This window comes from Fundidesulfovibrio soli (assembly GCF_022808695.1).
Taxonomy (GTDB): domain Bacteria; phylum Desulfobacterota; class Desulfovibrionia; order Desulfovibrionales; family Desulfovibrionaceae; genus Fundidesulfovibrio; species Fundidesulfovibrio soli.
In genome coordinates, this window is sequence record NZ_JAKZKW010000013.1 from 57410 (window position 1) to 104917 (window position 47508).

42 protein-coding genes (1 of these 42 running past the window's edge) are annotated in these 47508 nt (G+C 68.2%); 16 read left to right on the top strand and 26 right to left on the bottom strand.

Translation table 11 applies throughout. The features are described from left to right. The 3 genes in view from MLE18_RS11995 to MLE18_RS12005 are tightly spaced (each overlapping or abutting the next) and all read left to right on the top strand, a layout consistent with a single transcriptional unit that may run on beyond the window. On the top strand, nt 1–711 hold the 3' portion of the coding sequence (locus MLE18_RS11995) for a CheR family methyltransferase (protein ID WP_243439038.1). It extends 150 nt beyond the left edge of the window; the window shows 711 of its 861 coding nt (coding positions 151–861); the start codon falls outside the window, past its left edge; its stop codon occupies nt 709–711. Further along, nucleotides 708–1346 carry a chemotaxis protein CheB gene (locus MLE18_RS12000; protein ID WP_243439039.1) on the top strand — a complete coding sequence of 213 codons (639 nt, stop codon included), beginning with the start codon at nt 708–710 and terminating at the stop codon, nt 1344–1346. Before MLE18_RS11995 ends, MLE18_RS12000 begins: the two co-directional genes overlap by 4 nt. After that, the gene (locus MLE18_RS12005) at nt 1343–3040 is read left to right on the top strand and encodes a response regulator (protein ID WP_243439040.1); all 1698 of its coding nucleotides are present in this window, start codon (nt 1343–1345) and stop codon (nt 3038–3040) included. Before MLE18_RS12000 ends, MLE18_RS12005 begins: the two co-directional genes overlap by 4 nt. Nucleotides 3041–3052: 12 nt before the next feature. Here the strand turns inward: MLE18_RS12005 and MLE18_RS12010 are convergent, their stop codons facing one another. Beyond that, nucleotides 3053–4105 (bottom strand): GGDEF domain-containing response regulator, encoded by a 1053-nt coding sequence (locus MLE18_RS12010; RefSeq protein ID WP_243439041.1) that lies wholly within the window; start codon nt 4103–4105, stop codon nt 3053–3055. A 161-nt stretch (nt 4106–4266) separates the two neighbouring features. Next, complete coding sequence (locus MLE18_RS12015) at nt 4267–6168, bottom strand: sigma 54-interacting transcriptional regulator (RefSeq protein WP_243439042.1); 1902 nt, start codon at nt 6166–6168, stop codon at nt 4267–4269. Between the two features lie 208 nt (nt 6169–6376). On the opposite strand from MLE18_RS12015, the gene MLE18_RS12020 reads away from it, so the two are divergent. The 8 genes from MLE18_RS12020 to MLE18_RS12055 all read left to right on the top strand — a co-directional run bounded on the left by MLE18_RS12020 (nt 6377) and on the right by MLE18_RS12055 (nt 13652). Next, on the top strand, nt 6377–7810 hold the full coding sequence (locus MLE18_RS12020; RefSeq protein WP_243439043.1) for an anion permease: 1434 nt from the start codon (nt 6377–6379) through the stop codon (nt 7808–7810). A 31-nt stretch (nt 7811–7841) separates the two neighbouring features. After that, complete coding sequence (mdh, locus tag MLE18_RS12025; protein WP_243439044.1) at nt 7842–8774, top strand: malate dehydrogenase; 933 nt, start codon at nt 7842–7844, stop codon at nt 8772–8774. 56 nt (nt 8775–8830) lie between these two features. Beyond that, on the top strand, nt 8831–9727 hold the full coding sequence (gene ttdA / locus MLE18_RS12030) for a L(+)-tartrate dehydratase subunit alpha (protein ID WP_243439045.1): 897 nt from the start codon (nt 8831–8833) through the stop codon (nt 9725–9727). Next, a complete protein-coding gene (ttdB, locus tag MLE18_RS12035; protein ID WP_243439046.1) occupies nt 9724–10329 on the top strand; it encodes a L(+)-tartrate dehydratase subunit beta in 606 nt (201 codons plus the stop codon). Before ttdA ends, ttdB begins: the two co-directional genes overlap by 4 nt. Before the next feature lie 175 nt (nt 10330–10504). Next, nucleotides 10505–11533, top strand: coding sequence for a transporter substrate-binding domain-containing protein (locus MLE18_RS12040; RefSeq protein ID WP_243439047.1), 1029 nt, complete (start codon nt 10505–10507; stop codon nt 11531–11533). Nucleotides 11534–11561: 28 nt separating this feature from the next. Next, complete coding sequence (locus MLE18_RS12045) at nt 11562–12899, top strand: ArsB/NhaD family transporter (protein ID WP_243439048.1); 1338 nt, start codon at nt 11562–11564, stop codon at nt 12897–12899. A 104-nt stretch (nt 12900–13003) separates the two neighbouring features. Beyond that, nucleotides 13004–13300 carry a hypothetical protein gene (locus MLE18_RS12050; protein WP_243439049.1) on the top strand — a complete coding sequence of 99 codons (297 nt, stop codon included), beginning with the start codon at nt 13004–13006 and terminating at the stop codon, nt 13298–13300. Between the two features lie 19 nt (nt 13301–13319). Next, nucleotides 13320–13652 (top strand): hypothetical protein, encoded by a 333-nt coding sequence (locus MLE18_RS12055; RefSeq protein ID WP_243439050.1) that lies wholly within the window; start codon nt 13320–13322, stop codon nt 13650–13652. Here the strand turns inward: MLE18_RS12055 and MLE18_RS12060 are convergent. Continuing rightward, complete coding sequence (locus tag MLE18_RS12060; RefSeq protein ID WP_243439051.1) at nt 13640–14074, bottom strand: winged helix-turn-helix transcriptional regulator; 435 nt, start codon at nt 14072–14074, stop codon at nt 13640–13642. The genes MLE18_RS12055 and MLE18_RS12060 overlap by 13 nt on opposite strands. A gap of 173 nt (nt 14075–14247) precedes the next feature. On the opposite strand from MLE18_RS12060, the gene MLE18_RS12065 reads away from it, so the two are divergent. The 5 genes from MLE18_RS12065 (at nt 14248) to MLE18_RS12085 (ending at nt 19610) form a co-directional block, all read left to right on the top strand. Continuing rightward, on the top strand, nt 14248–15030 hold the full coding sequence (locus MLE18_RS12065) for a nitroreductase family protein (protein WP_243439052.1): 783 nt from the start codon (nt 14248–14250) through the stop codon (nt 15028–15030). Nucleotides 15031–15354: 324 nt separating this feature from the next. Then, the gene (locus MLE18_RS12070; protein WP_243439053.1) at nt 15355–15864 is read left to right on the top strand and encodes a MarR family winged helix-turn-helix transcriptional regulator; all 510 of its coding nucleotides are present in this window, start codon (nt 15355–15357) and stop codon (nt 15862–15864) included. A gap of 5 nt (nt 15865–15869) precedes the next feature. Next, nucleotides 15870–16967 (top strand): HlyD family secretion protein, encoded by a 1098-nt coding sequence (locus tag MLE18_RS12075; RefSeq protein ID WP_243439054.1) that lies wholly within the window; start codon nt 15870–15872, stop codon nt 16965–16967. A gap of 4 nt (nt 16968–16971) precedes the next feature. Continuing rightward, complete coding sequence (locus tag MLE18_RS12080) at nt 16972–18543, top strand: DHA2 family efflux MFS transporter permease subunit (RefSeq protein WP_243439055.1); 1572 nt, start codon at nt 16972–16974, stop codon at nt 18541–18543. A gap of 47 nt (nt 18544–18590) precedes the next feature. Further along, entirely contained in the window at nt 18591–19610 is a 1020-nt protein-coding gene (locus MLE18_RS12085) for an alpha-hydroxy-acid oxidizing protein (RefSeq protein ID WP_243439056.1), read from the top strand. Nucleotides 19611–19724: 114 nt separating this feature from the next. Here MLE18_RS12085 and MLE18_RS12090 read toward each other — a convergent pair whose 3' ends face one another. The 23 genes from MLE18_RS12090 to MLE18_RS12200 form a co-directional block, all read right to left on the bottom strand. Next, the gene (locus MLE18_RS12090) at nt 19725–21044 is read right to left on the bottom strand and encodes an L-cysteine desulfidase family protein (RefSeq protein WP_243439057.1); all 1320 of its coding nucleotides are present in this window, start codon (nt 21042–21044) and stop codon (nt 19725–19727) included. 52 nt (nt 21045–21096) lie between these two features. Beyond that, on the bottom strand, nt 21097–21678 hold the full coding sequence (locus MLE18_RS12095; RefSeq protein WP_243439058.1) for an SIS domain-containing protein: 582 nt from the start codon (nt 21676–21678) through the stop codon (nt 21097–21099). A 10-nt stretch (nt 21679–21688) separates the two neighbouring features. Next, a complete protein-coding gene (locus tag MLE18_RS12100) occupies nt 21689–22933 on the bottom strand; it encodes an MATE family efflux transporter (RefSeq protein ID WP_243439059.1) in 1245 nt (414 codons plus the stop codon). Further along, the gene (locus MLE18_RS12105; protein ID WP_243439060.1) at nt 22930–25824 is read right to left on the bottom strand and encodes a hypothetical protein; all 2895 of its coding nucleotides are present in this window, start codon (nt 25822–25824) and stop codon (nt 22930–22932) included. The genes MLE18_RS12100 and MLE18_RS12105 overlap by 4 nt, the downstream gene beginning before the upstream one ends. Further along, entirely contained in the window at nt 25821–27380 is a 1560-nt protein-coding gene (locus MLE18_RS12110; protein ID WP_243439061.1) for a DUF2079 domain-containing protein, read from the bottom strand. Before MLE18_RS12110 ends, MLE18_RS12105 begins: the two co-directional genes overlap by 4 nt. Further along, on the bottom strand, nt 27373–30285 hold the full coding sequence (locus tag MLE18_RS12115) for a hypothetical protein (protein WP_243439062.1): 2913 nt from the start codon (nt 30283–30285) through the stop codon (nt 27373–27375). Before MLE18_RS12115 ends, MLE18_RS12110 begins: the two co-directional genes overlap by 8 nt. Nucleotides 30286–30288: 3 nt before the next feature. Then, entirely contained in the window at nt 30289–31446 is a 1158-nt protein-coding gene (locus MLE18_RS12120; RefSeq protein WP_243439063.1) for a glycosyltransferase, read from the bottom strand. Between the two features lie 23 nt (nt 31447–31469). Further along, complete coding sequence (fcl, locus tag MLE18_RS12125; protein ID WP_243439064.1) at nt 31470–32408, bottom strand: GDP-L-fucose synthase; 939 nt, start codon at nt 32406–32408, stop codon at nt 31470–31472. Between the two features lie 94 nt (nt 32409–32502). After that, the gene (locus tag MLE18_RS12130) at nt 32503–32844 is read right to left on the bottom strand and encodes an Hpt domain-containing protein (RefSeq protein WP_243439065.1); all 342 of its coding nucleotides are present in this window, start codon (nt 32842–32844) and stop codon (nt 32503–32505) included. Then, entirely contained in the window at nt 32844–33503 is a 660-nt protein-coding gene (gene rpe, locus MLE18_RS12135) for a ribulose-phosphate 3-epimerase (protein WP_243439066.1), read from the bottom strand. Before rpe ends, MLE18_RS12130 begins: the two co-directional genes overlap by 1 nt. Beyond that, on the bottom strand, nt 33500–33952 hold the full coding sequence (gene ahbA / locus MLE18_RS12140) for a siroheme decarboxylase subunit alpha (RefSeq protein WP_243439067.1): 453 nt from the start codon (nt 33950–33952) through the stop codon (nt 33500–33502). The genes rpe and ahbA overlap by 4 nt, the downstream gene beginning before the upstream one ends. 10 nt (nt 33953–33962) lie before the next feature. Continuing rightward, complete coding sequence (ahbD, locus tag MLE18_RS12145) at nt 33963–35201, bottom strand: heme b synthase (RefSeq protein ID WP_243439068.1); 1239 nt, start codon at nt 35199–35201, stop codon at nt 33963–33965. Nucleotides 35202–35211: 10 nt separating this feature from the next. Further along, nucleotides 35212–36186: a porphobilinogen synthase gene (hemB, locus tag MLE18_RS12150; protein WP_243439069.1), complete on the bottom strand. Its 975-nt coding sequence runs from the start codon at nt 36184–36186 to the stop codon at nt 35212–35214. Nucleotides 36187–36574: 388 nt separating this feature from the next. Next, nucleotides 36575–37756 (bottom strand): 12,18-didecarboxysiroheme deacetylase, encoded by a 1182-nt coding sequence (ahbC, locus tag MLE18_RS12155; RefSeq protein WP_243439070.1) that lies wholly within the window; start codon nt 37754–37756, stop codon nt 36575–36577. Nucleotides 37757–38250: 494 nt separating this feature from the next. Then, nucleotides 38251–38979 carry a hypothetical protein gene (locus MLE18_RS12160; protein ID WP_243439071.1) on the bottom strand — a complete coding sequence of 243 codons (729 nt, stop codon included), beginning with the start codon at nt 38977–38979 and terminating at the stop codon, nt 38251–38253. 57 nt (nt 38980–39036) lie between these two features. Continuing rightward, on the bottom strand, nt 39037–39372 hold the full coding sequence (locus MLE18_RS12165) for a hypothetical protein (RefSeq protein WP_243439072.1): 336 nt from the start codon (nt 39370–39372) through the stop codon (nt 39037–39039). Between the two features lie 17 nt (nt 39373–39389). Next, nucleotides 39390–40943 carry a YIP1 family protein gene (locus tag MLE18_RS12170; RefSeq protein ID WP_243439073.1) on the bottom strand — a complete coding sequence of 518 codons (1554 nt, stop codon included), beginning with the start codon at nt 40941–40943 and terminating at the stop codon, nt 39390–39392. Between the two features lie 63 nt (nt 40944–41006). Continuing rightward, nucleotides 41007–42161 carry a glycosyltransferase family protein gene (locus MLE18_RS12175; protein WP_243439074.1) on the bottom strand — a complete coding sequence of 385 codons (1155 nt, stop codon included), beginning with the start codon at nt 42159–42161 and terminating at the stop codon, nt 41007–41009. After that, nucleotides 42161–43222 carry a glycosyltransferase family 4 protein gene (locus MLE18_RS12180; protein WP_243439075.1) on the bottom strand — a complete coding sequence of 354 codons (1062 nt, stop codon included), beginning with the start codon at nt 43220–43222 and terminating at the stop codon, nt 42161–42163. The genes MLE18_RS12175 and MLE18_RS12180 overlap by 1 nt, the downstream gene beginning before the upstream one ends. 72 nt (nt 43223–43294) lie before the next feature. Next, the gene (gene fliS, locus MLE18_RS12185; protein ID WP_243439076.1) at nt 43295–43798 is read right to left on the bottom strand and encodes a flagellar export chaperone FliS; all 504 of its coding nucleotides are present in this window, start codon (nt 43796–43798) and stop codon (nt 43295–43297) included. Nucleotides 43799–43819: 21 nt separating this feature from the next. Then, on the bottom strand, nt 43820–45502 hold the full coding sequence (fliD, locus tag MLE18_RS12190; protein WP_243439077.1) for a flagellar filament capping protein FliD: 1683 nt from the start codon (nt 45500–45502) through the stop codon (nt 43820–43822). 132 nt (nt 45503–45634) lie between these two features. Next, nucleotides 45635–46525 carry a flagellin N-terminal helical domain-containing protein gene (locus MLE18_RS12195; protein WP_243439078.1) on the bottom strand — a complete coding sequence of 297 codons (891 nt, stop codon included), beginning with the start codon at nt 46523–46525 and terminating at the stop codon, nt 45635–45637. Between the two features lie 284 nt (nt 46526–46809). Beyond that, nucleotides 46810–47508: flagellin (locus MLE18_RS12200; protein ID WP_243439079.1), on the bottom strand; the 699-nt coding region annotated here is incomplete at its 5' end.

The window sequence follows — 47508 nt, forward strand, 5'->3', positions numbered from 1 at the left end:
ATCGAAATGCTGCCCAAGGTCTTCTCGGACAGGGACTTCCTGGTGCGCGTGGTGGACGCCCTCTCCATCAACGTCACCGAGATGTTCCGGGACCCGCCCTTTTTCCTGGCCCTGCGCGAGAAGGTGGTGCCCTACCTCAAGACCTACCCCTTCATCAAAGTCTGGCACGCCGGGTGCGCCAGCGGGGAGGAGGTGTACTCCCTGGCCATCCTCTTCAAGGAGGAAGGCATCTACGACCGCACGACCTTCTTCGCCACGGACTTCAACGCCGGCACCCTGGAGAAGGCCAAGGCGGGCATCTACCCCCTGGACACCATGAAAAAGTTCGCCGGCAACTACCTTGCCGGGGGCGGCAAGGCCGCCCTGTCCGACTATTTCCACGCCGAGTACGACAGCGCCATCATCGACGGCTCGCTGAAGAAGAACGTGACCTTCGCCATGCACAATCTCGCCACGGACGGCGTCTTCGGGGAGATGCACCTGATCCTGTGCCGCAACGTGCTCATCTACTTCGACGCCCAGCTGCAATGCAGGGTGACCGCCCTCTTCGACGACAGCCTCGTGCACGGCGGCATCCTGGCCCTGGGCAGCAAGGAGACCCTGCGCTTTACCGAGCTGGCGGACTACTACGACCTGCTGGACGAGAAATGGCGGCTCTACAAGAAAACCGGCACCGCCCACCAGGCCGCGCACTGGGGGACGCCCACGTGAGCCCGGGGCGCAGGATGCAGGCGGTGGTCATGGGGGCCTCGGCCGGGGGATGGTCCGCCTTCTCCCGCATCCTCATGGCCCTCCCGGGCGACTACCCGCTGCCCGTGGCCATGGTGCTGCACGTTCACCCCGTGCAAGGGGACGACTACCCCCTGCACATGGCCCCGGGGCGGAGCATCCCCGTGCGCCCCGCGCAGGATAAGGACCCCTTCCTGCCGGGCACGGTCTACTTCGCGCCGCCGGATTACCACCTGCTCATCGATTGGGACCGGACCCTCTCCCTCTCGGCGGACCCCAAGGTCTGCTACTCCCGGCCATCCATCGACGTGCTCTTCGAGAGCGCGGCATCGGTCTACGGCCCCGGGCTGCTGGGCGTCCTGCTCACCGGAGCCAGCAGCGACGGCACGCAGGGGGTCAAACGCATCAACGAGCTGGGCGGCCTGACAGTGGTTCAGGACCCGGACACGGCCGAACATCCCGCCATGCCGCGCTCCGCCGTCACCCACGCATCACCCTGGCGCGTGCTCGGCCTGGACGCCATCACGCAATTGCTGCTCGATCTGGCCCAGGGGCCACGTCCAGCTTTCCTTGATCTTGAGAGTGGGGCGTCAGCGCCCGAAAGGAGCCGCCCGTGACGTCAACGCCCAAAATCCTCATCGTGGACGACAAGCCCGAGAACCTGATCGCGCTGGAGAGCGTACTGGCCCCCCTGGGTGCGGCCATCCTGAAAGCCACCACCGGCGACGAGGCTCTGCGCCTCTCCCTGCGGAACTCCTTCGCCCTGGCCATTCTGGACGTGCAGATGCCGGTGATGGACGGTTTCGAGATCGCCCGCCTGCTTCGGCTGGACATGGCGTCCAGGAACACGCCCATCATTTTCCTCTCGGCGGTCTACTCCGACGACTACCACCAGTTCCTGGGGTACCGCTCCGGCGCGGTGGACTTCATCACCAAGCCCTTCAACCCCGAGTTCCTGCTCCAGAAGGTCAACGTCTTCCTGGAGATGTACAAGAGCAATGCGGCCCTCAAGCAGAGCAAGGAGCAGCTGGAAGGCCTCCTGGACGCGCAACAGCGCACCAACACGGCCCTCCAGAAGGAGATCGCCCGGCGCATCGCCATCGAGAACCAGCTCCAGGCCGCCAAACGCCAGGCCGAGACGCTCAGCCGCGCCAAGAGCGAGTTCCTGGCCACCATGAGCCACGAGATCCGCACGCCCCTGAACGGCATCATGGGCATGCTCCAGCTGGCCCAGTCCCTGCCCATGGACGCCGAGCTCAGGGACTACGTGGACAACGCCCTCTCATCCAGCAGGAGCCTGCTGCGCATCCTCTCGGACATCCTGGACATCTCCAAGGTGGAGGCGGGCATGCTCGAACTGGTCGACGAGGAGTTCGACCTGGAGGAGGTCATCCGGCCCATCGTGGCATCCTTCTGCGACACCGCGGCAGGCAAAGGCATCGGCTACGAAGTCCGGGTGGCCCCGGGGGTGCCCGCCCGCCTGATGGGCGACCCGAGCCGCATGCGCCAGATTCTGTTCAACCTCGTGGGCAACGCCATCAAGTTCACCACTTCAGGCCACGTCCTGCTGGATATGTACACCCTTCCGCATTGCCCCCGGCAGGACTACGTGAACCTGCACTTCAGCGTGACGGATACGGGCATCGGCATCCCCGAGGACAAGGTGGCCCACATCTTCGGCATGTTCACGCAGGTGGAGGGAAGCTACAGCAGGCGATTCGGCGGCACGGGCCTCGGCCTGGCCATCGTGCGGCAGTTGGTGAATCTCATGGGGGGCACCCTGAGCATAGCCACCGAGCTGGGCCACGGCACCGAGATGCACGTCACCCTGCCTCTGCGCGCCAAGCTGGAGCCGGCTCAGGCCGCAAAGACGGCAGCCCGGGCCTGCTGCCCGTCGGAAAAGCCCGGCAACCGGGTGCTCGTGGTGGAGGACGAAAGCATGAACCGCCTGACCGCCGTGCGCTTCCTGCAGCACCTCGGCTTCGAATCCGTGGGCGTGTCGGACGGCCAGCAGGCGCTTGACATCCTGACCCGAAGCCGCTTCGACGTGGTGCTCATGGACATTCAGATGCCGGAGATGGACGGATTGGAAGCCACCCGGCGCCTGCGCGCGGGCGGCACCATCAACCGCGACGTGCCGGTGGTGGCGCTCACCGCTCACGCCATGTCCGGCGACAGGGACAGGTTCCTGGCTGCGGGGATGGACGAATATCTGACCAAACCCATGGAGATGCAGGCCCTGCGGGAGGTGCTCACCAGGCTGTTGCCCGGAGCCCCGGGACAGTGCGCCCCGGCCGGGCAGCAAGGCTGAGCGGAGGGGCCGTCAGTCCCACTCGCAGCGGCAGGAGGGGCCGTCCATGACGCAGCGGACGCCGAAGGCCCTGTCGCGGCCGCCCCGCTTGGCCTCGTAGAGGGCCTTGTCCGCGGCGTCCAGCAGGTGTTGCGGGTTGGACTCCTCACTGGGGCGGGCCGTGGCCACGCCGAGGCTCAGGGTCACGTGCCGCACGCCGTCCACCACGGACCCGGCATGAGGGATCGCCAGCATGCGCACCCTGGCCAGCACCTCGTCGGCCAGCTCCATCGCCCCCTCGTGGTCCGTGCCGGGCAGCACCATGGCGAACTCCTCGCCTCCGAACCGGGCCACGAAGTCCGCCGGGCGCCTGGCCGTCCCCGAGAGCAACCTGGCCACCTCGCGCAGGCAGTTGTCTCCCTCCAGGTGGCCATAGAAGTCGTTGTAGGGCTTGAAGCCGTCGATGTCGGCCATGACCAGCGAAACGGGCCTGCCCTCCCGGGCGGCCCGGCGCCATTCGCGCTCCAGGGTCTCGTCGAGGCAGCGGCGGTTGTGCAACCCGGTCAGGCCGTCGGCCATGGACATGCGCAGCAGCGCGTAGTTGGCCCGCTCCAGCTCATCCTTGATCCGGGTGAGTTCCTCCACCTTTTCGGCAAGCTCCTTGCGCTGCCTGTGCAGCTCCAGAAACACGGCGACCTTGCCCAGCAGGATGTCGGCGTTGACCGGCTTGTACAGGAAGTCCACCGCGCCGGAGGTGTAGCCCTTGAACACGTGGTGCTCGTCATAGGCGGCGGCGGTCAGGAAGATGATGGGCATGGCCCGGTTCTCGCGCTGGGTCCGCAAGAGGGTCGCCAGCTCGTAGCCGTCCATGCCTGGCATGCGCACGTCCACGATGGCCAGGGCGAAACTCTCGTTGAGGGCGGCGCGCAGGGCCTCCTCCCCTCCCAGCGCGTTCACGCAGGTGACGTCCAGCGCGGAAAGCACGCAGGCCAGGGCCGTCAGGTTTTCGCTCCTGTCGTCCACAAGCAGGATCTTGTCCCGCGCGTCATTCCCGACGTGTTGGTTCTTGGTCGGTTGCGTCGTCATGCACAATCCGGGGCAGGCGGGCGAAAGGGCCGTCCGGCTTCCCCCCGGACAGCGGTCGACTCCTAACGCCCAATTATCCGCATCCGCAATTGCACACTTTTCCGGTCTGGTAAAGATAAGCGCAAATTCAGGGCAACCAGACGGGATCCCCTCCGTAAGCGTCATCGCCCTGGCGGGCTCTTCAGCCCGCGCATCCTGCGCCACAGCGTGGAGCGGCTGACGCCCAGCTCCCTGGCCGCCTCGCAGACCCTTCCGCCGCAACGCTCCAGCGCCTCGCGGATGCGCTCCTGCTCGGGGTGCCGCGGGGTTTGCGCCGCCGAAGCGGGCTCTGCCGGGCCGCTCCCGGCGGGGGGGGCGTCCAGGAGGCTGTGTATCAACGCGCCTGTTATGGCCTGATCGCGATGCACGGCCACCACCCGGGCCATGACGTTCTGGAGTTCGCGCACGTTGCCGGGCCAGGCATGGGCCTGCAGCGCCGCCAGCGCGCCATCCTCCAGTTTGTAGCCTTGCTGGTGGGCCCTGTGCCCCGAGGCCTGCTCCAGAAAGTGCGCCGCCAGGCCGGGGATGTCCTCCCGGCGGGAGCGCAGGGGCGGCAGGCGCAGGCGCAGCACGTTCAGGCGGTAGAAGAGGTCGTCGCGGAAGGCCCCGGCGGCCACGAGGCGGCCCAGGTCCTTGTTGGTGGCGGCCACCACGCGCACGTCCACGGGGATCACCTGGTCGCTGCCCAGGCGCATGACCTTTTTCTCCTGCAGCACGCGCAGGAGCCTGCCCTGGGTGGGCAGGTCCATCTCCGCGATCTCGTCCAGGAAGATGGTGCCCCCGTGGGCCAGCTCGAAGAGGCCGGGCTTGCCCTTCTGGCTGGCCCCGGTGAAAGCCCCGGGCACGTAGCCGAACAGCTCGCTCTCCAGCAGCTGGCCGGGCAGGGCAGCGCAGTTCACGGCCACGAAGGGGCCGCCCCGCCTGGCGCTGGCATTGTGGATGCCCTGGGCGAAAAGCTCCTTGCCGGTGCCGGTTTCGCCGTGGATGAGCACCGTGGCCGAAGTTCGGGCATAATCCGCGCCCATGGCCAGGGCCTGGCGCAAGGCCGGGCTCTCGCCCCGGATGTCCTGGAAGCGCGAGGCCGCCACGTGGCCCGAGGCCAGGATGCGCTTGCGCACCGTGGCCTCCATCTTCTGGATCTGGCGCACGTCGTGGAAGGTGGCCACCGCGCCCACGGTCTCCCCGCGCACGTTGATGGCGGTGCGCGCGCACATGATCTCCTGGTCGAACACCCGCTCCACCTGGCCGGCCTGGCCCTGGCCCGTCTCCAGCAGGCGCTCGAGCCCGGAGCGGGCCCAGACCTCGCCCACCGGGCGGCCCACGGCGTCGGCCTCGGTCATGCGCAGGAGCCTGCCCGCCACGGGGTTGAGCACCGTGACCACCCCGCGCCGGTCCACTGCCAGGATGCCGTTGTCCGTTGAGGTGAGCACCGCGCGCATGAGCTGGCTCTTGGCCTTCTCCACCCTGCGGCCGTGGGCGATGCGCTTGGCCTCCCGGGCGGCGGCCAATATGCTCTGCGCCCCGCTCTCCACGGGCTGGCAGGGCACGCCGAGACGCGAGGCGATGAGCGCCGTGATGTAGCCCCCCACCACGATCCCGGCTCCGTCCTCCCTGGCGCGCATCAGCGCCGGGGCGATGCCCTCCTGGGAATCCCATCCGTAGACGGACACCTCCACGCCGAGCATGGCCCCCATCTCCCGCGCGCCGTCGGACATGGGCGGGAAGGCCACAACCGCGATTCGCTCCGCGCGGGCCCTGGCCTTGTGCAGGGCGGTGAGCAGGTCCATGCTGGAGGTGGAGATGTCCACCACGGAGAGGTCCGGCAGGGCCTGCTGGATGCACCGGGCCGTGGCCCCACGGGAGATGACCACCTCCACCCCGGCTGCGGCCAGCTTCGCGGCGGTCTCGGCCGCGCCGTCCATGAGCCCCTCGGCCAGGCGGATGTCGTCGTGGACCCCGGCGAAGACCTGCCTGGCGGTTTCGAGCATGCCCCCGTGCAAGGCGATGAAGGCGATGGTGTCCATGAAGATTCCCCCTGCGACATGGCGCGACGGATTGAAACAGATTGAGACATAGCTGTTTCATTCCTGCGACGCAAGCGCGCAACATCCACGCATAATTGGTTTTATTATTTGGAACGGAACCTGCTTTCAAAACGGGTGTCTTGGTTCGTCGAACCGGTCCCCGCCTGCGCCGGAGTGCGCTACGGGGCCAAACGCAAAGGAGCAGCGCATGAAACTCGACTGGAAGGCCGTCCTGCCGCTGGCCATAGGAGTGATCCTGTGGTTCGTCCCCACTCCCCAGGGCCTGCAGCCCTACGCATGGCAGTATTTCGCCCTGTTCGTGGCCGTCATCGCGGCGCTGGTCATCGAGCCCATCCCGGCGGCCGCAGCCGGGCTCATGGGCGTGACCCTGGCCGCGGCGCTCAACCTGGTGCCCGCCACGGCCGACAAGGCCCCCACCACGGCCGACGCCGTGCGCTGGGCCCTCTCGGGCTTCTCCAACGGCACGGTCTGGCTCATCTTCGTGGCCTTCATGTTCGCCATGGGCTACGAAAAAACCGGCCTGGGCAAACGCATCGCACTGCTGCTCATCAAGACCCTGGGCAAGAGCACCCTGGGCCTGGGCTATGCGGTCGCCCTGGCCGACCTGGCCCTGGCCCCCTTCACGCCCTCCAACACCGCGCGCAGCGGCGGCGTGATCTTCCCCATCATCAAGAACATCCCGCCGCTCTACGGCTCCACGCCCGAGAGCGGAGCCCGGAAGATCGGCGGCTACCTGATGTGGACGGCCCTGGCCACCACCTGCATCACCAGCACCATGTTCCTCACGGCCCTGGCGCCCAACCTGCTGGCCCTTTCGCTGCTGGAGAAGACCACCAAGCTGACCATCGGCTGGACCGAGTGGTTCGTGCACCTGGCCCCCGCCTGCATCCTGCTCTTCCTGGCCACGCCCTTCCTGGTCTACGTGATCTATCCGCCCGAGATCAAACGCAGCGAGGACGCCCCCAAGTGGGCCGGCGAGGAGCTGGCCAAGATGGGCTCCATCACCGCCAAGGAGCTGACCATGGCCGGCCTGGCCGTGTTCGCCCTGCTGCTGTGGATATTCGGCGGCAAGCTCTTCGACGCCACCATCGTGGCCCTGATGGCCCTTTCGCTGATGATCCTGACCAAGGTGGTCACCTGGGACGACATCACCAGCCACAAGACCGCCTGGAACGTGCTCTGCTGGTTCGGCACCCTGGTGGCCCTGGCCGACGGCCTGGGCAAGGTGGGCTTCCTGAAGTGGTTCGCGGCCCTGGCCGCGGGGGCCATGTCCGGCTTCTCGGTCAACGCCCTGATGGTGGCCCTGGTGCTGCTGTTCTTCTTCATCCACTACATGTTCGCCAGCCTCACGGCGCACACCACGGCGCTCCTGCCCGTGATCCTGGCCACGGCCATGGGCATCCCCGGCATCCCCATGAAGACCTTCTCCATCCTGATCTGCGCCACGCTCGGCCTCATGGGCATTCTCACGCCCTACGCCACCGGCCCGAGCCCCGTGTATTACGGATGCGGCTACATAACCCGCAAGGAGTTCTGGACCCTCGGCTTCGTCTTCGGCGTCATCTTCATCGCGGCGCTGGTGGGCATCGACTTCCCCTACATGCTCATGCTCAAGCCCTAGGCCCGCGCAAAAACCAACAGAGGCCATACACATGAACGGAAAGATCACCGTGTTCGGAGCGGGCAACGTGGGCGGAGCCGTGACCCGCAGGCTCATCGAGCGCAAGCTCTGCAAGAAGGTCGTGCTGGTGGACCGCAGCCCCGGCAAGGCCCAGGGCATCGCCCTGGACATCCTGGAGGCCAGCCCCGTGGACCTCCTGGAGCCGGTCTGCGTCTCCGGGGAGGACCTGGAGCAGACCAGGAACTCCGACATCGTGGTCATCACGGCCGGGGCCACCCGCAAGGAGGGCATGACCCGCGACGACCTGCTCAAGATCAACGCGGAGATCGTGCGCGAGTGCGTGACCAAGGCGGCCATGTACAGCCCCTACGCCTTCTACATCATCGTGAGCAACCCGCTCAACGTGATGTGCCACGTGGCCATGCAGGCCGGGCAGATACCCCGCACGCGCATCACCGGCATGGCCGGAATCCTGGACGCCAGCCGCTTCCAGTACTTCATCTCCAAGGAGCTGAACGTCTCGGTGGAGAACGTGCAGGCCATGGTGCTGGGCGAGCACGGGGAGGACATGGTGCCCGTGCCCCGCTACTCCACCGTGGCCGGCATCCCCCTGCCGGAGCTGATGCCCGCGGAGAAGCTGGAGGAGCTGGTGGCCAGGACCCGCGACGGCGGGGCCGAGATCATCCGGCTGATGCACACCAGCGCCTTCTACGCCCCGGCCTCGGCCGTGACGCAGATGGTGGCCGCCGTGGTCATGGACAAGAAAAAGATCCTGCCCTGCACGGCCTACCTCACCGGGGAGTACGGCATCTCCGGAGCCTTCGTGGGCGTGCCCGTGAAGCTCGGGGCCAACGGCGTGGAGGAGATCAGGGAGATCGAGCTCACCGGCGACGAGCGCGCGGCCCTGGCCCGTAGCGCGGAGAAGATCAAGGCCCAGCTGGCCGCCATCGGCCTCACCTGCTGAGCCTTCGGCATTGAACGCGCCGGTGACGGCGTACAGACGACACAAGGAGCTTGCGAATGGACAAGCAAGAGGCCAGACGGTCCCTGACGGAGATCATGGCCAAGTTCACGGGATACGTGGGCAAGCGCCTGCCCCAGGACGTGCTGGACAAGCTGGCGCAACTGCGCGAAGGCGAGGACAGCCCCCTGGCGCGCGTGGTCTACGACTCCATGTTCGAGAACCAGGAGGCCGCCGACAAGCTCGACCGCCCCTGCTGCCAGGATACCGGCGTCATCGAATACTTCGTGACGGCCGGAGCGGACTTCCCCCTGCTGGGCGAGCTGCGCGGGATCCTGGGCGAGGCGGTGCGCCAGGCCACCAAGGACGCCCCCCTGCGCCACAACGCTGTTGAGACCTTCGTGGAGAAGAACACCGGCGACAACACCGGCACCCGCGTGCCCTGGATCGAGTGGGACATCGTCCCGGGCGATTCGGTCACCATCGAGGTGTACATGGCGGGCGGCGGCTGCAGCCTACCGGGCGCGGCCAAGGTGCTCATGCCCTCGGCCGGCTACGAGGGCGTCGTGCAGTTCGTGTTCGACGTGATCACCTCCTACGGGGTCAACGCCTGCCCGCCCCTGCTGGTGGGCGTGGGCGTCTCCACCTCGGTGGAGACTGCGGCCATGCTCTCCAAGAAGGCCATCCTGCGGCCCATCGGCACCCGCAACCCCAACCCCCAGGCGGCCGAGATGGAGCAGCTGCTGGAGAAGGGCCTCAACGACGTGGGCCTCGGCCCCCAGGGCCTCTCCGGCAAGTCCTCGGTGCTGGGGGTGCACATCGAGAACTCGGCCAGGCACCCCTCCACCATCGGCGTGGGCGTGTCCGTGGGCTGCTGGGCCCACCGGCGGGGCACCATCCGCATCGCCCCGGACCTGTCCTACGAAATCCTCTCGCACAAGGAGGCCGTGCTGTGAAAAAGATCCTCAACACGCCCATCTCCAGCGAGGACATCGCCTCGCTGCGTGTGGGCGACGTGGTCTTCCTGAACGGCCACATAGTCACCTGCCGCGACGTGGGCCACCGCCGCCTCATCGAGCTGGGCCGGGAGCTGCCCGTGGACCTCAAGGGCCTGGCCATCTTCCACGCCGGTCCCATCGTGGTGAAGGACGGCGACGGCTGGAAGATGATCTCCATCGGCCCCACCACCAGCATGCGCATGGAGCGCTTCGAGGATGAATTCATCGAGCGCACCGGGGTCAAGCTCATCGTGGGCAAGGGCGGCATGGGCCCCAAGACCGCCGAGGCCTGCAAAAAGCACAAGGCCCTGCACGCCGTGTTCCCCGGCGGCTGCGCCGTGCTGGCCGCCACCGAGGTGGAGGAGATCGAGCGCGTGGAATGGGAGGACCTGGGTATGCCCGAGGCGCTCTGGGTCTGCCGCGTGAAGGAGTTCGGCCCCCTGATCATCTCCATCGACACCGAAGGCAACAACCTCTTCGAGGAGAACAAGGCCCGCTATAACGAGAGCAAGGGCCCCATCATCGAGGAGATCAACCGCCAGGTCCGCTTCATCAAATAGCCTTGCCCGACGCCCCCTGCGCGGCCGCCATGTGCGGCCGCGCCGGGGATGCGCCATCCCCCGCCCTTCGCATATCCGCCCGAAAAAACTTCGGTCTTCGCGCTACGCCTGCTTGCCTATCGATTCCCCTTGGATCATAGATAAGGCAGATAACACGCACTACCGGAGGCCGCCCATGCCGCGCGTTCTCGCTCTGGCCCTGGCCGCACTGGCCCTGATCGCCTCCCCCGCCTCGGCGGGGGACACCTTCGAGATGGTCAAGAAACGGGGCGAACTGCGCTGCGGCGTGAGCAACGCCCTGCCGGGCCTGTCCCAGCCTGGCGCGGACGGGGCTTGGCGCGGCCTGGAGATAGACTTCAGCCGGGCCGTGGCCGCCGCAGTGCTGGGCGACCCAGCCAAGGCGTCTTTCCTCCCGCTGGAGACCGCCGGGCGCTTCCCGGCGCTGCTGGCCAAGCAGGTCGACCTGCTGGGCCGCAACACCAGCTGGACCCTCGGCCGCGAGGCCCAGCTGAAGGTGAGCTTCGCCGGGCCCCTGCTCTACACGGCCCAGAGGTTCTTGGTGCGCACCGCCGACGGCATCCGCGACGCCAAGGGCCTCGACGGGGCCAGCCTGTGCATCGTCAAGGGCACCACGCACGCCCAGGACCTGGAGGACTTCTCCGCGGCCAGCGGAATCCGCATGACGCCGCTGTACTGCAACAGCGCGGAGCAGGCCCGGGACGTCTTCCTGGCGGGGCAGTGCAAGGTCCTGACCGCGGACGGCGTCGTGCTGGCGGGGTTCCTCTCCGCGCTCGGCCCCGGGGCGGCGGAATACGCCGTGCTGCGCGATGCGAACAACTACGAGATCATCGCCCCGGTGGTGCGCTCTGACGACGCCGAGTGGCTGCTGGCCGTGCGCAGCGTGCTGGCGGCCCTGGTGCACGCCGAGGAATGCGGGCTGACCCGCGACGCAGCCGCGAAGGCCCTCGCGGATGGCGGGCAAAGCCTCGGCGACGGAGCCGCCCGGCGCACGCTGGGCGACGCGGACGCCATAGCCAAGGCCCTGGGCCTCGCGCCGGGCTGGATGCTCAGGGCCGTGGCCGCGTCGGGCAATTACGGCGAGATGTTCGAGCGCAACCTGGGCTCCGCGAGCCCCCTGCGGCTCGACAGGGGCCGCAACCGCCTCTGGTCTGACGGCGGCCTGATGTACGCCCCCCCCTTCTGAACACGCCCTCGCCCAAGGAACGCGCACCATGCCGGAATATCAAGCCTACATCATCTTCGCCGTGTTCGGGGCGGTCATCCTGGCCATCGCCTGCAACCTGATGGACATGGCCCTCGCGGGCATGCTGGGGCTGTGCGCCCTGACCCTGCTGGGCATCATCTCCAACAGCGACGTCATGCGCGCGGTCATGGTGTCACAGGGCGCGCTGGCCCTGCTCTTCGGCGGCATGGTCGTGGCCAGGGTGCTGACGCCCACGGGCGTCTTCGAGCACATCGGCACCCGCTTCCTTATCCTGACCAAAGGCAGCGGCAAGCGCTTCCTGCTCTACACCGCGGTGCTGACCTCGGTGGTCTGCGCCATCCTGCCCAACGCCACGGCCGTGATCCTCATCGCGCCCATCGTCGTGCGCGTCTGCCGCGAGCTGGAGGTGGACTTCGTCGGCCCGCTGATCATGGTGGCCATGCTCAGCAACGCGGCCGGGCTGCTGACCCTGGTGGGCGATCCTGCCACCTTCCTGGTGGGCCAGGCCGCCGGGCTGGGCTTCGTGGAGTATCTGCGCAAGGTGAGCCTGGGCGGCGTGCTGGCCATCCTGGTGGTGGTGCCGCTGATGCCCGTTCTTTTCAGGGACGTGTGGCGCGCCCGGCGCGTCCTGCCCGAAGGGCTGGCCCCAGGACCCATCGCCCGCCCCGGCTTCTGCCTGTTCGCCGTGTTCTCCATGGCCCTGATGGTGGCGCTCTTCCTGGTGGGCGAATACCTGCCCAGGCCCGTGGTTCCGCCCTCGGCGGCGATCATCGGGGCCAGCCTGGCCCTGCTGGCCATGTACACCTACAAGGTGGAGCCCCTGGAGAACGTCTTCAAGGACATCGACTGGAAGACGCTCATCTTCATCTTCAGCATGATGTGCTACGTGGAGGAGGTCACCAAAACCGGAGCCCTGGGCGGGCTCTCGCGCGGCATGCAGAGCGCGTTCGGGCAGGATTTCCTGCTGGTGGGCATCGTGCTCATGGGCGGGATCGGGCTTGTCTCGGGCTTCCTGGCCAACATCCCCGTGGTGGCGGCCGCGGTGCTCTTGACCAAAGGCTACTTCGTGCTCACGCAGGTGGTGCCCGAGGAGGCCATGGGCATCGCCTTCACGGACTGGCCGGACCAGACCCTGCCCGTGTTCGTGGCCATGATGTTCGGCGGCACCCTGGGCGGCAACGCCACGCTCATCGGCTCCTCCGCCAACCTGGTGGCCGGGGGCATCTGCGCGTCCCAGGGCAGCCCAGTCTCCTTCGTGCGCTTCCTGCGTTACGGCGTGCCGGTGACCGTCTGCCAGCTGCTGGCCTCGGCCTGCTACGTATGGGCCCTGTCGAAAGCCATCTAGTCGGGCTTGCGTAATAGTGCACGCCGCGTCTATGATGTGACCAGCCGCAGCGTGCGGCCGCCCCGGGTGTTTTGGGGGATTACTTCTAACCGCAGCGCGGCATCATGGACATCGAAACTGCGAAACGCACCCAACTCCCCCGCATCGACGCTGAAACTTTGCGCTGGATGGTCGACTTCGTCACCTGGAAGAAGCGCAAGTCCCCGTCCCCGGGCTTGGTCTGCATCAATTTTCTATTGGATTACATAGACTTGCGCGTGCACGACTACTACTTTCTGCACCGCAACTACACCCACCTGATGCCCATGCTGCGGGCCTACGGCGACGCATTGGGGCCGGTAAGCGGCCTGGACAGGCTCATCGAGGACATAAAGAAGCACCAGGAGACCCTGGCCGGCTAAGCCGCGAGGACAACGCACCATGACCCGCAGCGCACTCCTCTTCGTCTGCCTCGCCGGGGCTCTTGCCGCCCTGGCCCTGGGCTGCGCACAGCGCGGGCCAATGACTGATTCCGAATTCCTGGGCTTCTGCCACTCCGCCGGGGGCCGCAACGACGCCTGCGACAACGTGGGCATCTGCGAGACCTACCTGCGGGGCGTCAGCAGCCACGACCCCGACCTGGCCACCTGTCTGCAAGGCTGCGGCGAGGTGAAGCGCAAGCTCGAGTCCGGCCACAACCTGGCCTGCTCGCGCTCCATCGGCGGCGGCTATGCCTGGTGTCAGCGCTCCTGCCGCACGCTTTACACCGAATAGGCAGCCTCTTTCCGCTCGGCCCCGGGGGCATCTCCGGCCTTGCCCGCCCCCATCCGGCCCTTGGCCATATCCCGTTCGAAATCCTTGCCCCAGCCGCAGAGCATCTCCAGCACGGGCATCACGCTCCGCCCCCGCTCGGTGAGTGAATACTCCACCCTGGGCGGCACGCTGGCGTGGGCCTGCCGCAGGATCAGGCCGTCGGCCTCCATCTCCCGCAGCTGCTGGGTGAGCATCTTCTGCGAGGCCCCGGGCAGAAGGCGGCGCAACTCCCCGAAACGCCTGGTTCCGAGCGTCCCGAGCCGCCACAGCACCAGGGGCTTCCACTTGCCCCCGATCACGTGCAGGGCCAGCTCCACGGAGCAGGTGTAGCGTTTTCCGGCGTATTGACGCTCCGGGCAGGAAGGGGGTGGCGTCTGTGGCATGGTTGCGTCCTGTGCTTGCGGATTCGGGCAGGGGATTGGATACGGCGGGCGCCGTAAAGGGTCAATACCATCCATACTATACTGCGGGGCCGGTACGGAGGAAAAAGTGCCTACTTGCGCACGCCACCCGTACGGATGCAATGCGGACACATTCACCGCACACAGGAGGCCCCATGAGCCTGATTCAAGTTGACGAGGTATTGTGCCGCAAGGACGGCATCTGCATCCGGGTGTGCCCCAAGCAGTGCCTGGTTCCCGACGCCGAAGGGCGGCCCGTGGCCGACCCCGAGAGCGCCTGCATCGACTGCGGCCATTGCGAGGCAGTCTGCCCCCACGGCGCGCTGCGCCACACCCGCCTGGCCACCGACGGCTTCGTGCCCGCCCGCATCGACGCGGTGGCGCCCGAAGCCCTGGCCGCGCTGATGCGCTCCAGGCGCTCGGTGCGCGCCTACAAGCCCGACACCCTGGACCGCCCGGTGCTTGAGACCCTGCTGGAGACCGCGCGCTACGCCCCCACCGGGGTCAACGCCCAACAGGTCTGCTGGAACGTGCTCTCCGGCGCGCAGGCCTGCCGCGACCTGGCCGGGCTGGTGGTGGACTGGATGCGCGCAAACAACGTGATGCCGCTCTACATCGAGCTCTGGGACAAGGGGCAGGAGGTCGTGCTGCGCGGCGCGCCCCATGTGGCCGTGGCCCACACCCCCAAGGACGCCCTGATCGGCAGCGTGGACTGCGTGATCGCCGCCACCTACATGGAGCTGGCCGCCGCCTCCATGGGCCTGGGCGCCTGCTGGGCGGGCATCCTCATGTTCGCCGCCAAAAACCATCCGCCCGTGGCCAAGGCCCTGGGCATCCCCGAGGGCAACGAGGTCCACGCCGGTCTGATGCTCGGGCGGCCGCAGTTCCGCTACACCCTGGCCCCGCCCCGCAAGCCCCTGCGGGTGGCCTGGCTGTAGCGAGGCGCACGCGGAGCTTCCCGTACGGCTAATGTGCGCTGCGCGTTGAAACCATCGTGCTTAACTCAGCAAACCAGGTCATGCTTTTCATAGTCGCGACACTGGCTCGGCCCTGCGCCCCCGGCCGGAAGAACGGTCTTCCGGGCCGGGGGCGCGTCGCCCCTTCGCACATCCCGCACTCTCGGCTGTAACGGCTTCAGTTTCTGGAGCGTCCTAACTTTCATCAAGCATCTTCGCCTCCCGCAACAGTGGCGTGCTCATTTTCCCCTTTACAAACATTAGCCAGCTAATTATTAGGCGGCAAACGATGCCCGGAGGGACGTTATGATTTTAAAGGAAATGCCCAGCTACCAGGTGCTCACCGAGAAGGCCAAACGTTACCCCAACCTGGATGTCCTTATCACAGAGGCCTACCTGCACGTGCTGCGCACGGGCACCATCCTGCACCACAACGTGGAGCGCAAGCTGGCGAAGCTCGGCCTGTCCTACGGCCGCTTCCTGGTGCTCTCCCTGCTCTCCAAGGAGGACGGCCCCGTGCCCGTGTGCAAGCTGGCCGAGCTGGCGGGCGTGACCACGCCCACGGTCTCGGCCGTTCTTTCGGGACTGGTGCGCGACGGCCTGGTGCGCCGCGTCGAGGACCAGGCCGACCGCCGCGTGGTGCGCATCGAGCTGCTCCCTTCGGCCCAGAAGATACTGGACGACGTGCTGCCCCTGCTCATCGAGAACCACAACAACGTCATGGGCGACTTCAGCAAGGATGAGCTCAAGACGCTGGTCAGCCTGCTCTCCAGGGTCCGCCTGGACACGAATTACCTCGAGGCTTGCGAGCAGTAGGTTCTATGAAAGAGACGTCACCGCCCCAAGGAACATCCCCCGAAAGGGAGGCCGCGCCAAACGACTCGATCCAGCCCTCCAGGCCGCGCCGCAGACTGCCAAAGGCTCTGCTCCTGCTGCTGGCCGCCGCCGGGCTGGCCTACGGCGGGCACTGGTGGTGGGCCGCCCGGGCCTTCGAGACAACCGACGACGCCTTCGTCACCGGCCGCGTGACCAACCTGGCGCCCCAGGTGGCCGGGCGCGTGCTGGAAGTGCTTGTGGAGGACAACCAGAAGGTCGAGAAAGGACAGCTCCTGGCCCGCATCGACCCCGCCTCCTTCAGCGTCAGGCTCCACCAGGCCGAGGCCGACCTGGCCGAGGCACAGCAAAAGCTTGCCGAAGCCCAGGCCCAGCACCAGTCCGCCCTGGCCTCCGTGGAGCAGGCCAAGGCCGACTCCGCCTCGGCCGAGGCCCAGGCGGCCAACGCCGCCACGGACCTGACCCGCTACAACCAGCTGGTGCAGTCCGGGGCGGTGTCGCAGCAGGCCCGCGACAACGCGGACACGCTCTCGCGCACCAACGCGGCCGGGCTGCAGTCCGCGCGCAAGCGCCAGCTCTCCGCCCAGGCCCAGGCCGACCTGGCCGCCGCCAGGATACAGACTGCCCAGGCCGGTGTGGACAAGGCCAAGGCCGCCCTGGAGCAGGCCCGACTGGACCTCTCCTACACCGAGATCGCCTCCCCGGTTGCCGCCCGCGTGACCAAGAAGGCCCTGGAGCCCGGAGACTACGTGCAGGTGGGCCAGGCCGTCATGAGCCTCGTGCAGGACGGCCTCTGGGTCGTCGCCAACTTCAAGGAGACCCAGCTCAAGGGCATGAAGCCAGGGCAGCCCGTCAGCCTCGTCATCGACGCCTACCCCGACCGGACCTTCAACGGCCGCGTGGAGAGCCTGCAAGCGGGCACAGGCGCGGTGTTCAGCCTGCTGCCCCCCCAGAACGCCTCGGGCAACTACGTGAAGGTGGTGCAGCGCGTGCCCGTGAAGATCGTGTTCGACGCCCTGCCCGGCGAAGCCGAGATGCACCTGGCCCCGGGCATGTCCGTGGTGCCCACCGTCAAGGTGCGCTAGGCCCATGGCGCACGAAGCAGAGGCCTGGCGGCCCACGCACAGCCCCTGGCTCATCGCCCTGGCCGTGATGCTGGCCACGTTCCTGGAGGTGCTGGACACCTCCGTGGCCAACGTGGCCCTGCCCTACATGGCGGGCAACCTCTCCTCCACCCTGGACGAGGCCACCTGGGTGCTCACCAGCTACCTGGTGGCCAACGCCGTGGTGCTGCCCATGACGGGCTGGCTCTCGGTGCGCTTCGGGCGCAAGCGCTTCCTGCTGGCCTGCGTGGCCGTGTTCACGCTGGCCTCCGCCATCTGCGGCGCGGCCACCAGCATGGGCGCGCTTGTCTTCTGGCGCGTGGTGCAGGGCGCGGCGGGCGGGGCCCTGCAGCCGCTCTCCCAGGCCATCCTCATGGAGAGCTTCCCGCCTGAGAAGCGCGGCGTGGGCATGGCCATCTTCGGCCTGGGCGTGGTGGTGGCCCCCATCATCGGGCCGACCCTCGGCGGCTGGATCACGGACAACTACTCCTGGCGCTGGATCTTCTACGTCAACCTGCCATTCGGGGCCCTGGCCATGCTGCTGTGCCACGCCCTCATCGAGGACCCGCCCTACCTGGCCAAGGCCCGGGCCAAGGCGCAAGGCATGGACTACATGGGCTTCGCCCTCATGGCCCTGTGGCTGGCCACCCTGCAGATCGTGCTGGACAAGGGCCAGCAGGAAGACTGGTTCGAGACCCCCTGGATCCTCTGGTTCTCCATCGTCTCGGGCCTGTCCATGCTGGCCTTCGTGCTCTGGGAGCTTCGGGCCAAGGCGCCCATCGTGGACCTGCGGGTGCTCAAGGACCGCAACTTCGCCTCCGGCACCTTCATGATGACCATCCTCGGCGTGGTGCTCTACGGCTCCGTGGCGCTCTTGCCGCTGTTCCTGCAGAGCCTGATGAGCTACTCCGCGCTGGACAGCGGCCTGGCCATCAGCCCTCGCGGCGTGGGCGCGGTCATGGCCATGATGCTGGTGGGCAAGATGATCGGCAGGATAGACAGCCGCGTGTTCATCGGCTGCGGCTTCACGGGCCTGGCCCTGGTCTGCTTCCACTTCGCCGGGATCAACCTCGACATCTCCATGACGGACATCATCGCCCCCAACGTGGCCATGGGCCTGGCCATGGGCATCATCTTCGTGCCCCTGACCACCACGGCCATGGGCGGGTTGCGCAACGAGCAGATGGGCAACGCCTCGGGCATCTTCAACCTGATGCGCAACCTGGGGGGCAGCATCGGCATCTCCGTGGTGATGACGCTCATCTCCCGCGGGACGCAGAGCCACCAGTCGGAGCTGGCCCGCAACCTGAACGCCACCAGCCCCATGTTCCAGCGCTACCTGCACGACATCTCGGCCTACATGAGCCAGCTGGGCGACCCGGTAGCCGCCAAGCAGAAGGCCCTGGCCGTGCTCCAGGCCATGCTCGCCCAACAGGCCAGCATGATGGCCTATATTGACAACTTCAGGCTTCTTGGAGTGCTATGCCTGTGCTGCCTGCCCGGGCTGGCGCTCATGCGCGCAGGGCGCAAGGCGGCGGGCGACGTGCCCATGCACTGAGGCTTGCGAGGATGCACCCAAACCACGACCCATCGGAGGTTTCGCATATGGATATGGCAGCCATGCGCAAGAAGGCGCGCGAGGACATGAAGGGATACTGCCGGGTCTGCCCGGCGTGCGACGGCAGGGCCTGCGCCGGGGAAGTGCCCGGCATGGGCGGGGCGGGCACCGGTTCGGCCTTCATGGCCAACCTGGAGGCCCTGAAGAACTGGCGGCTGAACATGCGCACCATCCACGGCGCGCGCGAGGCCGACACCAGCCTGACCCTGTTCGGCCGGAATCTCTCCATGCCCATCCTGGCCGCGCCCATGACCGGCGTGAGCTACAACATGGGCGGCAAGCTGGCCGAGGACGTCTATTCCGAGATGATCATCGCGGGCGCCGAGGCCGCCGGGACCATGGGCATGACCGGCGACGGGGCCGACGCGGCCATGTATGACGGCGGCGTGGCCGCCATCGCCAAGCACGGCGGCCTGGGCGTTCCCTTCATCAAGCCCAGGGCCCAGAGCGAGATCATCGCCCGCATCCGCCAGGCTGAGCAGGCCGGAGCCGTGGCCGTGGGCATGGACATCGACGGCGCGGGGCTCATCACCATGGCCCTCAAGGGCCAGCCCGTAGGCCCCAAGACCTTCGTGGAGCTCAAGGAGATCGTGGCCGCCACCAGCCTGCCCTTCATCGTCAAGGGCGTGATGACCCCGGACGAAGCCCAGCTGGCCGTCAGCGCGGGCGCCGCGGCCGTGGTGGTCTCAAACCACGGCGGGCGCGTGCTGGATTCGACCCCCGGCGCGGCCGAGGTGCTCCCCGAGATCGCTGAGAAGATCAAGGGCCGCGCCGTGATCCTGGCGGACGGCGGCGTGCGTTCCGGCTCGGATGTGTTGAAGCTCTTGGCCCTGGGCGCCGACGCGGTGCTGGTGGGCAGGCCCATGGCCGTGGGCGCGTTCGGCGCAGGTGCCGAGGGCGTGGCCGCGCTGCTGAACAAGATGCGCTCGGAGCTGGTCTCGGCCATGCTGCTCACGGGCACGGCCAACGTGCGCGAGGTCAGCAGGGACATCCTGACCGCCCGCTGAACCTCGATTGCCTGAATGAATAAAATGCCCCCTGGCGCTTGCGCGCCAGGGGGCTTCTCTGTTTTTCCGCCCGGTGCCCCCCCGATGCGAGGCGTGTTTATCCAGGACGCGCCGCTAGTAGGCCAGGGTGGCGATACGCTTTGCCAGCATGATGTTGAGGATGGTCCTGTCGGTCTCGATCATGCCTTCGGTGCTGAGCGCCCCCACGTTGCGCATGGTCTGCTCGGGGGAGGCGTCGATGATGCCGTCCGTGGGTTTGACCTTGACCCCGTGAAGCGAAAATAGCGCCGCCTGCACGGCGGTTCCGGCCGCCGTGGCCAGCTTGAGGGCGCACCCGGCCTTGGCCCCGTCGCAGACGACCCCGGCCAGGTCCTCCATGAGGTTCTTGATGGCCCCTGCCACATGGTGCACGTCCCCCCCAAGCAGGTAGGACACGCCGGCCGTGGCTCCCGCCCCGGCCGCGACGGAGCACCCGCAGACCGCCGAGAGCCTGCCCGTGTGGGACTTCACATACGCGGTGATGATATGGCTCAGGCCAATGGCTCTCAACACGGTGCGGTGGTCGCACTCCACGTAGTCCTTCACGGCCCAAATGGGCAGGATCGCCGTGAGCCCGTGGTTGCCGCTCCCGGCGGAGCTCATGGCGGGGAGCTTCACGCCATCCATGCGGGCGTCGGCAGCGGCGGAGGTGAGCATACGCGCGGCCAGGAACATGTCCTTTTGCATGAGCTTCTGGCGCACCAGGCGCTCGAAGGTCTTGCCCACGCCCAATCCAGGCCCGTGCTTGAGCCCGTAATCAGCCAGGGCCATGTTGTGGCGAACGCCTTCTTCCAGGAAGGCCATGTCATCATCGTCCAGCTCGTCCGCCAAGTCGATGAGCCGGTCCAGGGGCAATTCCTTGAGCCAGGCCTCAAGCTCGGCCACGCCTGCCGCCCCGCCGCGCCCTGCGCTGAGCAGGGGGGTGTTCTCGACAGGGATGCCGTCCAGGGAGAGCGAGACGATATGGTCATGGTGCTGTTCGATGACCGCTTCCGCCACGGAGTTCCCGTTGCGGGCCTCCACGCGCACGTGAAGACCGCGCCTGTCGGAAAGCAGGTGCAGGCTCACGTTGCCCCTGCCCAGCAGGTCTTTGGCCTGCTTCAGGGCCTGGGGCGTCAGCGTGTCGAGGACCTCGAGCCGTCGGGCCGGGTCGCCCCCCGCGGCGCCCAGCGCGGCGGCCGTATCCAGTCCGGAGAGTCCGCCTGTGCCGGGGATGGAGACCGCCAGGCCGTTCTTGTAGACATTGGGGTCCACCCAGACATCCAGGCGGTCGAAGGCCTTCCCGGGAAGGAGCGAGACAGCCGCAGCCGCGGCGAGCGCCACGGCCACCGGTTCGGTGCAGCCCAGCGCGGGAGCCACCTCCAGGCGCAAGATATCCTTCACGCAATAGCTCATGCCAGCCTCCCTGAAGTTCTCGGATCACCCGGCGAGGCCGGAGCGCCCGCGCCTACTTCCGCCCCTTGGACGCCACAATCGTATCCAGCAGGCAGTGGCACACCGAGTGGTGCAGCACCTCCACCGGGCCGTACGCCTCCACGGGCACGTAGAAGTTGGCGTCGCCCAGGGCGCGCAGGGGGTTGTCCGCCTTGAACCCGGTGAGCGTCAGCACCCCGGCGCCCTTGGCCCTGGCCGCGCCCGCCGCCAGCAGCACGTTCTCAGAGCGCCCGCTGGAGCTGATGCAGACCAGAATGTCGCCGGGGTCCGCGAACATCTCCACGGGTTTCTCGAACAGGTGGGGGTAGCCGAAGTCGTTGCCGATGCAGGTCAGCCCGGCGATGTCGTTGAAGGCCATGGCGCGCATGCCCCCGGCCTTCCAGAAATCCGTGCCCATGTGGGAGGAGATGGCGGCCGAGGCCCCGTTGCCCACGAACATGAGCTTGCCCCCGGCCGCGGTGCGCTCAACGATCCAGGCGGCGGCGGCCTCGATGCCCTCCTCCAGGGGGAGGGTGCGGCCCGAGGCGTCGGTGTAGACGATCTCGCGGGTCAGGGCGCGCAGGGTGTCGTAGAATGCGGCTGCGGAAGATTTCATGTCATGCTCCTTAAGACGCCGGGCGCGGCTTGCGGGACTTCATCCCGAACCAGACCAGGGTGGAGGCGAGGATGAAGGCCATGGAGATCAGCAGCATCCTGGCCACCTGCATGGCGCTCTCGTGATAGAGCAGGGCCAGGGCCGCGAAGAGCGCCACGCCCGCGCCCTGCAGCCACATGAAGCCGAACTCGCCCCGGGCCTGGGAATAAACGAAGAACACGTTGGCCGTGGCCAGCATGGCCATGGCCACGGCGATCACGGCCAGCAGCGGCCCGGCGGCCTCGTACTGCGCGCCGAAGAGCAGCGTGACCACCAGCTTGGAGGCCAGGAAGCAGACCAGGGCGTACCCGCCGCCCAGCAGCAGGGTCATGCCCGTGGAGGTCCAGAGGCTCTTGTTGTCCTCCTGGCCGCGCGCCTTGGCCGAGGCGGCTTCGGTGAAAAGCACGCTCACCAGCACGGAGGGGCCGAAGAAGGCGATGCGCCCCAGGATGGCGGCCGTGGCGTAGAGCCCGGCCTCGGAGCCGGGGCAGAAGTGGCGCACCAGGATGAGGTCCAGGTTGTTCAGGCACATGCCCACCACCGAGCTGACCACCATGCCCAGGGCGTAGCGGCCCACCTCGCGGTGGAAGCCCGGGGGCAGCGGCGTGGCTGGCACGCGCAGCAGGTCCTTGAGAAAGAACATGGCCAGGGCGGTCTGGGCGGCAGCGCCGATCAGGCCGCAGAGCACCGCGCCGGAGACGCCCCAGCCCAGCGCCGTGAGCAGCCCCAGGCTGGCCACGAAGCGCAGGCAAGCGTTGCTGGCCCCGGATACGCCGTAGCCCGTGAAGCGCTGCATCCCCTGGAGCATGCCCCAGGGCACGGGCATGAGCAGCAGCACCACCAGCATGCCCACGGAGACATAGATCGGCCCCATCTCGGTGATATGCAGGAAATCCCGCATGAGGGGGCCGGCCAGCAGCCCGAGCACGCCCACCACCACGGCGGCGGCCAGGGCGAACTTGGCGGCCTGGTTGAACAGCCCCCGGACCCGGCCCATGCCCTCCAGCGCGAAGCCGGCCGTGAAGCGGGCCATGATCAGCGGCACGATGGCCATGGGCGCGGAGATGATGGAGAGCATGGAGTTGAGCGCGTTGAAGCTGCCGAACTCGTCGGGCGTCATGGCCCGTCCGGCGGTGAGCTGGAACAGGTAGTTGAACACGTTGCCCGAGTTCATGAGCACGAGGATGATGAAGTTCTGCTGCAGGAAACGTTTCACGAAGCTCCCCCGGAGCGTGACGGACTGGAAGTGGACGGCCCGAGCAGGGCCGCGATGAAGAGCCACAGGCCGCACAGGCCCAAGAGCTCGGACACGGGAGCCAGCCCGGTCAGGCGGATCAGGGCGGCAAGGGCCGCCGAGGCCAGGAAGCCGGAGCAATAATGAATCCCGGAGGTGCTGGCAAGGCGCGGCCAGCGCCGGGCCAAGGCCGGGCGGCAGGCTCGCCAGAGGGGCACCGCCAGGGTGGAGCCCAGCATGCCCACGCCCTGCGCCACTTTGGGGCCGCCCGCCAGTGCGGCGGCCAGGCACAATCCGGCGAGCAGCAGCCACGGGCGCAACGGGGCGCGGCCTTGCGCCGGTCCGTCGAGCCAGCGCCGAACTCCCGCGAGCACTGCGGCAAGCAGCCTCTTGCGGCCCGCCAGACAGACGAGCCCTGCCGCGGGCAGTAAGGCCAGGGCGTAGAGCAGCTTACCGCTCCGCCCGAATGATGACCCGCCGCCTGACTCCGGGGCCCGGGCCAGGGTGGAGAGCTCGGGGCCGGACGCGTCGGCCAGCATCAGGGCCTCAACCTCCAGCCAGGGGTTGCGCAGGAAGCGCAGCGGCCCGGATGCCGGGGAGAGCCCGGCCTTGCCCATGGGCAGCCACACGGCCGAGGCGGCCATGTCCGCCGCGCCGGAGGCGTCCAAGCCGTCCAGCCCGCGCGGGGCCCCGGCAAGGTCAAGCAGGGGCTCGCCGCCCAGCACCTGCGGCCAGGTGGCCAGGCGCTGCCCGGAGAGGGTGGCGCGTCCGCACTTCCAAACGCCACCCAGAGCGCCGCCCTGAGCTCCGCGTGGAGCGCCGCCGCTCAGGGAGACGCTCACTTCGGGCCATGCGTCAAACGGCTGCGCCCCCAGCAGCGCGGGCAGATAGAGCGCCAGGCGCGAGTCGGGCGCGCCCAGGGGCACCGAGGCCTTCTTCGCGCCGAAGGCCAGCTCCAGCCTGGGGGCGGGATCGTTCACGGTCCAGGGCGGGGCGGCCACGTCCAGCACCAGCCACTGCGGGGCGAACACCGGGCCGGAGAGGCCCAGGCGCACGGAGCCGTCCGGCTGCGCGCTGACGGCGGGCTCCAGGGCCTCGTCGAAGAGGTAGCGGGCCTCGAACAGGCCCTGGCGCGGCGCGGCCGCGTCCTGGGCGTGCAGGGCGGCCCGGCGCAGGGTGAAGCCGAACTCCCGCCCCCCCGACGAGCCAGCACCAGTGAAGATCAGGCGAACGCCCTCCACCTTGGGCGGCAGCTCGGGGAACACCGCCGGGAAGCCGGGCTTCACGGCCACGCGCACGCTGCGCCCCGCGCCCCAGGCCTCGGCCTCCACCCCGGCGAGCCCGGAGCGGCGCCTGCCCAGCTCCAGCCAGAGGCTGTAGGCGGTTCCCGGCGAGGGGGTGAAGGCCGCCCCGGTCTCCAGCGTAACGGTATCGCCGGCGCACTCCACGCCCAGGCCGTCGGCCGCGGCGCTGAAGCCCAGCCTGCCCGCGGCCTTGAAGAGGTTCTCGGACAGGGCCGGGCGCAGTGCCGCGTCGGCCTCCTGGCCCGGGCCGCCCGAGAGGGCCTGGAAATCCAGGCTCCACAGGGGATGCTGCGACATATAGCCCCGGGCCGAATCCGGGTCGCAGGCAGCCCCGAAGCTGCGGCAGCGCTCCTCGGTGGCGGCCAGGATGGCGGGCACGTCCCGCCGGGGGGCCACCTTGGCCAGCCGCGCGGCCTCCAGGGTCAGGGAAAAGGGCTGGGAGGGGTCCTGGGCGGACTGGATCACGCCGAAGCCCTTGAGCGCGGCGTCCGCAGCGGCCCCCGTCCCGGAGAGCGCCTCCAGGTTGGCGGCCAGCTCCCCCCGGCCCTGGAACAGCTCCCGGGCGCGCGAGGGCAGCAGGCGCGGCAGGCCGTGGGCCGCTGTCCAGGCCGGGTCCAGCCCGGAGGGCACGAAGAGGATCTTCTCCACGTTGCGGGCCTGGGCCACCTCCTCGATGTTCTGCTTGTAGAACATCAGGGCCAGCTCCTTGAGCGTGACCTTGGCGGTTCCCGGGGCCAGCTCCCGCAGATGGCGGCCCAGGTACAGGCGCAGCACTGTGCGGCCGTCGCCCAGGTCGAAGAGGCGCTTGGGGATGGCGTACCAGTCCAGCACGGTCTTGCCTGAGCCGTCCGGCTTCAGGGAGACCACCAGGTTCACCTGCACGTCCTGGCCGCGCAGCAGCACCACGTCCAGCGCGCCCACGTCCGTGACGTCCTTGCGGAAGCGGCGCTGCACAAAGGCGGAGAGGCCGTCCTGGGAAGTGCGCCAGTCCTCGTCGGGGTCGCGGTCCAGCAGTCGCGAAATCTGGTAGCGCAGGCCCTTGGAGAGCCAGCGCGCCCCGGCCACGTCCACGGCGTCGCGCCCTGCCCCGTCGGCCCACTGCGGGGTCAGGCGGTCCACGGTCTCAAGGGGGTCGCCCGCGTAGAAGCGCGCCCCGCCGGGCGTGGCCAGCTCGGCCCAGAAGGCCAGGCGGCCGGGGCGGTCGGGGTCGCCGGTGAGGTAGTCCAGGCGGGCCTCGTTGCTCTCCCCCAGGCGCAGGCCGGAATCAGGCCCGGCCAGGGTCAACACTTCGAGAGCGCCTGCGGGGGGGGCGTCGCGCCTGGGCAGGGCCAGCTCCCGCTGGCTGAGCACCCGGGAATACTTGACCTTGCGCATGGCCACGCGCCCCAGCAGGCCACCCTGCACGGCCGCGCCCTCCCCCGGGTTCCGCGTGCCGAAGAGCGCGGGCGGCAGGGCGAGGGGCTTGCCGTCAGCGGGCGCGGCAGCCTGGGACGGCTGGGCCAAAGCCAGTGCCATAGCCAGGGCCGGGGCCGCCAGCAGGAGCGCGAGCAGCGCGAGGGCGCGGCTCATGGCTCCCTCCGCTTGAGGATGAGGAAGCCGTCATCCTCATGCACGGTGTCGAATTCCTTCCTGGCGCGCTCCACGCTCTCACGGAAGGCGTCGGCCACGGCCTGGTCGCGGCAGGCCCCGCCCTTCCACTCGCAGCCCTGGTCCACCACGAACCAGGCGCGCTTGAGGTCGAGCGTCACGTAGTCGGCCAGGCTGCGGGTCACGTGAAAATCGGGCTTGATGCCCGTAAAGATGAACCGGCGGAAATCCCTCAGGGTGGCCTGGCCCGAATCCTGCGCCAGATGCGGTTCGAACACGGCCAGGGGGAAGCTGTTGGCGAAGTAGCGCGAGACGGCCTTGCCCCAGTTCAGGCTGTTCTGGGTGATGACCACTTTGGTGGGGTCGTCGGGCAGGATCTTCTCCATGGCCCGGATGATGCGCGTGTCGCGATCGTCGGGCCAGAAGCCGCCGAAGCCGCCCCCGCGCCAGAACGGCACCGAGAGGGGCGAGGCCGCCAGCAGCACGTGCCCGGCCAGCAGCACGATGAAGAGGGTCCCGGCCCAGCGGTCCAGCCTGCCGCTGCGGGCGTTCACGGCGTCCGTGACCAGGGGCAGGGCCCCGGCGAAGGCCACGATGAGCGGGGCAACCAGCCCGGCCGTGTAGTGGTTGGTCACGGAGTAGTAGTCCGGCCGCGTGGAGAGCAGCGAAAGCGCCAGGGTGGGCAGGATGGTGAACAGCGGCCCCGGGCTCAGGAGCGGCAGGAAGGCCAGGGAGCCGAACAGCGCGGCCAGGTATTTGAGCTTGCGCGGGTCGCCCAGCACGTGCCCCAGGATGTCGATGGGGTGGGTGAGCACCCACCAGGCCTTGCCCAGCACGGAGGAGCCGCCGATCCAGGCGAAGGCCCCGGCCGTGACGCCCACGCCCGTATCCATGGTGAAGAAGGGGATCAGCTTGGCCGTGGCCAGCCAGAACCAGGCCAGCCCGGTCGCGAACACGAAGATTCCGGCGGGGCCGCCGCCCCGCGTGAAGGCCAGGTACACGCCGAACACCGCGGCCTGCAGGGCGAAGGTCTCCTTGATCAGGCACAGGCACAGGGCGGCCAGGGCCGCGCCCCAGGGGTCCTCGTCCTGGACTCGGAAGAAAAACCAGAACCCCAGCGGGATGGCCAGGTGGTCCGGGTGGAAGTCGAAGAGCCCGTTGTGCCACACCGCGAAGAAGCCGAAATAGGCCAGGGCCGGGAACACCCCGTAGCGTTTGCCCAGGAACGGCAGGGGCAGCGCCAGCATGAAGGCCTGGGCCACCATGAGCCCCAGGGGGGTGAGCCAGTCCGGCAGGGGGCGGATGAGCCAGGCGTAGAGCCAGAGCACGGGCTGGATGTGGCCGTTCATGGCCCGCCACCACTCCCCGCCTTCGCTCATGGCCGTGAGGTTGCAGACGAACACCCCCAGGTCGAACACGGTGGAGCGCAGCGCCAGGTAGCGCATGCAGGCCAGGGCCGTGAGCGCGCCCAGGAGCACGAGGCCCATGGTCCAGGGCCAGCGGGGCTTGTCCTGGGGCAGGATGCCGTACCTAGACATTGAGCCTCCGCACGCGCAGCCGCTGGGCCACGGTGATCGCGCCAAGGGCGGCCAGGGCCAGGGCCACGCTCAGGGCAGAGACCGCCAGGCCCAAAAGGTAATAGCGCTGGGGCTTGAACTCGATGACCAGCTCCAGGTCCACCCCGCCCGCCGGGTTGGGCCGGGCGTAGCGCGAGGCCTCGGGGCCGAACGCGGGCAGCAGCGCCGGGTCGATCCACCAGGCGTTGCCGTAGCCGCTGGCCTGCCAGTGCAGCATCTCCGGCCAGGGCATGGCCTTGCCTTCGGAGGCTCCAGCGGCCTTCCAGGAGGCCGGGGACAGGGCGTCGAAGCCGGAACCCACGGGCGACGCCGGTTCGATCACGCCTTCGCGCCAGGTGGCGTCCTGGGGCGTGGCGGGCAGGTTGTCGTTCTGCACCGTGCTCAAAAAACGCCTGGAGACGAAATCCACGCTCCAGCTCATCGGCCGCTCGGACTCCACCCGGCCGCCCGGACCGTACTCCAGCAGCGCGCGCGTCCGCTTGCGGCCGTCGCCCAGGGTGCTTACCCATCCGCGCTCCAGATACTCGCGGAGCTCATCCGGCGTGGCCTGCCAGTCCTGGTTGTCCGGGAACACGGCGTAGTCCTTGAGCAGGGCGGCATCTGGCGCGCGGCGCGCGTCCGCCGGCAGCAGGTAGGCCTTCCAGCCGTCGTGGAAGGTCTCCTGGAAGAGCAGCGGGAAGCCCGACTTCACGCCGGTGAGGCGCACGCGGCAGGTGGTCGGCCCCTGGCGGGTGAACTCCACCGAGGGCAGCTCGTAGGCCGCGCCCCTGTAGAGCAGGGCCTGGCGCTTGCCCGCCCGGTCCGTGACGAAGGCCCGCTCCAGCCCCTTCTGTCCGCTCTCACCGGCCTCCATGATGCGCCCCAGCAAGGCCAGGAACTCGGGGGACTCCCCGGCCGGGATCACGGCCTGCCCGGGCTGGTAGAACGGCATCCCCACCACGTCCGGCAGCACGGCGGCGGTCAGGTTGCCCCCCCGGCCCGAGGCGTCGGCCACGGCCAGCAGGCGCGAGGCCGCGAACACGCCGGGCGCGGCGTCGGGGTTTCGGTAGATGTCCACGCTGCCGAAGCGCTTCTCCAGCACGAGGCCGTGTTGCAGGGCCAGGGCCTTGTCCAGCACGGGCTTGTAGTTCTTGAAGCCGTCCACCACGGGCTCGCCCCGGTAGCCGGGCTGGAAATCCTGGTAGGAGATGAAGAACGTGTCGTGCGGGTAGACCAGGTAGCGCACCGAGGCCAGCCCGAAGAGGCGGTCCAGGTTGGGGCTGGGCTGCTCGGCGTACATGCTGGAGATGATCTCGCTGCCCAGGGGGTTGTTGTAGAAGGCCAGGAAGAAGGGCTTGGGCGAGTAGGCCGAGCTCCACTCGTAACTGTAGGGCGAATCACCGGGCCAGCTGATGCCCACCGGCGGCAGGTAGGCCACGCGGCCCCAGGCGCGCTGGTCGCGCAGGAAGGCGTAGACCTTGGCGTCCTCGGGGTGGATGGGCGTGTGCTTGAGGGCCAGGGGCTGGGGCACGGCGTCCTTGGGCGCGCTGGAGAGCAGGCTCTGCCCCAGGTAGGGCGAGACGAACACCAGCAGCACGGCGGCCAGCACCGCTCGGTTCAGCCAGGGCCGCCTGGCCGTTCCCCGCTCCTCCCAGGCCTGGGGCAACTGGAAGGCCAGCAGGGCGTAGGCCGTGACGATCAGCGGCAGCCAGCGCGTGGTGTTGGAGAAAGCCGCGAAGAGGATGGGCACGAAACCCTTGAGCACCCCCTGGTAGAAGGCCACGCCGAACGGCGTGCGCGAGCCGCAGACCAGCAGCACGCCCGTGAGGGCCACCACGAACATGCCCGCGTTCTGGGCGCGCAGGGTGTCCTCCTGGTCGGGGTCACGGCGGATGCGCCGTGCCGTGAAGGAGCACAGGGCCAGCCCGGCCAGTACCAAGGAGGCCAGCACCCAGGGTGCGCGAAGGCCCGGAGGGGCTGGGAAGGCGTATTCGGTGTCCATGCCGGGGCGCAGGTCCAGCCGGATCACGGAGTCCACGGGCTGGCTGGTGGACTGGTGGAAGCCCTCGCGCATGGGCAGCTCCGTGTCCACGGTGACCTCGCCCTTGGCCGAGGCCGAGAGCCCCCAGCCGTGGCGGATGGCGCCCTTGCCCAGGTAGTCGCCCAGGAAGGGGGCCATGAAGTGGATGTTCATGGCCAGCGCCAAGGCGAAAACCAGCACGGTGGAGGCCAGCACCCGCCAGCGCCCCGGCCCCTTGACCAGGGCGTGCAGGCCCAAGAGCCCGAGCATGGCCGCGCTGCTCACGCCCACGCTGGGGTGCATGGAGGTCAGCCCCAGCAGGAGCCCGCAGGCGATGGCCGCGCGCGGGGCGATGCGCCCGCGCTCCCGGATGGAGCCCAGCAGGGTGAAGTAGGCCAGAAGCAGCAGCGGGATGATGGCGAACCCGGCCAGCATGGGCATGTGCCCGGCCACCACGCGGCTGTAGGTGTAGGGCGAGAGGGCGTAGAACAGCGCCGCCAGCGTGGCGTAGAACCAGTTCAGCCCGAAGCGCCGGGCCAGGGGCAGCATGGCCAGGCCCGAGGCGGTGACGAAGCACAGGGGCAGGAGCTTGCTCATCCACTCCCCGCCCATGCGGGCCAGGGGGGTGATCAGCTGCCAGTAGAGCAGCTCCAGCTTGAAGTAGTGGTAGCGGCCGGTCTCGAAGTAGGCGTCCCAGGTGGAGAAGTGATGCTCGCTCATGGAGCGGTACTGCTCCAGGAAGTTGGGCACGCCCCAGTCCCAGGTGTGGCCCACGATGCCCGGCCTGGCCAGCACCCCGGCGAAGGAGATCAGGGCCAACCCGGCCACTGCGGCCACGGCCAGGAGCTTCTTCACCGGTTCGCGCATCCGCTAAGCCTTGAAGGACTTCTCGAACACCCCGTCCAGGATGGAGGACCAGGAGTAGGACTGCATGTAGGCCAGGGCGTTCCCGCGCATCCGGCGCCACTTCTGCGGGTCGGCCAGCAGGGAGCCGATGGCCTCCGCCAGGGGCTCCACGGCGTAGTCCACCACGACGCCCGCCTCCAACTCCGCGATGTCCTTGTGGATCTCGGGCACGGGGGTGATGATCACGGGCAGGCCGCAGGCCAGGTAATCCTTCACGCGGGAGGGGTCGGCCCACTGGGAGAGGTTGTTGGGCGAAGGCTTGTAGAGCGCCAGCGAAATGTCGTAGCCGGGCAGCATGGCCAGCACCTCGTCGTGGGGCTTGGCCCCGTGCAGCACCACGCCCTCGCCCAGGGCCTTGAGCCTGGGTTCGTAGGGCTGGTAGACCACCCCGTCCTCCACGGCGTCGTGGGGCGTCTTGCCGATGACGTGCAGGGTCAGCTGCGGGAAGCGCTCCTTCAGGCTCGGGAAGGCGTCGATCACCAGGTCCACGCCCTTGGAGGGGGCCAAAGCGCCCAAGAGCACCAGGGCGGCGGGCTCCGTGGCGGACTTGTCAGGCAGCTCGATCTTCTCCAGGTCCACGCCCACGGGCACCAGGATGTTGCGGCTGTCCGGCAGCCCCTGGGAGCGGCGCACGTCCACGATGCGCGGGGAGATGTTCCAGGCCGCGTCGCAGTTGCGCACGCAGAAGCGGTCCAGCCAGTGGTACACGGCGTTCAGCCACTTGCTGGAGAAGCGCTCGGGCATCCAGTCGATGGTGTAGAAGATCACGAAGCGCGTGAGCCCGAGCTTCTTGAGGATCACGCCCACCACGGTGTTGAGCGGGTCCGCGCCCAGGTACACGTCGAAGCGCCCGCCCAGGCGCAGGAAGTAGAACAGGGTGAAGAGCGCGTCCTTGACGTAGGTCAGCAGCGGGGGCAGCGCCCAGCCGCCCTGCTTGACCTCGCGGTGCAGGAACTTCCCGTCGTACTCCTTCATGCGGGAGCGGCGGTCCGCGCAGTAGTGGAATGGGTGAAAAATCACCCCCAGGCGCTTGGAGCGGCTCTTGAGGTAGTTCTCCACGGCCTCGGAGGGGCCGGAGAGGTCCGTGACGTGGCTGACGAGCACGATGGATTCGAAACGCATAGACGCTCTTTTCCCGCGAGACGCTAGCCGCGCAGGGTGTGGATGTTGTCGAGGAACCAGCGGTAGGTGCCCGCGATGCCCTCCTCAAGCCCGATGGAGGGGCTGAAGCCCAGGGCCTTCAGGCGCGACACGTCCAGCAGCTTGCGCGGGGTGCCTTCGGGCTTGGTGGGGTCGAACTCGATGCGGCCCGCGAAGCCCGTGACGCGCGCCACGGTCTCGGCCAGCTGGCGGATGGTCACGTCCTGGCCGGTGCCCACGTTGACGATGCGCTCGTCGGAGTAGTTGTCCATGCAGTAAACGATGGCCCGGGCGCAGTCGTCCACGTGCAGGAACTCGCGGCAGACGTTGCCCGTGCCCCACACCGTCACGCTCCCGGCCCCGGCCCGCGCGGCCTCGTGGAAGCGGCGCAGCAGCGCCGGGAGCACGTGGGAGTTCTCAAGATCGAAGTTGTCGCCCGGCCCGTAGAGGTTGGTGGGCATCAGGCTCACGGCGTCGAAGCCGTACTGGCGGCGGTAGGCCTGGCACATCTTGATGCCGGCGATCTTGGCCACGGCGTACCACTCGTTGGTGGGCTCCAGGGCGCTGGTGAGCAGGCAGTCCTCGGTCATGGGCTGGGGCGCGAACTTGGGGTAGATGCAGGAGGAGCCCAGGAACACGAGCTTCTCCACGCCCTCCCTGTAGGCCGCGTCGATGACGTTGCACTGGATGATGGAGTTCTGCCAGATGAACTCGGCCGGATAGGTGTTGTTGGCGTGGATGCCGCCCACCTTGGCCGCGGCCAGCACGATCTTGTGCGGCCTGACCTCGGCCATGAAGCGGCGCACTGCGGCCTGGTCGGTGAGGTCGAGCTGCGCCCGGGTGCGGGTGACGGTCTCGCAGCCGGGGCGGCCCTCCAGGGCCCGCACCACGGCCGAGCCCACCAGCCCCCGGTGGCCCGCCACAAAAATTCGCTCGTTGCTCACATGGTTTCCGTATGCAGAGGGGATTGAAAGACCGACGCCCCTTAGCACGGCGCGGCCTGGAAGGCTAGTGGCCCGCAAGGCCGTGGGAGCCGGCTCAGGCCAGAAAGCGGGAGAGTTCGCGCGCGAGCCTGTCCAGTGTGTCCATGGGCAGCCTGGCGGAGGCATCCTCGGCCGCCCGCTCGATGGCCAGGGCCAGCCCGGCCAGCTCCATCAGGCCCGTGTTGAGCAGGTTGCCCTTCACGTTGTGGGCCCAGAAGGCCGTGCTCGCGCGGTCGCCCTGGTTCATGGCCTCCCCAAGGGCGGTCATGGAGCGCCTGAGCGCCACCCGGCTGGTCCCCACCAGGGAGCGGGCCGCGCTCTCGCCCAGGCCCAGGGCGCTGATGAAGTGCTCCCTGATGGCCTCGGCCAGATCCTCACGGGCGTCAGTCATGCCCATCAGCGCCCCGCCTCCACGGCCCGGTTGAAGGCCGCGAAGCGCTCCGCATAGGGCGGGAAGCCGAAGAAGGCCGAGCCGCTCACCAGCACGTCCGCCCCGGCCCGCACGATCTCCGCGCAGTTCTCCAGGGTGACGCCGCCGTCCACCTGGATGAGGGTCTCCGCGCCCTGCGCGTCGATCATGGCCCGCAGGGAGCGGATCTTCTCCATGCAGAACCCGATGAAGGACTGGCCGCCGAACCCGGGGTTCACGCTCATCACCAGCACCATGGAGAGCTGCGGCAGCAGGTACTCCACGGCGGAGAGGGGCGTGGCCGGGTTGAGGGCCACGGCGGGCTTGGCCCCGAGGCGGGCGATCTCGGCCACGGCGCGCTCCAGGTGGTGCGTGCTCTCGGCGTGCACGCAGACCAGGTCCGCCCCGGCGGAGACGAAGTCCGCCAGGTAGCGCTCCGGGCGCTCGATCATCAGGTGCACGTCGAAGAACAGCTTGGACACCGGGCGCAGGCTCTTGATCACCAGCGGACCGATGGTGATGTTGGGCACGAACAGCCCGTCCATCACGTCCCAGTGCACCCAGGAAAGGCCCGCGGCCTCCAGGGCTGCCAACTCCTCGGCCAGGCGGCCGAAGTCGGACGAGAGCAGCGAAGGGGAGAGGATCATGCGCCCTCCATGGCGAAATCCACCTTGATCTTGAAGAGTTCCTCGGCGGGCAGGTTCAGCACGGCGATGCCGGTCTTGCTGGTGATCTCGGCCAGGGTGGCGCGCACGGCGGCCATGTCCGGCGCGATCATGGTGAACCAGACGTTGAAGGAGTGGTCGCGCAGGTAGTTGTGGGTCACGCCCTGGTGGGAGTTGACCTCGGCCACGAAGGCCTCGATCTGCGCTTCAGGCACGCGCGCGGCGCACAGGGTGCTCTGCCAGCCCAGGGAGCCGGAGCTGAAGTTGGCCCCGATGCGCCGGATGACGCCCTTGGCCCGGAGCGCCCGCACGCGGGCCAGCACCTCGGATTCGGTGAGGCCGAGCTGTTCGCCCACCGCGGCGTAGGGCCGCTCCTCGATCGGGAAGCCGGACTGGATGATGTCCAGGATTTTGCGGTCATGTGCGTCCATGCGAACCACCCTACTCCACTTGCCCGCCGGAGGCAAAACCCCCGTGGCCTTCGGGTTTCTCCCCGCCCCGCTTGGGCTGGTAGGTGCACAGCGGCTCGGGGGCCATGGGATCGCCCTTCATGGTGAATGCCCTGGCCCGGCACCCGCCGCAGACCTTGTGGTACTCGCAGGGGCCGCACTTGCCCCCGTACTGTTTCTGGTCCCGGAACTTCTTGAACCACTGGGTCTCGGCCCAGATTTCGGGGAAGGGCGTCTCCAGCACGTTGCCGCAGTCCAGCTCCAGGTAGCCGCAGGGCTGCACCGTGCCCGAGTGCGAGATGAAGCAGAAGCCGATGCCGCCCAGGCAGCCGCGCGTGAGCGCGTCCAGCCCGAAGTTGTCGGGCGTCACGGGCACGCCGTCCTCCTTGGCGCGCTGGCGCATGATCCGGTAGTAGTGCGGCGCGCAGGTGGCTTTGAGCTGCATGGTGGTGGTCTTGCGGAAGTCGTGGAACCAGTTGAGCACGGTCTCGTATTCCTCGGCCGTGATCACCTGGGCGGCGATCTCCGTGGCGCGGCCCGTGGGCACCAGCAGGAAGATGTGCCAGGCGCTTGCGCCCAGCGACTCGCACAGCTCGAAGATCTTCTTGAAGTTGTGCAGGTTGGACTTGGTGACCGTGGTGTTGATCTGGAACTCGATCCCGGCGTCCTTCAAGTGCTGGATGCCGCGCAGCGCGCCCTCGAAGGCCCCCTTCTCGCCCCGGAACTCGTCGTGGGTCTCGGGGTCCGGGCCGTCGATGGAGATGGAGCAGCGCTGGATGCCCACCTCCTTCATGCGCCGGGCGTTCTCCGCCGTGATGAGCGTGCCGTTGGGGGCCATGACGCAGCGCAGGCCCTTGGCGTTGGCGTAGGAGACCAGGTCGTCCCAGTCGGGGCGCATGAGGGGCTCGCCGCCGGTGAAGATGATTATGGGGTTGCCGACCTCGGGGAAGGTGTCGATGAGCGCCTTGGCCTGGGCGTTGCTCAGCTCGCCCGGATAGGGCTCGAAGTGGGCCTCGGCGCGACAGTGCTTGCAGGCCAGGTTGCAGCGCCGGGTGATCTCCCAGGCCACCAGGCGCACCGGGGGCGCGCCGTTGGGCAGGGTTTTGGGCATTGCGCCGTGGCCGGGGTGGCCGCCCGGATGGCCGAGCGGCGGGTGTCCGCCCCCGGCATGTCCCGCGCCGGGAGAACCGGCAAGCTGCGGGCCGGGATGTCCTTTGGAATGAGGATGCACGTCCGCCCTCCTACAGCCTGTCCAGCATGGCTTCGGTGAAATACGTCAGAATCAAATCCGCCCCGGCGCGCTTGATGGCCACAAGCGACTCCGTCATGACGGCCTGCTCGTCGATCCAGCCCAGTTGGGCCGCCGCCTTGATCATGGAGTACTCGCCGCTGACCTGGTAGGCCGCCAGGGGCAGGTCGAAGTTGTCGCGCACCAGCCTGATGATGTCCAGGTACGGCCCCGCCGGCTTGACCATCAGGAAGTCCGCGCCCTCGGCCACGTCCGCCGCCGCCTCGCGCAGGGCCTCGCGCCAGTTGGCTGGGTCCATCTGGTAGGACTTGCGGTCCCCGCTCTTGGGCGCTGACTCCGCCGCCTCGCGGAACGGCCCGTAGAACGCGGAGGCGTACTTCACAGCGTATGACATAACCGGAATCTCTTCGTAACCGTTGCCGTCCAGCACGGCCCGGATGGCGGCCACGCGCCCGTCCATCATGTCCGAGGGGGCCACGATGTCCGCCCCTGCCTGCGCGTGGGAGAGCGCGGTGCGGGCCAGGAGTTCGAGCGTCGGGTCGTTGAGCACCCTGCCCTCCTCGTCCAGCACGCCGCAGTGGCCGTGGGAGGTGTACTCGCAGAGGCACACGTCCGTGACCACCACCAGCTTGGGGAACTTCGTCTTCAGCTCGCGCACGGCGCGCTGCACCACGCCGTCCTCGGCGTAGCCCTGGCTGCCCACCGGGTCCTTGACGCCGGGGATGCCGAACAGGATGACGGACTGCAGGCCCTTGTCCACGGCCTTGGCCACGCGCTCCACCAGGGCCTTCATGCCCAGCTGGTTCTGGCCCGGCATGGCACCGATGGGTTTGACCATGTCCGCCGGGCCGGTTTCGGCCACGAAGTAGGGCATGATGAGGTCGTTGCGGGTGAGCGCGGTCTCGCGCACCAGGTCGCGCATGGCCGGGGTGCGGCGCAGGCGGCGGCCGCGATGGAAGTCGTACATCGGCGTCCTCCTGAAGGTTGCCGGGGGAAGGGGAATTGCCTCCGGCGGCCAGAGAGGGCGCTGCCCTCTCTGGACTCTCCCGCCAGGGGGATGATCCCCCTGGACCCCGCGACCGCTTCGCGGGATTCGTGGGCGGGTATGGCCCGAGATAGACCGCCGGGACCGCGCCCAAAGCGGCGCTCGTCCCGGCGGTTCATAATTATATTCTCAATTCGGCGCGTTTCGCGCCGAGGGCACCGCCGCGGGGATCGCGGCTTTGCGCGGTTCTCGCGGCATGAAGGCCCCCCCACTCCCCCCTCATTGCCTCACGAATCCCGCGAAGCCGGAAGGGAGTCCAGAGGGACTCCGTCCCTCTGGCGGGGTCAAGGGGCGGCGCCCCTTGTCTTCCCTACTTCTTGATCTCTTCGTCCGTCAGGTAGCAGGCGGGGTCCTGCGCCCAGACGTCGCCGTAGTAGGCTTCGGCGCGGGCGCGGAAGTTGCCGCCGCAAATGTTCAGGAAGCGGCAATCAGCACAGCGGCCGCCCACGTACTGCTTCTTGTTCTTGAGCTTGGCCAGCAGCTCGATGTTGGGGTCGTCCCAGATCTCGGAGAAGGGCCGCTCCAGCACGTTGCCGAAGGTGTGGTTGCGCCAGAACTGGTCGGCGTGGACCTGGCCGTCCCAGGAGATGCAGCCGATGCCGCGCCCGGAGTTGTTGCCCTCGTTGAACTGGAGCAGCTCCATGACCTCCTCGGCGCGCTTGGGGTCTTCCTTGAGCAGGCGGTAGTACACGTGCGGGCCGTCGGCGTGGTTGTCCACAGTGAGGACTTCCTTCTCATGCCCGGCGTCGAAAAGCTGACGGGTGCGGTCCATGATCAGGTCCACCACCTGACGGGTCTCGGCGTGGTCCAGGTCTTCCTTGATCAGCTCGGAGCCGCGCCCGGAGTAGACCAGGTGGTAGAAGCAGATGCGGGGCACTTCAAGCTCGCGGATGAGGTCGAACAGGTGGGGGACCTCGGTCCAGTTGCGCTTGTTGATGGTGAAGCGCAGGCCCACCTTGAGGCCCTCGGCCTGGCAGTTCTCGATGCCCTGCAGGGCCTTCTTGAAGCTGCCGGGCACGGCGCGGAACTTGTCGTGGATCTCCTCCATGCCGTCGAGCGAGATGCCCACGTAGGAGAGGCCCACTTCCTTGAGTTCCTTGGCCTTCTGCTTGGTGATGAGCGTGCCGTTGGTGGAGATGACCGCGCGCATCCCGCGCCCCACGGCGTGGTGGGCCAGCTCCACCAGATCCTGCCGGACCAGGGGCTCGCCGCCGGAGAACAGCATGACCGGAGCGCCGTAGGAGGCCAGATCGTCGATCAGGGCCTTGCCCTGCTCGGTGGAGATGGGGTCCTTGCCGGTCTCGTCGATGGCCTTGGCGTAGCAGTGGACGCACTTCAGGTTGCAGCGCTTGGTCATGTTCCAGACCACCACGGGCTTCTTGTCCTTGGAGAACTGAAGCAGGTGGGAGGGCAGCTTGCCGGAGTGGCGTCCGTAGCGCAGGGCGTCGGAAGATTCCACGGTACCGCAGTAAAGCTTGGAGATGCCGATCATGCTATGACCTCGATTGAAACTTGTGTGGAAGGGGGGACTAGCATTTTTCCCCCCGGTCCGAAAGGACTTGGATCACATTTTCGGCGGCCGGGACGGCAAGCGCCGGAAAGCATGGAGGATAGTAGTCATTCTTGGCCGGATGGGAAGACTCCGGACCGCCGAATGGCCGCTCACGGCGCGAACTTCGACGGGGTGCCCCCCTGCGCCGCCCCGCGCCACTCGGACGATCAAGCTGCCGGGCCTGCGGCCCTCTGGCGCAAGCGCCAGCGCGATGATCGCCCCGGCTGGCGCGAGGCGGCACCCAGGGGGCAGGCGAGCGCGGTCGTGTGGCGGCAGGACAACTGACGACCCCGTGTTGGGGAGCCCGCTAGACCGTCAAAAAAAAGGGCAGCGCGGATGGCGCTGCCCGAGATCGACGCGAAGCTGAATAGGATTCCAAAGGAACGAAGTTCCTTTGGCCGCCGGAGGCATCTCACCTCCTGCTGTTGCCTCTCCTAATACTCCAGCTTGGAGCTCTGGAGCGGGGCCTTGGGCGGCGGGGGCGGGGCGTGGTCCTTGGGGATGGAGACGGGCGCGCTGGTGGCCCCGGGGCTCTGGAACTGCATCCCGGTGTTCCACTTCTTGATGGCGCCGCCGGTGTCGTGGCCAAGGGCGGTCATGATGGACCACAGGGGGTCCTGGGGCATGCGGCTCTCGCGCTTGAAGAGCACGAAGTCCGCGCTGCGGTCCGGGTCCATGCGCCCGGCCTGGGACATGGACCAGATGCGTTGGCCGGAGTTGACGTCGATGATCTCGAAGGAGAGCGACACGGCCGAGTCCGAGCGGGTGCCGCCCGCCAGGATGTAGGCCAGGCGGCCCACCACCACGCAGTCCGCGCCGCGGTCGCGCCCCACGAGGATGGCCTGCTCGTTGGAGAGGCCCTCCTGCGAGGGTTCGTAGAAGATGGCCGGGAACACCTGATCCTGCATCCAGGTGTTGGCGAACACCTCGGTGAGCTGCTTGGAGAGGTGGCGGGCGTTGGTGATGTCCTGCTGCACGGCGAAGGGCAGCACCACGGCCTTGAAGGGCCGGGTGGGCGCGTTCATGGGCTGCACGTACACGGAGGGGTTGTTGCGCTTGACGTGCACGTCCACGTAGAGCGTGGACTGCTCGGTGAGCTTGGGGTCAAGGGCGCATGAGGCCGTCAAGGCGGCCAGGGCCGCGGCAAGGAGCAAGCGTTTCATAATCCGTCCTCGCGGGAGGTGATTTATTAGCAGCGCAGCAAGAATCGCGCCTGGGGCTTATTGCGGCCGGGTGGTCGGGGGCGGCGCGGTGGACACGGTATCCATGAGCTGCGTTTTGGAGTGCAGCAGGCTTTCGCGCAGCTCCACCCGCTTCTGCAGGGGCAACAGGCGGAACTCCGGCTTGGCCGTGAGCTCGTCGAGCTGGTCCATCTCTTCCTGGATGCTCTTGATCCGGGACTGGAAGGAGGGCTCATCCGGCCAGACGCGGCTGGCGATCTCGGCCAGCTCACGCATCTCCTTGGAGAGGGTCTGGAACGCCACGGGCCCAGTGTCGCGGGCTACGCGCCGCCGCGACACCAGGCTTGAGATCATGCGCTTGATCCAGGCGACCATGGGCACTCCTCCCAGGGCTACCTGCGCGTCAGCAGCAGGTGCAGTATGGCGAACGAGGCCATGAAATACATGGACCACTTCACCAGCACGGCCGCCAGCACCTGGGGGTAGCCCGAGCCGTGCAGCTTCTTCAGGCCGATGGCCTGGAGGGTCATGTGCCAGATGAGCACCACAGGTATAAGATACGAATACGGCACAGGCAAGACCGCCAGGAGCCAGGGCCCCCCCGCATAGCAGGCGACGCGGAAGGTGTCCTCGTAGGGTTTGGTGGCCGCGCGCAGCAAGCCCAGCAGCAGGTGGGCCAGGGCCGAATCCAGGAACACGAAGGCCGTGACCAGGATGGGGGCCAGGCCGACCCAGGCCAGCCGCCCCAGCGCGCCCGCGCCGAGACCCTGGAACCACTCGGTGCGGCCCAGCTCGGAGAGGTTGGGGCCAAGACCGAAGAAGTTCCAGACCAGCCCGAAGAGCACCGTGACCATGCACACGGCCACCGCGAAGATCAGGGGCCGCACCTTGCCCGTGCCGGAGGGCAGCTGGTCGAAGAAGTCGCCGGGGTTGGCCAGGATGTTCTTGGCCGTGAGCGTGAAGGCCGGGATCACCCCGAAATGCTCCAGCTGCTCCCAGGGGGCCAGGGTCTCCGGCCCGGAGGGCGCGGAGGGCCTTGCCTCGTCGGCCTGGCGCGGCGCGCCGGGGGCCGGGGCCGCGGCGGGCTTGGCGCCCATGGCCTGCAGGCGGGCCCAGATGTCTCGCACGGAGTCGTCACCGGCCTGGGCCTGCGGCTGGCCCGCAGCGGCCTCCGCGCCCTGCCCGCTATTCTCGGCGGCGGGCTCGGGCCTGGGGGACGTGGGCGGCAGGCTCCACTCGCGGTGCTCCGTGGATACCGGCTCCGGCTCCGGTTCGGGAGCGGGAGGCGGCACGGGTGCGGGCTCATGGGCCGCAGGCTCGGGGAAATGGATCTGCGGGCGGGTCTCCGGGGAGTGCGCTTCCGGGACGGCGTCGGGCTCGGGCTCCGCGGGGGAGTGCAAGGGCGGATAGGACACCACCGCCTGGGGCTCGAAAGCCTGCGCGCCGGCGGCCTGCGCCCTGAAGGGACGGCGCGGCGCGGCCATGTCCTGCTCGCCGGCCCCGGAACGGGACGCTCCGTAGGGGTCCGCTGGGTCGGCACGATAGGGGCCGCCCTGGGGCTCGAAGGCTCCTGGAGCAGTTTCGCGGGGGGCCAAATCCCGAGGGGCTGGTGCCGCCGGTTCGGGCTCGGGGTCGGGCAGCCAGCGGGCCTGGGGCCTGGGCGGGGCCTGGGTGTAGGGAGGCTGCTCCTCCTCGCCGGTGTAGAGCCGCTGGGAGCGCGCCTCGAACGGGGGCCGGGACACGGGTTCGGGCTCCCGCGCCGGGCGCGAGGGCCTGGGCGGGTAGACGGGCTCCGCCAAGTCGTCCTGCCGCTCCGGCTGGGCCTGGAAGCCCCGGAAGCGGAAGCGGAAGGAGCACTTGGGACAGCTTGCGATGCTCGAGCGGGCGGGGATCTTATCCTCGGGGATGTCCCTGCTGTACCCGCATTGTGGGCAGACGATGCGCATCAGTAACCTTTCATGGCGATGGGCCTCATTTGGCATTAGCCCGCCTCGGCGCGCAAATCAACGTCAAAGGGGAAGGAAGCTGACCGATTCGGGCCACTGGCCCAGGAGCGCGGCCCCGGGCAGGCCCGCCAGGTATTCCTCGGGCACGGTGGGGTATTCCCCGCTGCGCCGGTGCAGGCCCTCCCGCCCGGCAGCCTGGTCGAACAGGGCCAGCTTGCCGTCTATGGCGCCCGACTGCTTGAGGCTGTCGCACAAGTGGCGGATTCCAGCCCCGATGCACAGGCCGGTGGGCCCGGAGAGCCCCTCCAGCCGTTCGTGCACGGGGCGCACGAAGCGCAGCCCGGGCAGCCGCCTGAACAGACGCAGCTGCAGGTCCGGCCAGAGGCCGAAGCCCACCTTCACGCCCCCTGGCCCCACGGCCCGCCTGGGGAAGGCGAAGGAGGCGCACTGCCCCTGCGCGACCAACCCGGGCAGCAGGGCCGCCAGGGCCTGGTCCAGGCGCTCGTCGGCGTCGAGCATGAGCACCCAGTCCGTGCGGCAGGCGGCCAGCAGCCGGTTGCGCTGGGCCGCGAAGTCCGCGCCCAGGGGGTGGGCCAGGTGGCGCACCGGGATGGGCGCGCCCGAGAGATGCGCCGGGGGCTCCGGGGCGTCCCAGAGGGCCACTGCCTCGCACGCGGCGCCGGGCAGGGCCGCGAAGAAGCCTTCCAGGTCCGGCTCGCCGGGATGGAGGATGGCCGCCACGCCGAGCGAGGGTCGTCCGGCCGGGGCGGCTGGAATTTCCAGGGGGGAATAGGCGGCGTGCAGGCGCTGCACCGCCTTGAAGCGGGCCTTGGCGGTGGGGTCGGCCACCTCGGGGTTGAGCAGGCACGCGGCCCGCCCCGGGACCAACCCGGCGGAGAAGAGCATCCAGGCTAGGGCCGTCTCCGAGGCGTCGGCCAGCAGCCAGACCTCACGGTCCGTGACGGGTTCCAGGGCCGCCGCATGGGCCGGGTAGAGCTCGCACACGCTCAGGCCCACGCCCCCGGGCAGGCGGGAGCGGATGTCCGCCAGCGCCGCCCCAGCGCCCGCGCCCAGCAGCACGCAGTGCCCGGCCCGAGCGGCCTGGCGCAGGCCCGCGTCCAGCGATCCAGGGCGGTACGGCCCCACGGCGTAATCTTGGGGCTGCCCGGCCAGGCGGAAGGAGAGCGCCTGGGCGGTGTAGGGGGCGAAGGGGTCCATCAGCGCCGCCCCAGCAGCTCGAGGTAGAGGAGGCCCAGGCTCTCGGCCACAAGCTGCGCCCGGTAGTTGGCCGCCACCTTGGCGCGCCCGGCTTGGCCCATGCGCCGGGCCTGGTCCGGGTTGTCCCAGAGCCAGCGCAGCGCGGCGGCGTATTCCTCGGCCGTGGAGGCCACCAGCCCGGTGACGCCGTGCTCCACCAGGTCCAGGTGGGCGTTGTCGCGGTCGCCCTGGGCCGGATGGGTGACCACCGGCAGCCCGCAGGCCATGGCCTCGGCGATGGCCATGCCGAAGGATTCGCCCGTGTCGCAACCGTGGGCGAACGCCGCGCAGCGGCCAAAAAGCTCTGCAAGATCCTCGTCGCTCTCCACCTGGGGCAGCAGCTCCACGTTGGCCCCAAGGCCCTGGGTGCGGATGAAGTCCTCGAACTCGGGGGTGGCCCCAAGCACCCGGAAGACGAAATCCGGGGCCATTCGTCTCAGGTGGGGCAGCATCTCGAAACTCAGGCGCGACCATTTGCCCGGGTCCGGGCGGGAGACGCGCACGGCCGCCCTTTGGGAAAGATCCGGCCCGGGGCAGCGGGCGGCGAAAAGGTCCGTGTCGATGGGGTTGGGCAGCACGCCGTATTTCGCCGGGTCCACCTGCGGGCCGTGGTGCGCCAGCAGGCGATGCAGGCAGAACGGCGAGACCAGCAGGTGCATGTCCACCACGGCCCCGCCGGGGCTGGCGTCCAGGCGGCCGAAGACGTTGGTCTCCACCACGAGGCGGGGGCGGAAACGCTTGAGCGGGGTCGTGAGTTCGGGTTCGGGCCAGCCCGCGCGGTGCAGATGCACCACGTCCGGCTTGAGATGCAGGAGGGCCTGGTAGAGGTCGCCGCCCAGGATCACCGGAATCCCGGCGGCCTTGAGCATGCCGCGGCGGGGGCCGTCCTCCGCGCTGAGCGCGAAGGGGGCGAAAACGGAACGGTCGAGGTTGGCGGCCAGAAGCTGCATGGCCTTTTCGGTGCCGCCGAGGCCAAGGGATTTGACCACGTGCAGCACGCGGACAGGCGGTTCATGGCGCATCCGGCATTATTGCCCAAAGCGCGCCCAGCGTCCAGAGCGCGCGGACCCTGCCCGCCCCGGTTGTCGGCCCCCCTACTTCTTGGCCTGGGAATAGGCCGCGAAGGCCTTGTGCACCGGCGCGCCGGCCGACGGGGCTGCCATGCCGGCCGTGGCCAGGCCGGGGCCGCTGCTGCGGGCCTGCTGCATGGAGGCGGGAGCCTGCGGCACGAACTCGGGGGTGTTGATCTGGGCGAAGGCGTCGCGCACGCCGGAGAGCATGTTCACAACCTGGTCCACGATGCCCTGGTCCATGTTCATGTTGGCCATGAGCAGCTTGGTGGAGCACAGCAGGTAGAGCTTGGAGAGGTTCTCGGCCACCTCGCCGCCCTTCTGCAGGTTCAGGCTGCTCTGCAGCTCCGCGATGACGTCCAGGGCCTTGGAGATGAGGACGCCCTTGCGCGCGTAATCCTTGGCGGTCATGGCCTCTTTGGCCTGACGCAGGAATTTTATGCAGCCGTCGAAGAGCATGACCACCAGGTCGCCCTGGGTGACGGTGTTCACCTGGGTCTGGATATATGCTTGCGCCGCCTTTTGCATGGTCGATTACTCCTTGAAGCCCTAGGACTTGCTCATCTGCGTGATCTGGGAGGCCAGGCTGGTCTGCTGCTGGTTGTAGGTGCCAAGCAGCGCGTCCAGTTTTGAGAACTTGTTCTTCAGGCTCTGCGCATAGGAAGAAATGCGCCTGTTTTCGTAGTCGATCTTCTTCTGGATGTTGTCGGAAATGGTCACGTAGTTCTTCTGCAGGATGTTCAGGGGGCCCGTGTCCGCGTTGGTCAGGTCCGCCAGTTCGCCCACCAGCTCGGGGGCCTTGCCCAGGCGCAGGTTCACCGTGTGGGTGTAGCTCCCGTCGGTGTTGTTGTTCACCTGCACGACCATACCGGCCGCGTCCGTGCCCGCCTTGCCCGTGATGGTGTTCTTGACCGGGTCGAAGGTGGCGGGCTGGCCGCCGATGGTGGCCGCGCTGACCTTGCCGGCGGTCACGGTGTAGCTGACCTTGTAGTTGCCCGCCTTGGTCAGCCCGCTGATGTAGGAGGAGTAGCTGATGTCGGAGCTGTCCGTGTCGCCCACGTAGTTGCCCGCGAAGATCAGGCCCACGGCGTTGGCGTTGGAGGCCAGCTGGCTGCGCAGCACGGCCTCGTCCAGCATGATCAGGCCTTCCGTGGTGGAGCCCTCCACCGCGTCGGTGGAGAGGCCCAGGGGCGACAGGGACGTGTACTTGTCCGTGAGGTAGCTGAAGCCCACGCCGTCGGCCGCCGTGATGTTCTTCATGATGGAGTCGCAGATCTGCAGGCCGTAGTTGCCCGTGAGGATCGAGGCCTGCTTGGTGGTTGAGTCCACCTTGGTCAGGTCCTTGATCATGGAGCGCACCTTGTTGACCTGGCTGATGAACGTCTTGACGTTCTCCACCACGGAGTCGATGTCTGTATCCACGGTGATGAGCCCGGAACCCGAGGACTTCAGCGACAGGGTGAGCCCCGCCACCACGTCCGAAATGGTGTTGGTGGGCCGGGTGATATAGGCGTTGGAGAGCGGCCAGCCGTTGATCTTGAGCTTGGCGTCCTGGTTGTTCTGGGTGACGCTGAAATTCGCCGACTTGAAATTCGGCAGGGTCGAGGCCCCGGAGACCACCAGCGACGCTGCCGCGCCCGTGTCGAGCCCCTTGAGCTGCAGGTAGTAGTTGGTGCCGTCGTAGATCGTGGTGGCGCGCACGCCCTTGTTGGCCGAGTTGACGTTGATGATGGAGGCCAGGTCGGTCAGGGTGCAGTTGGCCGGGATGGCGTTGCTGACCGTGACCCCCTTGTAGGTGTAGGTGAACTTCGCGGCTGTTCCCAGGGTGTTGATGTTCTGGGTCAGCGAGGCGTAGCCCGTGCCCGTGACCATGGTCTTGTTCTTGGCCAGCTGGGCCACCGTGTAGGTGGTGGTGCCGGTCTCGGCGTCGCCGCCGGCCGTGGCTGTGAGGGCGCTGGTGTTGGTGGAGGAGGCGGTCTTCTTCAGGAACTCGCCGATGGTGTCCATGCTCTGCAGGCTGGAGCGCAGCGTGAGCATTTCCGTGTTCAGGGCCTTGAAGGCGACGTTCTTGTCCAGCCAGGATTCTTTCCAGGTCTGGTAGGTTCTCAGACGGGACTGCTCGACCTGCACCAGCTTCTCGATGAGGCTGTTGAAGTCGGTGCCGTTGCCGAGCCCCGTGAATGTCACCTGGCCGGAAGTGGTGGTTCCGCCTGTTACGTCTCCGATCGCCATGACCGTCCCCCTGGGAAATAATTGCCGGGGCAGTTCGCCTTGACCGGAAGTAAGCAAACCCCGCGCCGAACCGTTCAGCCGGCCGGTCCGCCTGGGCGGGCCGGCCGGCTGGAATCGGTTCTATCTCCAGGATTAGCCGAGCAGCTGCTGAGCCATCTTGGGCAGGTTGTTGGCCTGGCCGAGCATGGCCACGGCGGACTGGGTCAGGATCTGCTGACGGGTGAATTCCGTCATCTCGGTGGCCACGTCCACGTCGGAGATCTGCGATTCGGCGGACTGCAGGTTCTCGGCCTGGATCTGCAGGTTCTGCACCGTGTTGGACAGGCGGTTCTGCAGGGCGCCCAGGTTGGCGCGGATCTTGTCCTTGGAGACGATGGCCTTGTTCAGGGCGTCCAGGGACTTCTGGGCCAGGTCCTGCGTGGAGATGGAACGGCCGGCCTTGCCGCTGCCGGCGGCCCCGCCGACGCCCAGGGACGAAGCCGTGGAGCTGTTGATCTGCACGTAGTAGTAGTCGGAGGCCGAGTAGTTGTTGGTGCCGAAGTGGACCTTCATCTTGCCGGTGGCCACCAGGCCGGTGCCGGAGTGGGTGGCGCCGGAGAGGTTGCCGTTGAGCAGGTAGATGCCGTTGAAGTCCGTGGCGTTGGCGATACGGGTGATTTCCGAGGCCATGGCCTGGTACTCGGAGTCGATGATCAGGCGCTGGTCAGAGGTGTAGGTGCCCGTGGAGGCCTGGGTCGCCAGTTCCTTCATGCGGATCAGCTTTTCGTCGATGACGCCGAGCGCGCCGTCCGCGGTCTGGATCATGGAGATGGCGTCGTTGGCGTTGCGCACGCCCTGGTTGAGCGACGAGATGTTGGAACGCATCAGTTCGCGAACGGCCAGGCCGGCGGCGTCGTCAGAAGCGGTGCCCACGCGAAGGCCGGAAGAGAGGCGGCGAGTGGAGACGCTCAGCTTGCCGTACGAGTTCGACAAGTTGCGGGACGCGTTCATCGCCATCATGTTGTGGTTGATTACGAGAGCCATGGTGATTCCTCCGTGAATTTTGTTGGCTTCCTTGCCTGCGGCCCGCCGCGAGACCTTCTCCCGCTCCCCGCCGTGTGGTTTCTGGGTGGCGGCGCCGCTATGACACTCCTATCGTCCGGTTCCGAAATTCCTTTAGACCTTCAGTGACCCGTGACGACACCACCCAACATCCCTTCCTCCCTGGATTTCCTGCTCCCGAATCCCTTGCGCCCCCTTTTCGACGAAAAAAAAGCCGGGCCGCGATGCGGCCCGGCTTTGCCGGATGCTTGATTGCCTCGCCAGGATTAGCCGAGCAGCTGCTGAGCCATCTTGGGCAGGTTGTTGGCCTGGCCGAGCATGGCCACGGCGGACTGGGTCAGGATCTGCTGGCGGGTGAACTCCGTCATCTCGGTGGCCACGTCCACGTCGGAGATCTGCGACTCGGCGGCCTGCAGGTTCTCGCCCTGGATCTGCAGGTTCTGCACCGTGTTGGACAGGCGGTTCTGCAGGGCGCCCAGGTTGGCGCGGATCTTGTCCTTGGAGACGATGGCCTTGTTCAGGGCGTCCAGGGACTTCTGGGCCAGGTCCTGCGTGGAGATGGAACGGCCGGCCTTGCCGCTGCCGGCGGCCCCGCCGACGCCCAGGGACGAAGCCGTGGAGCTGTTGATCTGCACGTAGTAGTAGTCGGAGGCCGAGTAGTTGTTGGTGCCGAAGTGGACCTTCATCTTGCCGGTGGCCACCAGGCCGGTGCCGGAGTGGGTGGCGCCGGAGAGGTTGCCGTTGAGCAGGTAGATGCCGTTGAAGTCCGTGGCGTTGGCGATACGGGTGATTTCCGAGGCCATGGCCTGGTACTCGGAGTCGATGATCAGGCGCTGGTCAGAGGTGTAGGTGCCCGTGGAGGCCTGGGTCGCCAGTTCCTTCATGCGGATCAGCTTTTCGTCGATGACGCCGAGCGCGCCGTCCGCGGTCTGGATCATGGAGATGGCGTCGTTGGCGTTGCGCAC

What these genes read in the sequence shown, in the direction of transcription:
- MLE18_RS12010 (WP_243439041.1), bottom strand. Translation starts at nt 4,105, where the DNA reads ATGACGACGCAACCGACCAAGAACCAACACGTCGGGAATGACGCGCGG.
- MLE18_RS12015 (WP_243439042.1), bottom strand. Translation starts at nt 6,168, where the DNA reads ATGGACACCATCGCCTTCATCGCCTTGCACGGGGGCATGCTCGAAACC.
- MLE18_RS12020 (WP_243439043.1), top strand. Translation starts at nt 6,377, where the DNA reads ATGAAACTCGACTGGAAGGCCGTCCTGCCGCTGGCCATAGGAGTGATC.
- mdh (WP_243439044.1), top strand. Translation starts at nt 7,842, where the DNA reads ATGAACGGAAAGATCACCGTGTTCGGAGCGGGCAACGTGGGCGGAGCC.
- ttdA (WP_243439045.1), top strand. Translation starts at nt 8,831, where the DNA reads ATGGACAAGCAAGAGGCCAGACGGTCCCTGACGGAGATCATGGCCAAG.
- MLE18_RS12040 (WP_243439047.1), top strand. Translation starts at nt 10,505, where the DNA reads ATGCCGCGCGTTCTCGCTCTGGCCCTGGCCGCACTGGCCCTGATCGCC.
- MLE18_RS12045 (WP_243439048.1), top strand. Translation starts at nt 11,562, where the DNA reads ATGCCGGAATATCAAGCCTACATCATCTTCGCCGTGTTCGGGGCGGTC.
- MLE18_RS12050 (WP_243439049.1), top strand. Translation starts at nt 13,004, where the DNA reads ATGGACATCGAAACTGCGAAACGCACCCAACTCCCCCGCATCGACGCT.
- MLE18_RS12055 (WP_243439050.1), top strand. Translation starts at nt 13,320, where the DNA reads ATGACCCGCAGCGCACTCCTCTTCGTCTGCCTCGCCGGGGCTCTTGCC.
- MLE18_RS12060 (WP_243439051.1), bottom strand. Translation starts at nt 14,074, where the DNA reads ATGCCACAGACGCCACCCCCTTCCTGCCCGGAGCGTCAATACGCCGGA.
- MLE18_RS12065 (WP_243439052.1), top strand. Translation starts at nt 14,248, where the DNA reads ATGAGCCTGATTCAAGTTGACGAGGTATTGTGCCGCAAGGACGGCATC.
- MLE18_RS12070 (WP_243439053.1), top strand. Translation starts at nt 15,355, where the DNA reads ATGATTTTAAAGGAAATGCCCAGCTACCAGGTGCTCACCGAGAAGGCC.
- MLE18_RS12075 (WP_243439054.1), top strand. Translation starts at nt 15,870, where the DNA reads ATGAAAGAGACGTCACCGCCCCAAGGAACATCCCCCGAAAGGGAGGCC.
- MLE18_RS12080 (WP_243439055.1), top strand. Translation starts at nt 16,972, where the DNA reads ATGGCGCACGAAGCAGAGGCCTGGCGGCCCACGCACAGCCCCTGGCTC.
- MLE18_RS12085 (WP_243439056.1), top strand. Translation starts at nt 18,591, where the DNA reads ATGGATATGGCAGCCATGCGCAAGAAGGCGCGCGAGGACATGAAGGGA.
- MLE18_RS12090 (WP_243439057.1), bottom strand. Translation starts at nt 21,044, where the DNA reads ATGAGCTATTGCGTGAAGGATATCTTGCGCCTGGAGGTGGCTCCCGCG.
- MLE18_RS12095 (WP_243439058.1), bottom strand. Translation starts at nt 21,678, where the DNA reads ATGAAATCTTCCGCAGCCGCATTCTACGACACCCTGCGCGCCCTGACC.
- MLE18_RS12105 (WP_243439060.1), bottom strand. Translation starts at nt 25,824, where the DNA reads ATGAGCCGCGCCCTCGCGCTGCTCGCGCTCCTGCTGGCGGCCCCGGCC.
- MLE18_RS12110 (WP_243439061.1), bottom strand. Translation starts at nt 27,380, where the DNA reads ATGTCTAGGTACGGCATCCTGCCCCAGGACAAGCCCCGCTGGCCCTGG.
- MLE18_RS12115 (WP_243439062.1), bottom strand. Translation starts at nt 30,285, where the DNA reads ATGCGCGAACCGGTGAAGAAGCTCCTGGCCGTGGCCGCAGTGGCCGGG.
- MLE18_RS12120 (WP_243439063.1), bottom strand. Translation starts at nt 31,446, where the DNA reads ATGCGTTTCGAATCCATCGTGCTCGTCAGCCACGTCACGGACCTCTCC.
- MLE18_RS12130 (WP_243439065.1), bottom strand. Translation starts at nt 32,844, where the DNA reads ATGGGCATGACTGACGCCCGTGAGGATCTGGCCGAGGCCATCAGGGAG.
- rpe (WP_243439066.1), bottom strand. Translation starts at nt 33,503, where the DNA reads ATGATCCTCTCCCCTTCGCTGCTCTCGTCCGACTTCGGCCGCCTGGCC.
- ahbA (WP_243439067.1), bottom strand. Translation starts at nt 33,952, where the DNA reads ATGGACGCACATGACCGCAAAATCCTGGACATCATCCAGTCCGGCTTC.
- hemB (WP_243439069.1), bottom strand. Translation starts at nt 36,186, where the DNA reads ATGTACGACTTCCATCGCGGCCGCCGCCTGCGCCGCACCCCGGCCATG.
- ahbC (WP_243439070.1), bottom strand. Translation starts at nt 37,756, where the DNA reads ATGATCGGCATCTCCAAGCTTTACTGCGGTACCGTGGAATCTTCCGAC.
- MLE18_RS12160 (WP_243439071.1), bottom strand. Translation starts at nt 38,979, where the DNA reads ATGAAACGCTTGCTCCTTGCCGCGGCCCTGGCCGCCTTGACGGCCTCA.
- MLE18_RS12165 (WP_243439072.1), bottom strand. Translation starts at nt 39,372, where the DNA reads ATGGTCGCCTGGATCAAGCGCATGATCTCAAGCCTGGTGTCGCGGCGG.
- MLE18_RS12170 (WP_243439073.1), bottom strand. Translation starts at nt 40,943, where the DNA reads ATGCGCATCGTCTGCCCACAATGCGGGTACAGCAGGGACATCCCCGAG.
- MLE18_RS12175 (WP_243439074.1), bottom strand. Translation starts at nt 42,161, where the DNA reads ATGGACCCCTTCGCCCCCTACACCGCCCAGGCGCTCTCCTTCCGCCTG.
- MLE18_RS12180 (WP_243439075.1), bottom strand. Translation starts at nt 43,222, where the DNA reads ATGCGCCATGAACCGCCTGTCCGCGTGCTGCACGTGGTCAAATCCCTT.
- fliS (WP_243439076.1), bottom strand. Translation starts at nt 43,798, where the DNA reads ATGCAAAAGGCGGCGCAAGCATATATCCAGACCCAGGTGAACACCGTC.
- fliD (WP_243439077.1), bottom strand. Translation starts at nt 45,502, where the DNA reads ATGGCGATCGGAGACGTAACAGGCGGAACCACCACTTCCGGCCAGGTG.
- MLE18_RS12195 (WP_243439078.1), bottom strand. Translation starts at nt 46,525, where the DNA reads ATGGCTCTCGTAATCAACCACAACATGATGGCGATGAACGCGTCCCGC.